Raw genomic sequence first — 57,671 nt, 5'->3', positions numbered from 1 at the left:
TCCCATTATCCAATGTGGCAGAGAACTTAGACTCATCCTGCTCCCTATTCTCCTCAAGTGTAGAGAGGTTGTATGAATAAGAGACCCCATTCACTTGCTCTAAAAGAGCTAATGGATTTTGCAGCGACTCTACATTTTCCTTCAAGCGAGCGTCTGAAGTTATATTCACTCCATTCACACGAAGATTCGTATTGAACACGAAATTAGTATTACTAGCCGGATTGTAATACGCCACGACATTGTTAGCATAACCATTTGTAGTCATATAAATACCCAATTTCCCATGCAACCAAAGTTGATCCGTATCCGTGGTTCCATATTCTCCAGCAAACACATTCCAACCTTGATTCGCATATTGTCCAAAATCACCAAATGTTAATTTCGAACCTGCGCGTGCATCCCCTATCCGACCATATATCTGCATAGAGGTTACATTTCCTAAGTCCTCATTATTGTCTTTTAAAAGGCCTGCTTGTACTCGTCCATTTGAAAGAACCCGGAGTTGAGCATTTGCGTTTGATACTAAACTAATTAAAATTAAGAAAGAAAAAAGTCTTGTTGTTTTCATATAAGTTGTTCTAAAATATAAATAGATAAACATTCAAATAATACTTCTAAGGAACCCAGTACCATATCCAAACAATTGCGTAAAAGAGGCTATTACGGATAGCGATCCTACACGTAAATCACATTTATTGCGGAACATTGCGTCTACAAACAATAAAAGGGCATAAATAATAAGAGGCACCAGAAACAAGCGGCAAAAGAATGAACTGATAACCAATAGACAGACTGAAAACGTGAATAATGCCGGTAAGCAATGTACCAATTTCAATGAGCCGGGATGTTTCCGGTTCAACGCAATCCGGGCCTCCCCCGAATGACGCACCTGACGGAAGAACTGCATGAGATCCGTCCGCCTTTTATGATAAACCCATGCCGAAGGAAATAGCCGGGTCCGATAACCAGCCTCCATGATCCGTATGCTAAAATCAATGTCCTCACCATATCGCATGCCGGAAAAACCGCCCAGACGCTCATATACATCCCGCCTTATTCCCATATTAAAACTACGGGGATAAAATTTATCCAACTTTTTCTTCCCGCCGCGGATACCACCGGTCGTCAGGAATGAGGTCATGGCGTAATTGATCGCCTTCTGGATCGGGGAAAACGAGGCATGCGCCTTATCCGGACCACCGAACGCATCCACCGGATAATGATTCAACGAGTCGTGTATATGCTCAAGCCACGTGGAGGGTAGTACCACGTCAGAATCCAGTATGAGCAGATACTCGCCATGCGCTTGCCTAGCGCCATGATTACGCGCCATACCCGGGCCGGAGTTCGAGATCACACAATAATGGAGGTCCAACCGCTCTTGGTATCGCCTTACGATCTCTTTCGCCGGTATCGTAGAGCCATCCTCCACCACGATAACCTCAAAATGGACATAGGTTTGCTTGCAAAGGCTTGATAACAGATCATCAAGCTCATCCGGCCTGTTATAAACAGGAATTATAATGGAATATAAACGCATATCTTTTGTATAAAAAAGATTGAGGATACCCTCTACAGACGGTATCACTCAATCTTATCAAAAAAACTATAGCTTCAATAGAAATAAATATTATTGTACCAATAGCATACGTTTCGTTGAGATCAACTGTCCGTCTACTACCAAAGAATACATATACATACCTGCGACACCTAGATCAGAAAAGCTTACCATTATACTACCTTCTCCCCGGGTAGCGATATCGAATTTCTTAACTTGAGTTCCTTGCAAATTGCAAATAGAGATAAAAGCAGAACGTGCGGATGTAGGGATCGTAAAGGATATATTCGTGGTAGAATTAAACGGATTCGGCGTATTTTGATTCATTACCGCATTCGAGAGCAAAGACTTACTCGTCAAATTCTTGTTATTCTGCAAATCAGACAAATTAGCTTTTTCATCCAATTGCAATTCCAGTTGTTGGATAGTAGCGTCCAATTCTTTTACAGCCTGTACTAAAACGGGTATAACAGCCGTGTAATCCACCAAGCTATCACCTGTGGAACTTAACGTCACAATCTCTGGCATAACCTCAGCTACCTCCTGTGCCAAGAAACCAAAAGCTTTAGAAGGTACGGCTTCTGCTGATCTCAATTGCGATGTCTCACTTTTCCAATTGTAAGATACCGGTTTTAACCCCAATATGGTTCCTAATCCACTATTTAAGGGAGTGATATTGGTTTTCAACCGAGCATCCGAAGATTGATAAACCCCCTTTACTTCTATATAATTATACTGGGAGCTTTCTGAATCATAGAAAACGACCTTTCCTCCTGTTCCTGAGATACGAGGATTAGCGACCGCAACTTTTAATTTCAAGAATGTACCCGGATAATCACTCCCGTTATAATACAATTTTTGTCCCCACGTTTGTATGTTCGTGTACTGGGCTTGGACACTAAACGATACGAATAGGCATAGTATGCCTAATAAAGATACAGATCTTTTCATGATTTAAAGATTTAAGTTGATAATATCTATTTTAACACATCAAAATATCCAATCAAATAATTATTTCCTTTTGATATAAATATCTTATAATCACCATTCAGCAAAAAATCTATAGAAATAGGATATTCTATCTCAGAAGAAACAGTTATGATGTCATTATAAAGTACATTTCCTTTTATATTTATAATTTTCACATTAAGTCCATCCAATAATTTATTAGAATGGATGTAAATATTATTTTCATCTATTGATAATGTAGGAGAAGATATTATAGAACGATCTTCCTCTTCTTCCCAAGATTGTTCAGTATCCTTCACTCTATTCGGATACACAACTGAAGAAACAAACATCAGAAATACTAATCCCAATATAAAACTTCTCTTTTTCATTATCTATTTTTATAAACAAAAATAGTCTCTATGAGAAATCTATAAGCAAAATAGGATTTACTTCTTATTTACTTTTTGTTTACAGCGATTAAGTTATTATAAATCAGCGATAAATTTATCCATCATTTCTGCGGTACCTTCTGTTCCATGAATCTTTTTATAGAGACGAATCCGGGATGCTGTTATTGCAGGAGTTGAGCGTCCAACTAACCTTGCAATGTCTTTCACGGGCATGGATATTTTTATCAAATAACAAATATGGAGTTCTAACTCTGAGATTTGCGGGTATAAAGCATATAATTGAGCGGTGAAATTTGAATAGGTTGTATCAATCTCTTTTCTCAACTCCTTCCAATCCTTATTCTGAATTTCCGTATCAGTATTATTACTTGTTTCATGAAATAACCGATAGACTTCGGATTTTCGAAAAGCTATTTCAAGCAAACTTTTTTCATTTTGAGAAGTAAGAATCTTTCGGTTTGATAGTTCTAATAATTCCTTTTGAGATTGCACAAGTTGCTTTTTAAAATTATCTCTTTGACACTCCGATTGCTGCAAAAGTTCCTCTAGATATGAAATTTTCTTATTATTATATTCAATACAATCCAAACTTTCCGCATATTGATTCTCTTTCAATAGACGTATTTTTTTCTCCTTTTCAATCGCTGCTTTTTTCTTCTTTTCTAACACATATATATAACATAGACTAAAGAAAATAATTAAAACAACAAATAATGCAAATTGATAATTGCGAATTTTTCTTTTTTCATTATCTATTTTCAATTGAACATTCTCCTTTTCTGTATGCTGATACTTATATAATGAGTTAACTTTTGCTACAGCTTCCGTTTTTGTTTGATTCTTAATTGAATCAGACAGTTCTATACATTTATACGCATAATTCAAGGCTAATTTACGGTCTCCTTCTTGGTTTTTTATTTTGGATAAGATTCTATACGTATTTTTTTTCATATAGATATTCCCATACTCATTTGCTTTCTCAAAATAATATAGAGCTGAATCTATTTGCTTATAGCTTTCATATATACAACCTAATCCAAAATATATATTTGCTTGATTCTTCATACTTGAAACCTTACTGAACAAATCTTTAGCCAAATCATATTTTCCCATATCTATATAGATGCTACTCAATTCCCTTAGTACATTATCTATTCTCGATTGATCATTTAATAACAATGCCTTCTCATAAGCAGATTGATAGTAGTATATAGCACTGTCTGTATCTTGCTTGGCGTTATAGATCCGAGCAATATTCCTCAATGCGATCACCTCTCCTTTTCCTTTATCATACATCTTGTATTCATACGATTTCCTATAAGCTTCGAGAGCCTCATCATACAAACCTTGATATGCCAGTCGATATCCCATCTGCTCATAAACCCGTCCTAATATATCATATCGCTTACTATCTTTCCCTATGTCCGCAGCATCTTGAAAAGCTCTCACCGCTCTTGGGGCATCTCCCATATCCCGGTATGCACTTCCTAGATAATAATATGCCTCCATTAATTGATCTGGAGTCCCATAGCCCTCATAATACTGAACTATTGATTTAATCAAAGAGTCTGATTCATGAGGAATATACAGCTTATCTTTAGCTTTAATCTTAAGCAAAGCATGGTACATACGTATATTTTCCGGCTCATTCATGATTGAGCTATCCAAAGAGGAAAGACAGAGTAATGCGCTATCCGGATGCTCCCACATCACAGATTCCGCACGAGATAGTTCCGCAGGTAATGGTTTTTCTTGGCGCATACAAGAAAAAAGGGTAGCGAAAAGTAGTAAAGTCAGTCCTAGTGTTGTCTTCATTTAGATTATAGTTTACAACTTAAACGCAAGTTATAAAATTTATTTTATAAATGCCACTAAAATATTTGTTTTTCAATAGTGATTTTGAGATACGATCAGCCAGCAGGGAGACGCGGCACACTAGGTATCTACTAGTTGTATTATGTATTTAAAATATTAGCATATAAGCATTTGCAGTTTTTTTATGGTAAAAAACAAAAGTTTATCAATCAGAAAACTTTTGTTTCCATATATAGAAACTAAAGTTTCTTCAGCACGAAACTTTTGTTTTCCCTAATAGAAACTACTTTTACATATATAGGCACTACGACACACGAACCTAAACGATAATTTGATTTCTTGCGTTTTCTATCAAAACATGGTAGATAAAGAATGATAATTGTAGATATTTTCTATCTACAACCACTATATAAGATGTTTATTTATAAGGCATATAAGAAGGAATTGTAGATGTGGTAGATATTAAGTGTTTTTTATTAACTGGTAATTTATGGAACTCGATTATATAATCCAACAAGTTCTTGTAACTTTGCAGCCATTTTAATTGAAATCCCGATTGAATATGAAGAACAAATACGAGGCTAGGCTAGGTACGGAACGTATGCTACCGCTGGTTTTCAAAATGGCGCTTCCGGCGGTAGCGGCCCAATTTGTCAACTTACTTTATAATATCGTAGATCGTATCTATATCGGGCATATTCCCGAGATCGGGACAAACGCTTTGGCCGGTATAGGGGTGACCACCTCCATCGTGATCTTGATCTCTTCTTTCTCCGCTATCGTGGGAGCGGGCGGTTCGCCGTTAGCGGCTATCGCTCTCGGACAGGGCGACCGGGAACGGGCCGGAAAAATAGTGGGAAATGGATTTATATTGCTTATCCTATTTACTATATTCACTTCCCTCATCACCTATACCTTCATGGAACCGATCCTGCTTTTTACAGGAGCATCAAAATATACGTTAGGATATGCGGTGGATTATCTCTCTATTTATTTACTGGGCACTCTGTTTGTCGAGATATCCACGGGCTTGAATGCCTTTATCAACGCACAAGGGCGTCCGTCTATCGCTATGTGCTCGGTTTTGATCGGGGCTTTATTGAATATCGTATTAGACCCTATCTTCATTTTCTGGTTGGATATGGGGATAAAAGGCGCCGCGCTCGCCACGATCCTATCGCAAGCTTGCAGTGCCATATGGGTATTGAGCTTCCTTTTCTCAAGACGTGCCTCCTTGCCTTTGGAAAGGCGGTATATGAGACTGGACCGAAGAATCGTACTCTCGATGTTCGCTTTGGGAATTTCTCCGTTCATCATGGCCAGCACGGAGAGTCTGGTGGGTTTCGTCTTGAATAGTAGTTTGAAAAATTTTGGTGATATCTATGTGAGCGCATTGGCTATCTTACAGAGTGCCATGCAATTCGCTAGCGTACCGCTGACCGGTTTCGCCCAAGGATTCGTACCGATCATAAGCTATAATTACGGACATGGAGACAAACAGCGGGTGAAAGATTGTTTTCGTATCGTGCTAATCGTTATGTTCTCTTTCAACTTGATACTCATGCTATTCATGATCTTATTCCCCTCAACCGTAGCCTCCGCTTTTACAAGCGACGAGGAGTTGATCGATACCGTCCGTTGGGTCATGCCCATCTTCTTGGCGGGTATGACGATTTTTGGCTTACAACGAGCTTGCCAGAATATGTTCGTAGCGTTGGGACAAGCTAAGATATCTATCTTTATCGCCTTGCTTCGTAAAGTAATCCTCTTGATTCCTTTGGCATTACTATTACCTCATTTTATGGGGGTAACCGGCGTATATGCGGCAGAAGCCGTATCGGATGCCACGGCCGCTATTTGCTGTACGTTGTTATTTATATGGAAATTCCCGAAGATACTAGGGAAAATCAAGCAAAAAGAAGAAAGGGCTGCCCAATAACGGACAGCCCCCTGATAAAGCCTTAAAGATTAAAATGAATCGTATTAATATCCCGGATTCTGTGTCAAGTTAGGATTCAGGCTAAGGATATCGGCATAGATGGAGAATACCGTTGTATATCCCGTCTTATCCTCTTGATAATCCAGCGAGCTGGCGAAATGTTTCACGCCTACATAGCGGTCTACCGTAGCCTCGGTAAACTTGCCGAAACGGATCAAATCCTGCCGGCGTACGCCTTCCCAAGCTAATTCAAGCATACGCTCGTCTAATAGCGTATCCAGCGTTACGTTTTGTAGCGGTTTGGCGCCTACACGGTTACGAACTTGGTTCACCTCATCGTCTCCATTCTGTCCCAGACGAATCTTGGCTTCCGCCTTCATCAGCAACGCGTCGGCGAAACGGAAGATCACGCAGTCATTTCCATGCAAGTTTCCACCATCCTGAGCATTCTGGTCGAACTCATATTTAGCCATACGAGCTCCGGCGGTCTTCACCAACAAACCATCGGAGGCATCCATATATACCTTCGGGGCGTTCGGCTCATATTTCAAAGGCACTTTCTGTCCGTCCCATTCCGTATAGATCGTCTTTCCGTCCGGACCGGTTACCTCGCCCGTAAAATAAGTAAGCTTACAACGAGGATCCTCATCCGCCGTACCGAACTTAAACACGTTCATCGCCTTCACCGTAGCGCAAGAGCCATTCCATCCGGATTGGCCGTAAGCGGTTGCATGATCATAATGGCGGGTACGTACCAAATTGTAGTCCTTAGCGTCCGGATAAGCGACCGGGTCCATAGGAACCGTGAAAATATTCTCAACCGAGGTCTCGTTCGCTACGGCGAAATTCTCCGAGAAGTTTCCCTGCAATTTATAGCCCAAAGCCTCCAGCTTATCCACATAAGCGATCGTAGCTTCCCAAGCGTTCATCTCTTTACCGTCAACGGTAAACTTGATGTTCTTTCCAGCCGGACGATTGCCGTCCGTCCAATTGTCGTCCGCATAAACCTCCGCATTCAACGCCAACTTAGCCAAGATCATATAAGCCACCGGCTTGGTAATACGTCCGTAATACTCACCTTTTTGGTTACTGCGGTTATCTGAAAGATAAGGCAACGCCTCCTCCAACTCCGAACGGACAAAGTTAAATACAACGCTACGCTCAGATTGCTTTACCTCAGACATCGGTGTCGTAGAGGAAGTTACCAACGGAACACGAGCGAACAAATCCAACAACTCATAATAGAAAAACGCACGGACCGCACGGACCTCTTCCAGATAAACCTTGAAATATTCCACGTCCGGTTGTTCCTCGGCAAAGGCTTGCAACTTATCAACACTCTGGTTACATTTTCCGATCTGCTCATACAAGAAATCCCAAGAGTTCTTGGTCAAATCATTCATCGTACCCCAACGGTGTAAGAAAATATTCTGCCATAAACCGCCATCTTCCCAGTCACCGATACGGCAAGGAAGCATAGCCTCATCGCTGGAGAAGGTATTCAAGTCATATACATGACGGTCGTTACCCATGATCTTGAACATATTATTGTACAAGCTCGCAACCGTGTTTACATAGACCAACGTAGGGCTTTGGAACGCGGTCTCCTCATCAAACGCGTCTGTAGGACGCTCTTCCAAAAAATTAGAACAGGAAGAAAATGCCGCGGCGGCAGCGGCTATCATAAAGCTATATATAAATTTCTTTTTCATGACTCTTTAAATGGATTTAGAAGTTAACACTCAAACCTAATGAATACGTACGGGATAACGGATAGAAACGTTTGTTATCCATACCTAGGTCATTATAATCTTTATCGACCGTCGTACTGTTAATCATCGGAGACAAACCGGAGTAACCCGTGATCGTAGCTACGTTGTTCACCGAGAATGTCACACGGATATTCTTCACGTATTTCTCGATCTTTTTGCAATCGATGTTGTAACCCAACGTAATATAATCGATATTCAAATAATTACCCTTTTCCAACCAATAATCAGAGATCGACTGGTCGTAGATCTTGCTTTCCGGAGCCTTAGCCAATGCGTTGTATGTAGGGAACTGGCTCAAGTTCATATAAGCTAGCGATGTACCGTTGAAGATCTTATGACCGAAAGCGCCGTTCATCTGCGTCATCAAGTCAAAGCGTTTGTAGCGGAAGCTGAAGTTCATTCCCAGATAATATTTCGGCATGGCTTGTCCGGCGATATAACGGTCGCCACCATCATTGGTATCCAAACCCTCTTTTCCATCGATCGTCTGATCCAAGTTGTAGATATAGCGGCCTTCGATAGCGTTTCCATTCTCATCCAAAGCCGGAGTCAAGCCCAAGCAACGAGGAATGTAGAACACTCCGACAGGATAGCCTACCATCTGATAAACCACACGGTTGTTTCCTACGAAACCGGCACCACTCATACTGGACAGATCCATATATTGTTTCGCCTGCAACTCTTGTCCCATATAAGAACCGCTCAAGGAGTTCAATTTATTCTTCTGGTAAGAGAAATTCACGCCCATGTTGAAATCGAAATCCTTTGTCTTCACGATACCACCGCTTACAGCCAATTCCACGCCGGAGTTGGTCATCTCTCCCAAGTTCGCCAATAATTCCGGATATACGAACGGAGGAACCGGAACCGCGTATTTATACAACAGATCCGTAGTCTTGGAAGTATACCAATCGGCAGTCAACGTAAAGCGGCCATCGAGGATACCGGTGTCCACACCCACATCGAATGTCTTTTTCACCTCCCAACGCAAGTCCGGGTTCGAGTTACGTGTAAAGCCATAGGTAGCGGTAGAATTTCCATTGACGGAAGTCACACCGTTCGGGCTCATCAAAGCCAACGAGTTATAAGCCTCGATAGCATCTTGGTTACCGGTCAGACCATAACCCGCACGTAGTTTCAACTGGCTCAGCCAATCCACGTCTTTCAAGAAAGCCTCCTCATTCAACACCCAAGCGGCGGAAGCGGAAGGGAAGAAGCCCCATTTATTATTCATACCCAATTTAGAGGAACCGTCCGCACGTAAGTTCACGGTGGCGATAAAACGGTTGTCATACATATAATTGAAACGACCCATGAATGAGGCCAGACGATTCTCGTTTTGGAAAGAAGTCACGTCTCCGTATTTCACTGTACCACCCGCTTTCAGGTTGTTATAACCGAAGTAATCCGTCTCAAAGCCACGGGCACCGGCGCTAAATCCCGTATAATGATATTTTTGTCCCCTCTCCCAGACAATAAATGGATTCAATCGTTACGCTGCTATTTCTCGGTAAATAATGTATTTACACTTACCGGATATACCGGAGGCGATCCCGCTAATATCAACGTGAATGGTGTAGAACCCGGTATCGAGACCACTTCCATCTATCCTGTAGCCCGTACCTTCACGCTGGGATTATCCGTCCAATTCTAAAGACCTCCACTGCAAGCCGGGTTGCAGTAACACAACCCGCAAGGCTCTATCCGGGAAACCTGTAGTCAATATTTATTTTGTACGAAAAGCAAGCGCAAAAGGAACAACCTAATCAGTTAATCCCTAACTTTGTGAGCCTAAACAGTAGAAAACATGGTACAAAGATTCGATTACTTAGTGATAGGCTCAGGAATCGCCGGTATGAGTTTCGCTCTGAAAGTAGCCAATGAAGGCAAGAGCGTAGCACTTATCTGTAAAGCCGGACAAGAAGAAGCCAACACATATTTCGCGCAAGGAGGTATCGCTTCCGTAACCAACTTGAAAGTAGATAATTTCGAGAAGCACATAGAAGACACGATGATCGCCGGCGACTGGATCAGTGACCGGGCGGCCGTGGAGAAAGTCGTGCGCGAGGCCCCTGCCCAGATCGAGGCGCTTATCCGATGGGGAGTTAATTTCGATAAGAAAGAAAGCGGAGAATTCGATCTGCATAAAGAAGGAGGACACTCCGAGTTTCGTATCCTGCACCATGCCGACAATACGGGAGCCGAGATACAGACGAGCTTGATAGAAACGGTAAACAACCATCCCAACATCGCCGTATTCACGAACCATTATGCGGTAGAGATTATCACCCAGCACCATATGGGCATTATCGTCACCCGCCATACCCCCGGTATCAAATGTTTCGGTGCCTATGTATTGAACGAGGATACGGGCGAGGTACATACTTTCTTGTCAAAGATAACCGTTATGGCGACAGGCGGTTGCGAGGCCGTTTACCGGAATACGACAAACCCGCTGGTAGCTACCGGAGACGGTATCGCCATGGTTTACCGCGCGAAAGGCTCCGTAAAAGATATGGAGTTTATCCAGTTCCACCCGACCGCCTTGTATCATCCGGGCGACCGTCCCTCTTTCCTCATCACCGAGGCGATGCGCGGATATGGAGCTGTATTGAGAAACCTTGGCGGCGAGGAGTTCATGCATAAATATGATCCCCGTCTTTCCTTGGCTCCCCGTGATATCGTAGCCCGTGCGATCGATAGCGAGATGAAACAACGGGGTGAAGACCATGTCTATTTGGACGTGACGCACAAAGATCCGGAAGAGACGAAGAAACACTTCCCCAATATCTATAAGAAATGCCTCAGCTTAGGGATCGATATCACGAAAGATTACATCCCGGTAGCCCCTGCGGCCCATTATTTATGTGGAGGTATCAAGGTAGACTTAAACGGGCAATCCAGCATCCGTCGCCTATATGCGATCGGAGAATGTTCTTGTACCGGCCTGCACGGTGGTAACCGCTTAGCTTCAAACTCATTGATCGAGGCAGTTGTATATGCCGACGCCGCGGCAAAACACTCATTAAGCGTCATGGATCGCTATGAGTTTAACCAAGATGTACCGGAATGGAACGATGAGGGAACGATCACCAATGAAGAGCGTGTATTGATCACTCAAAGCATGAAAGAGGTAAACCAGATCATGGAAGCGTATGTAGGTATCGTTCGTAGTAACACACGTTTGATCCGTGCGTGGAACCGTTTGGATATTTTATATGAGGAAACAGAGAGCCTTTTCAAACGTTGTAAGGCATCCCGTGAATTATGTGAGTTGCGTAATATGATCAATGTAGGTTATTTGATCACTCGTCAAGCGATGGAACGGAAAGAGAGCCGGGGATTACATTATACGATTGATTACCCACCGATTAAATAATTGAAAATTGAGAATTGAGAATTACTAGCTATGTTAATTCTCAATTCTCAACTTTTAATTATCAATAGTTCTGTTTCATCGGTTCAAAGTAAGCTTGCGGATGAGCGCATGCCGGACAATTAACCGGAGCCTTCTTACCCTCGAATACGAAACCACAGTTACGGCATTGCCAGAAGATAGCCTCATCTTTCTCGAATACTTTACCTTCCTCTACGTTAGCCAACAATTTACGATAACGTTTCTCGTGTTCAGCCTCTACCTTAGCGATCATCTTGAAAGCTACAGCGATAGCGGGGAAACCTTCTTCCTCCGCAATCTTAGCGAACTCAGGATACAATTCAGCCCACTCCTCATTCTCACCAGCTGCCGCGGCTGCCAAGTTCTCAGCGGTTGTTCCGATTACGCCTGCAGGATAAGAAGCGGTAATCTCAACCATTCCACCTTCCAAGAATTTAAAGAAACGTTTAGCGTGTTCCTTCTCTTGCTCGGCTGTTTCCATGAAAACACCTGCGATTTGCTCGTAACCTTCTTTCTTGGCTACGCTAGCGAAAAATGTGTAACGACTTCTTGCCTGAGATTCTCCGGCGAATGATTTCAATAAATTCTGCTCGGTACGTGTACCTTTAATACTTTTTTCCATAATGCTAATTTTATGTAGTAAATTAATGAGTCTGTTTTGTATATCGTTTTTCTCATGACCGATCAAAAGTAAGAATTTGTTTCCAGATATCGATTACGCAGACATTAAATAATATCTATCTCTCAATAGATATCACTTATTTATCAAGGAAAAACTTCTCCTCCTTTATATAATGAAACAACAAATCCTCCTAAATTGTTTACACAAAACCGGAATGCGTCTTTAGATTTTTTGCATCTTCTTTATTTTATTAACTTTGCATCCTCAAATCAAACAGGCAAGAAGAAAAATGAAGAACAAATTTGATTTTCAGCCCAAACTCTTTACGGCGCTGAGAAATTATTCCAAAGAGAGGTTCATGACGGATCTCATGGCGGGTATAATTGTCGGCATAGTTGCCCTACCACTCGCCATCGCTTTTGGTATCGCCTCCGGGGTAAGTCCGGAGAAAGGATTGATCACGGCTATTATCGGTGGATTCATTGTCTCCCTTTTAGGAGGCTGCAACGTACAGATCGGCGGACCTACCGGAGCGTTTATCGTGATCGTTTATGGCATTATACAGAACTTCGGTATCGAAGGGCTTGCCATCGCTACCGTCATAGCGGGTATTATTCTGGTATTGATGGGCGTGCTGAAGCTCGGTACCGTGATTAAGTTTATCCCCTACCCGATTGTCGTAGGTTTCACGAGTGGTATCGCTATCACTATCTTCACGACACAAATGAAAGACTTATTTGGATTGACTATGGATAAAGTCCCCGCCGATTTCATCTCTAAATGGATCGCATATTTCGGGGCGTTCGATACGGTTAACCCTTGGGCATTCGTTATCGGTATCATTAGTATCCTGATCATTACGTTAAGCCCGAGGCTAACGAAGAAAATTCCGGGTTCCTTGATCGCTATCGTCATCATGACGATCGTTGTTTACATTATGCGTAATCATTTGGGTATTACAGGTATCGAGACGATTGGAGACCGGTTTACTATTAACGCTTCCTTGCCAGCCCCGGCTCCGATCACGTTTAATATGGAGACAATCAACTTATTGCTTCCCTCCGCCTTTACGATCGCTATCCTTGGGGCTATCGAGTCTTTATTATCCGCTACGGTAGCGGATGGTGTGACAGGCGACAAGCATAATTCAAATACGGAACTAATCGCCCAAGGTGCGGCGAATATCATCGTTCCTATTTTTGGCGGTATTCCCGTGACCGGCGCCATCGCCCGTACAATGACCAATATAAATAATGGTGGACGAACTCCGGTTGCCGGTATTATTCACGCCATCGTATTATTATTGATTTTGCTTTTCCTCGGACCGCTTACCAAACACATTCCAATGGCTTGTCTGGCTGGCGTATTGATCATCGTATCCTATAATATGAGTGAGTGGCGTACGTTCCGTTCCTTGATGAAAAACCCGAAAAGCGACGTATCCGTCTTGTTGGTGACTTTCTTCCTGACGGTTATCTTTGATCTTACGATCGCTATCGAGATCGGCCTTCTGATCGCCATGTTATTTTTTATGCGCCGTGTGGCTGAGACCACGCATGTATCCGTCACCACGGATGAGATCGATCTTTCCGACGAGGGCGAGATTCATCATGACGAGGAAGTCCTCTCCCTGCCTAAAGGTGTAGAGGTATACGAGATCGATGGTCCGTTCTTTTTCGGCGTAGCGAATAAGTTCGACGGCATCATGAAAAGTATGGGAGATAAACCGAAAGTCCGCATCATCCGTATGCGTAAGGTTTCGTTCATAGATTCTACCGGTCTGCATAACTTGGAAAGTCTTTTCCGTCTTTCCGAGGCAGAGCATATCCATATGATACTTTCCGGGGTCAATGAACATGTACACCGTGTATTGACAAAATCCGGATTCGATAAGAAGATTGGCGCAGAAAATATTTGCAGTAATATCAATGAGGCGGTAGAGAAAGCGAAAGCTGCCGTACAAGACTAAGATACTATCAGACAGTGGGAGACGCAGCATGCTGCGTCTCTACAACTGGATATTTATTCCGGTAAATAATACCAGTCCTCTGGTAAGACAGCTTCCTTTATTTTACGGCTGGAAACCCCGACCTCCAAGGCCTCGCCCATATAATCCTCGAAATACAAAACACGTAATTCGTGGAAACCAGCGTCTAACGCTACCTTTCCTTTCGCTATACGAGCATTATGAGAGCCATCATTATCAACAATAGCTTTACCGTCTATAAATAGCTTGGAACCATCATCCGAATACGTATAAAAGCGATATACACCTTTTTCAGGGATATTTATCAACGTACGGAACTCATAAGCGAAATGATCCTTGGCCGGAGCCTCCTGAATGGAGATATTTTTCATCGTACCCTCTTTCACTTTTGTCCCGGAAGCGATCTGATCCGTATGTTTAAACTTGCCTTCATAATAGGTATAAGCTACTCCGTGCTTTTTAGGTTTTACCGTTTTGGCGGGTAAGAATTCCATCGTTTCCTCATCCTTAGAGGTCAGGCCAGACGGATAATAATACGTATATTCCTTTCCGGACGAGGTACGAATCCATGAATCAAACTCAAACTTGCCCTCACGCAATTCAATGATACGGCCACCCCGCTCGAAATCTCCATAAGCGTCCCATCCGGATACACGCCCGAAAGCTAGTCCCACGTTATATAACATTCCTATATAATCATTATCATGATCGTGCCCGGCAAAAGTAGCCATCACATCCTTCATTTCCACCAAGGAAGCGAAGAAGCCCGTGTTGATCTTGGGAGAGGCGATTCCCTCTTCTTTCTGTCCTAATGTAGTCTCCGCCCCAACGATCTCATTATATTCCAGCAAAGGAATATGAAAAAAGGCCAAGGCTGGCAACGGTTTGCCACCATTTTCCTTGGTATAGCGCATACTTTGCTCACGATACCAATTGATCTGGTCGAAATGAATCCAATCATACGTACCGTAATCTTTTAGCGTAGGATAATCGTTGGAGTCGATACAATACAATAAGGCCGCCGGTTTCTTTCCGTCTGAACTGTAGACCGGTACCACATAGTTTCCGGCTCCATGAATATCACCCGGTCCCTTCTCACCCATAAAATAAGGTGATTGACTGAGTATGGCATAAATCTCGTCCTTGGGAACGATCTCTGCGTCATGATTTCCCATCATCACCGTAAACGGTATCTTGGCCTCCTCAAAGATCCCGATCACTGACTTCCATCCTTCCAAACCGGGATTTGCTGTCACCACGTCGCCCGTCAGCATCGCCACATCCGGATTTTCCGCCTTTAATACGGATTGTATCGTAGCGACTGTCTTAGCGCATTTAGATGATTTCTGATCCCAATGAATGTCTGTAAATTGGACGATCTTGAATTTCCCATCCTTGAAAGCAAGCTGTTTTTGTGCGAATAAGCTCATCGGGGCACAAAAGCACAACAAGGCTATCGCTAATAAAAAAGTCTTTTTCATGTTCTTCGATTTAGTAATTGGGGGCTAAGTTATAAAAAAAAGAGAGCGATGTATAAAAACAGGCTCTCTTCCTTATGTTAAATGCCACAATGAAACCCTTGCTGTCAAACAAAAGCTATATACATATCCGCAAGCCGGGTTTTCCTGTCAAAATGCGGGATATCTTTTACTATTTTCTCACAATCCTCAAGGCTCATTCCTCCTTTAGGTTCCCCCCAGTACCAAAGTTTAGGGGTATTCTGTTTTTTACTTGTTGACTCCATAATTCTCGTTGTTTTTATCGTAAGACAGGAAACGCTCAAATACCCCTATCCTCAAAATATATAAAAGATTAAAATAATGTGAATTTATATCCAACCGACAACCCCAATTTCAAATCCCGGTCATTGACACAATTCTGGAAATAGTTCACTCCCACATAAAATCTTTTTACCTCTATACCTACCGCCGCCGTAGCTCCCAGATTCCAAGATTCACCACTACCGGTGTAAGCACCCGCATTTAATCGGAGATTCACTTTATCGCTCAACGGAATATGAAAAGAAGCATACACGGGTACAAAAAAATCAATATTCCAATCATCTCCATATGAAAACGAATTCCCTGCGGTATGCAGCAACAATCCCGTTTGTATAGAAAACAACCGTGATTGTGGAAAGTTTATATACGCCCCCGTCTGAAGCCCCCATCCATCTCCTCCTAGTATTCCGGTACGAGCTTCTATATCAGCGGCCTGCGATCGACCAAAAGATAAAAGCAATATTAACAGAACAAACAACTTCTTCATTACTTACAAGGTATTAATTTAATATTTAGATTGAATAAAAGTTCGACATATCATGATATAGAACTCCCATTCAATCTAAATATTGCTTCTATATCATTATTCGGCTCCAAGTTAGTGTATTCCGAATATAGCATCTTTTATGACGATCGAATCTTCCGAATTCTCTATATTATATAGGATGCCTTCCATCTTCCCTTCAATATAAGGGGTACCACTTCCCTCATGAAAACGAATACTATCCACTTGTATCCGAAATGAAGATTTCAGTGGATGATACACTATTTTAGCGTCATCTTTCGTGATCCTAACAGTAGATTCTATCTCTTCATTCAATAATTTACCCTTATCGATCAGATATTCTCCTTCTCTCAATGGAATCAATGAGATCCTCAGCATAGGATAAGGATAGTCAGAGATATGCACTCCTAATGGTATCTCCCAATAGAAACCGCTTAAATCGGTATTTACCTCCTGCCAAAAATTTCCATGATCAATAAAAGAATGAGAGTTCGACTGATTAGCTATAGAAATATCTTGACTATTCACCTTTCCTTCAAAGTACCCCAAATAGTAAGGAGTTTCTTCAAAAGAAATATCTTCACCTTTATTACAAGATATAGACAAAAATAATAACATACTAAATAAAAAATAGATTACCTGTTTCATATTACAATAATTTTATATAAATATAATTCTTATTTATCAATTACCTACTTTAACAGAATCAGTTCGTACATTCTATCTTAAATATAGATATTATTTTTAAGATTATCTCTACATATTACAGTCAAAAAAATATCAAACCACAAAAATTAATTATATTTTAATGGACTTAGTGCTAATTGATACCATCCAGTCCTATATTTATCTGTATAGTCAGGTTTCCAATCCCTTCCAGTTGATAAATTCTTCTTTGATTTTAGGATTTTATCTTCAAAATTAACAATAACTTGACCTAATTCATCACTAGCTAAACTTTTAGTAACTGTATATGAAACTGTTTTTGATGTAGTTGCTGTAGCTCCAAATTTTAAACCAATCTTTACTTTTTCTCCAAAAGATGGATCAAATCCAAAATTAGTTGCAAATGTAGCTGTTGAAGATTCTACACTTTGAATAGTTTCACTAATATCTAGTTCTTCTATCGCTATTTTTATTATTGCACCATAATTCTCTATATTCCATTCGAATAATGGAAGGTCCAAAGCTATTCCATCTGTTAACTCTATTGATTTAACTTCGAATTTACTACTAAGCGGATCTTTTGGTGTTATTTTAAACAATGCAGATGGTTTAGCTATAAAATTGTTAATATATTCATTACCTATACCAGCTTGATTTGCAACATACACTTTTACTATAAATTCAAGTGATCCGTCTGTCCATGGTGTAAGAATAGTACTACCTCCGGGACGACCACCTCCTGTTTCTTGATGAGTATTTCCATCAATTCTAGGATCTTCACTTTGATCACAAATTTTGTTCATAACTGTACGTGGATCTCCTAATAATTTAAAATACACCAAACTTTCCTTAAAATCTCGATTGAAAGGTCCTTTTGGCTGTTGAGGAGTCAAGCCATAATATATATAATCTCTCGGCCATTCATTTGTTGCAGCAAATACGTCGTAGGCTTCATAAACCTTTTTCATATTTTCAGGTATTGATCCTGTGCGATCTCTAGTATCACCACTAGAAAAATTTCTATTCTGTATGACTGAAGAAGCATTCTCTGTATTATCAAATACATCACTAAAGAATACAATATCAGGATTTATAATACTCATCGGTGACAAATTCCTTTGAGCCTTATTTACAGAAACCACTCTTTCATTTAACTTCACTACTACAATAGGATATTTAGGAATTTCATTTGATGGTATTAAGAATTCTTTATTTACTCCATAGCCCATTACATCATTACTATTTTTAACTCTTAAAGCTGTATATGGAACTTCACTCTCCACATTCCAAAGTTCAGCAGAAAAACTGTTATCAGGCAATTCTGGTACAAATATAGTTAAGGTTGAAAATAATTGTTTTATTTTTTCTAATCTAGTTATATCCATATACAAGCTCATTAATTCATCAACCGTTTTTCCAGAAGTTAATCTATAAGAATTAATAGATAAATATAATACATCATAATCATAATCAAACATCTTTAAAGCTTCATTTTTAATAATACGCCTTAATTCTATTGAAGAATCTAAACTATAAGCTAATGCCTTACTAAATTCTTCTAATAATTCATGATTTGTTATTGTATCACTACTAACAGTGGTAATATTACGGCTTACTTCATTTCTTGGTAAACTATAATCTATTTCCTCTACACAAGACATTAATAATAATACTGATAAGGAAAACATTATTTTAATTATTTTTATAATAACTATTATTTATAATTAATATTTTAATTAATAAAATCTATAGAAATAAGAATCCATATACATTGTTATAACCATCTGTTATTTGCAACACACCTTTTTCTTGATCTTTTAAAGGTATTACTAAAGATGGCATAGTACTCGTTTGTACCATTTCATTATAGATCACTTCTCCCGTAGAACTAGTAACGATAACACGCACATTACCTACATTTTCATAGAAGTTCACTATCAGTTCTCCACTAGCTTCTTCAATAGAAGCGTCCATAGGCAAATCTACGAGAATAGATTTTTTTGAATGCTTCCAGTTACCATCTAAGTGAACCCGCCTACCAAAACAGGGAATAGCACTTAACAAAGCCATTACTACAAATAAAAATTTAAATAATTTCATTTCTCATCTCATTTTTTGATTTGGATGCGAAGAACAGGCTAATAGCTCGAATAACAAAGAAAAAGGGCTAATAAGTGACGGACAAACTCAATTTATAATTTACTGATAATTAATAAATTATAAATTCATGGATAGGACAAACATTTCATGGATATATACATATATCTATCTAATAAACAAAAAGTTACATCATATTAATAATATAGGTATACAAATCTAGCTCCTCCCCTATAATTCCTAGCTTCTGACGTACACGTTGGCGACGCTTATTTACAGAATCCGGCTGAATGTTTAATAGAATAGCCTCACTGATCGTATCTAAATGAAATAAAACTAAATAACAATAGCGTAAATCCGCAAGAGTCATATTGAACTCAGAGAATTTCTTTTCTAAAGATGGGTAGACCTCATTTGCTTGAGTAATAATATTTCGCCAATATTTTTCTGAAAGAGGGGATTTTGTCGTACCAGGAATTACTTTTTGGGATAGTTTAATCACTTTCCTTGCTATCATAGATGATAAAAACAGATTATTACGCTGTTCTGCGATTCTCTGGATAATGGATTTTTCTTCTTGTTTCGTTCGTTCATATCGCTCCTCTAACTTCGCTCTAGAATAAGATATATTGAGCAATTCATCTTTTTTTGATAACTTATCGAATAAATCCTGAAGCTCACGTGTTTTATATTCAAGCTATTCTGCAGTTTCAATAATTCAATATTCTTTTGCTCAATATCGATTTGCTGGACATATATTCTCTTATTTTTCTTATTCATTTGCAACTGATAAACGAATAACAATAATAGACAAACAGTAATAGAAGTAACAAGAAGTATAAAAGTCCATTGTTTATCCATCTTTAATTGGGTATTTTCTAACGATATTTTTAAATGATTATACGCTTTTTCTGTCTTTACGATATTCGCTTTATTTTGTAATGCTAAGATAGAATCTGCGGCTTCATTATATTGCTCTAAATAGGTTAAAGCATTTTCTATATTACCTTCTGCTTTTTCCAGTTCATAATAATTATAAATTATGGAGATATGCGTATTTTCATTTAGGGTTGGTATGATGTTCGCTTGCTCTAAACATAGGCGAGCATTCTTGAAATCTCCTTCTTCTATATAGACACCGGCTAAAGCGGAATAGTCTGGAGCATTATCCAATTCAGAAACATTTATTGATTTCCATAAGTATTGCTTAGCGAGTTCTATATTGCCTAACACACTATAAACATTTCCTATCCCATTGGATATATATCCTATATCAGAAGAATCCCCTAGTTCCGCTATAATAGTATCAGCTTCTAGCAAATATCTCAACCCGACCTCTGACGAATCCGCAAAAACATACATACGTCCCACATCTCGCAAAGCGAAAGCTGCGCTCCGCATATTTCCGACCTTTCGAAAGTACTGTTCCGCTTTTTTATATTTATCTTTTCCTAATAAATAATCACCGTCAAAATGATACAAGTCTCCCATATAGCTACAAATATACCCGGCTTGATTATAGTCTTGACAACGTAAAGCGATATCCAACGCCTGTAAATAAGCCTTCATAGCCAGCTCGTTATCCTTATCCTCCACATACGAACGCCCCAAGTACAAACCGATCCTCGCTTGCTCCTGCCCCGTTCCGTGCGACTCGTAATAGGCTTGCGCACGCCGCAATTGCTGTACGTAGGGCAGATCCGTATATAGCGTGTCCGCCACTTTACCGGATAGCATACACCAACGAGCCAATAATTTATCGCTCAAATTATCGGGCACGGCTATGCTATCCAATAGGATAAGGGAACTATCCGGATCAGATTTCAACAAGGATTCCGCACGATCGATTAGGTATGTAGCCTCGCTCTCATCTTTACAACCTATAAAAGAGAGCGTGGATAATAGTAATATCAGAATAAGCAAATGCCTCATCGGTTCCTATCTTTAGATTCTATGCGCAAGATAGGCATATTTTTTATCAAACCTTAAAGAATAATTGATTATTAGGCTTATTGTATAAAATTATTATCGCTTGGATATCTCCATCATCTTTTGGAAAAACACGTACGTGTTTTCATAAATTCTCGTACGTGTTTCCGAAAAAAGATGTACGTGTTTTTCCTAAAACATGTACATCTTTTTATACATCTGATTTTCAATATACTAAAAACAGTATTCCCAAAGGCAGGGATATTGTAGGAAATTCCATTATCTTTGGACTTTCATTGGTAACTTTTTAATCTACTATCAATATGGCACAACAATCCGGAAGATTGCTATCCCTCGACGTGATGAGGGGAATTACGATCGCAGGGATGATTTTGGTAAACAACCCCGGGTCATGGAAGTATGTATATACGCCTTTAGAGCATGCACGTTGGAACGGCCTCACTCCCACCGATTTGGTATTTCCGTTCTTTATGTTCATCATGGGGGTCTCCATGTTTTTCTCGCTTCGGAAATATAACTTCAAGCTGTCGAAAGAAAGCGTGACGAAAGTATTGAGACGCACGGTATTGATATTCCTCGTGGGATTAGGGCTAAATCTGTTCGGGCATGTTTGCTACAATGGATTTACCGATTTCCAGAATTTACGTATCCTTGGGGTGATGCAAAGGTTGGCGCTGGCATATGGCTTCGGCTCGTTGATAGGATTAGCGATTAATCATAAGTATATTTTGCAGGTAGCCGCTGGTATATTGATATTTTACTGGGCATTACTAGGTTTCACGCATAGTATGGAAATGTCGGAGGATAGCATTATAGCGATCGTGGACAGAACTTTATTCGGTACATCGCATATGTATCACGATGATATGGCAGATGGTACACGGATCGCCTTTGATCCGGAAGGGCTCTTGAGCTGCATTGGTAGCATAGCGCATGTATTACTCGGTTTCTACGTAGGAAAGGTAATACAGGATTGTAAAAAGAACAATGAGTTGATTATCCGTAATATCTTCATTTTCGGTACGATTATTCTTTTTGCCGGTTTCTTGCTAAGCTATGGTTGCCCTATCAATAAAAAGATATGGAGTAGTACGTTCGTATTGGTTACTTGCGGATTCGCCTCCTTATTCCTCGCTTTATTAATCTGGATCATCGATATAAACGGGAAGAAGAAATGGACGTTATTCTTTGAGTCGTTCGGTATCAACCCGTTGTATCTGTATGTACAAGGGGATATATTGGCCGTATTGCTGGGAATGAGCGGTATCTCCGCCTTTATGTATATGGATCTATTCAGGCCGATATTCGGCGATTTCGGAGGCTCATTAGCATGGGCTATCTTCTTCGTGGTACTAAACTGGATACCGGGATATTTCTTGTATAAGAAGAAGATTTATATCAAGTTGTAAAAAGAAATGATCTATGCTCTGTATATAGAACAAAAAATCACTATATTTGCTCTATATACAAAGCATAAATACAAAAATCAAATTAATAATTTAACTATGGAAAATGAACTTCAAGTTATTGGAACGAAAGAAGTAGAGGAACGTATTATTGAGTTAAGAGGACAAAAAATACTACTAGATAGAGATGTAGCAGAATTATATAAAACAGAAACAAGGGATATAAACAAAGCCGTGAGAAATAATCCTGAAAAGTTCCCCAGTGGTTATTTTTTCACATTGAAACCCTCTGAGAAACAGTATGTGGTGGAAAATTTCCACCGGATGGAAAACTTAAAAAAATCAACAGTAGAACCTAAAGCTTTCACTGAAAAAGGACTTTATATGCTGGCTACTATATTAAAAAGTCCAAGAGCCACACAAACAACTATCGCTATAATAGATTCTTTCGTAAAACTACGTGAGCTTATCCGAAATGTAGATGCGATTCAAAATGAACCTGACCTAATAAAACAAAAAGGTATTGTGAAACGAACTGGCCAACTCTTATCTGATCTGTTGATAGATGATGCTGATACAACTGAAATGGAATCTACCATAGAGTTGAATCTTATGGCCGTAAAACTTAAACATACAGTAAAACGTATTAAAAATAACAATAAAACCGAAGATAAATCTGAAATTTAGAATTGCAAAAAAAATCCAACCACTCTCCTATTCATATCGGAGAATGGTTGGATTTTTTATAGGTATCAGCCTAGCTGACTAGTTCACGTTATAACCGGAGATAACCACCTTCGGGGTCTCGCCTCTCGTATCTACATCTTTCCAATGGATGTTGATCTCTTTCTTCTCGCCCGGAAGCAAGGAGAAATAGTTGTCGCTATAGAACATCGGGAGGAATTGCTCGCCATCCTTCTCGCCCACTACATTCACACGGATCATCAGAGCCGGGGTGGATGAAGTATTCTCTAAGGTAGCGGTAGCGGTCCAAGTACCGTCATTACCCTTATTGGTTGCCACGTTGGATCGTAAAGTAACCTTTGGCATCTCACGCAAAGCTTGGTAGTTGCCTTCCTCTACGCCACGCAGATAGAAGTTATCCGATACGATCTTGCCATTCTCTGTCAACGTCAACTTGACGAAATGAGCGCTGGATACGCTAGCTGGGAAATCCAGTTTCATACATTTGTTGGTAGTATCTTCTTTACTATCCACGGAAACCTCGTTTTCCCATGAAATAGAACCGTCCATATTGATGATTTGAGCCTTTGCCGTCAAACCATTACGTACGCCGGCGCTATAGTTCACTACCTCGATCTCGTCCGTAACCGGATTCCATTGAATGTGCAGAGGCTCGGAGGCCTTCTTGCAACCAAAGTAAGCGGCGGTAGGCTCGAAATAATAATCGTAAGTCTGCCATACCATAGAAGGCCATGCCGGATGCGTCATCCACAGCAATAATCCCTTACGGTTCAAGCTTCTTGATTCGAACATACCCCGGTAACCATCATAGTTTACCCACTGAGCCAGATCGGCGAATTCCTTGGCGTTGTTCGGCTTACCGAAGCCCTTTTCGATGATAGCGTTGAAAGAAGCGCAAGACTGGGCGCCTTCCATCGTATAATCGTGTTGTCCCCATTGAGCGTTTTGCGGCCAAAGCGCTTCCGGAGAGAAAGTACGAACCAAGCTCTCGTAATTCATCACGTTGGGCATACCCCGCTCACTATGGAACTTATCACTACCATTCTTCAAGCTAAAGTATTCTTTAACAGGAAGCGCACGGTACGGGCCATGGCCACTTACCACCTCATCCGCCGAGCTGGAGATATAATGTAAGCCCGGATGATCCTCTTTCACGATACGGCGTAAAGCCTTGTCGATCTGCTCCGGCGGGAAGCCCTCGTTGCGCCCGCAATAAATACCGATAGAGGCATGGTTACGGAAACGTTTCACATAATCCTCAGCATTGGCGATAAACATCTCCGGATCATAAGGATCGGGTCCGTCGGAAGGATTCGCCAACCAGAAATCTTGCCAGATCATGATACCATGACGGTCGCAAGCCTCATACAATTCCTTGTCGCCGATTTGTCCTACCCAGTTACGCATCATCGTAAAGTTCATATCAGCATGGTAAGCCACGGCGATGTCGTACTCACGACCCCGGTAATTCAGGTTAGACTCACCGAATCCCCAGTTACCGCCACGGCCGATAAAACGACGCCCGTTGATAAAGAGACTCAAGATGCTATTATTCTCGTTGAAGGTCATTTGTCGGATACCTACCTTGAAATCCTCAGAGTCGGATACCTTATCGCCTACCTTAAAGGTGAAATTAGCGTCGTATAAATAAGGAGATCCGTACCCTTTAGGCCACCACAGACGTGGGTTCTGAACCTTCAATTGGCTGAAGCTATTTGGATCGAAAGTAACCGTCTTCTCCTCGTTTGCGGCCAATTCTACCGGTTGCTCGAAAGTGATATCGCCGATCTTTCCTGTCAATACACCCTTTACTGGAGCGGCATCATGGTTCTTCACGATCACTTCCGGAGTCAAGGTAGCGGAAGTCGTATCCGGCAACGGTAATACAACCTGTACGAACGGGTCTTGAATCGTTACCTTGCCTGTAGAAGTCAAGTACACATCATCCCAAATACCTATATTACGACCACGGATCGTCGAGATCCAATCCCAACCGATCGAAGCGTGGAAGGTTGGGTTATCAGCGCCTAAGATACCACCGTTGAAATCCGTATTCTTCTCACATTTCTCCTTGATAGCGCCGATATGCTCATTCTTGATGATCTCCACCGCGACAACGTTCTTACCCGGTACGACCCTGTCTGTAACGTCAAATACACCTCGGATAAACGCTCCCTCGATACGGCCGATCTTGTTACCGTTTAAATATACATTCGCTTTCCAGTTGATACCATCGAAATTCAAGAACAAACGATCTTGCTTGAATCCTTCGGGTACCTCAAACTCATCCCTATACCAGAAATTAGAGTTGAAGAATGACTCGGATATCTGCATCAGGTTATCCGCGTAATTCGGATTCGGGATAGCTCCGATATTCTTATAACTACTCAATACCGTTCCCGGCACAGTCGCCACGATCCAATTTTCCGGAGAGAAAGAAGGTTTCGATATTTCCTCACCGGAAGCGGTTACCTCGGAAGCTCGTTGTACTTTCCAGTTTCCGCCCGACAAACGGATCTCATCTTTTGTAGCAGCCGGAGCAGCAGCCGGTTGGGCAAGCAAGCCACCTTTACCCATCACCTCTATCTCGCTTAAGATATAGCGTCCGTCATTAGCCGGTTGCTCCATCCATACCCGTACGTAGCGGCCTTTTCCTTTTAGCTTGATCTCATCCAGATTAGCATCTCCACCCGGAAGATTCGCTATGTCAACCCATTGTTTAGCGTCGTCGGAAACTTGAATCTTACCCTTGATCGCTTTATTGATCCAATGTAATTTTACTTTGTCGAATTCGGATTGGCTACCCAAGTCCACATAGACCCACTCCTCTCCTGTCGTGGCACTCATCCAAGCGCTATTAAAGAATTTGGAAGGAAGCAAATCTATCAACTTATCTTGGTTATAGAAATTCATCTCGAAGAATGCCCAATAAGCGGCACCTTCCATTTTCAATCGCATCCGATAATAAGCATATTCACCCGGTTGATCGAATGTCAAAGTCTCATTCAACATACGGGTGGGCAACGTACCCGGATCCCAGCTATTCTTGTTCGGGTCTGAATGGGCCTTATACTTGCTGGCCTTACCCGGCATACCTTTACCCTTTAAGGCAGCCAATTCCGTCCAAGTATTTCCATCATTCGATCCCTCGCAAACAATCTCATATCCATCCTTAATCTTATTCTCGTCATAAGCCACGCTGCCGCGGAATTGTACCTTGTCGGCTTTCTCTTTCCAGTTATTCAGCGTGAACAAGAAATAGGCATCCTCTCCCGTAACCGCATTACGAGAATAAGGACCTTGATCGATCATCCACTCACGCTCACGACGAGCTATATCCCCATTTTGCGTGGAGAGATCGAGATACTGAGGTTGTTTATCGCTAATAACACCATCCGTCACCAGTTGGGCCGTTAGATTGTAATCATAACTGGATGAGTTGTAAGCGCTACGCAAAAGAGCTATGTTACGATACGTGGAATAATCCGGACGTAATGAAGGAGAAAAATCCTCCCCCGGATCTCCCGGATACGAACCGATACCTCTGGTATAATAATCCGACCGATCGAAAGATTCCGCCGGAACACCGCTCTGCCCACATCCTCCTAGCAATGCTGAGACCGCTACCGCTCCACAAAGCGTCAAGAGTCGAGGCAATTTTTTCTTTTTACTGAATGTTCTCATACTACTTATTGTGTTTCTCTAAATTAGTTAGTTTAATAAGATACCGTCACGTCAAAACCCTCCTTCCGGGCCCGTTCTGCAATCGCATCTAATTCTTCTTTAGTAGCTTTTTTCAAAGCTTTAACCGGGGTCTCCCTATCTATCGTATAAATCATGACTTGTTTCGGACGGATTTGTTTTAAGGCGGAGATCCAGCCCGCTATCTCCTCTTCTGTCATATTATTAACCGATTTCCCATTCACTTCCCCCTTCAAGAACATGGTCTGTATAATCAAGTTTCCGTTAAAACGACATAATTGCTTTAATAAAGACTCGAAATTAAACGCCGGAGAATTAGGTACGTCTATCTGCCGAATCCGACTGTCTAATACAGAATCCAGTTTCAATATGTTATCCTCTATTTTATTCAAGGCTTGAAAGACCTCCTCTTTCTGGAGCATCGTAGAATTAGAAAGCACGGCGATTTTAGCATCAGGGAAAAATCGATCCCGGGTAGCGATCGTATCATCAATGATTCCACCGAATTCCGGGTGTATCGTAGGCTCTCCGTTTCCGGCGAATGTAATTACATCCGGAGCGATCCCTTCCGCTTTCATGGAACTTAGTTTTTGCTCTAAGGCTTCCCTCACTTCCGTACGAGTAGGCAGTTTACTATGGGTCCTATGATTCTCATTCAATCCACATTCGCAATAAATGCAATTAAAAGAGCATAATTTCCCGTCTGTAGGAAGTAAATTCATCCCTAAAGAGACACCTAGACGCCGACTATGTATCGGGCCAAATACTATTTTATCAAAAAGAATTGTAGACATAGCGCTGTTTGTTTTTACCCACGCAAATCTACTCTAAAATTTCCAGCGAAGCAAAGCATAAAGATCTGTTTTATCAGAACCGCTTATCTCCTCCGTATCAGTACCTATCAAATCCCTGTCCCAATAATGGGTGTAAGCCAGTTTCGCAGATAAGGATAAACGTTTCCAAATATCCAGACGAAAGGTAAGGGCAAACCGCATCCCATCCCCATAAAAAGAGGGCATATTAAAGGCATACAATATATTCTTCTCATACGAACTGACCCGGCTATTGTAATCATCCGTATGAAACCACGCTAGATAACCATCCATTTGAAGAGGTAGGGTAGTGGGCTTCCAGCCTATACTTTGGGAGATCATAATTCCTTTATTAAGTTTCTTTATAGGATCATCGAATAGAATACCATCTAAGGAAGTCTTAAAAATAAAAGGAGAAGAAAAGTTATAAACCTGTTGAAAACGAATACGATGTTGTTTATAAGAATTGATTCTCAATAAATTATCATTTTCAAAAGTTCTATTCTTTTCTTTTTGCCGGTATTTATAACGAAGATAAGCTGAATAGTTTCTACTAGGGGTATAATCTATCTGAGCCATATATTCCTGTCCTCCGGAAGGAGCGTCTATCCCGTATTTCAACCAAGGAAAACGGAATAAGTCCGCATAAATGGATAATTTCCAGCGGGCGATCGGGGTTAATTGCAATCCCATATAAACCCCTTGCTCATTCTGAACCGTAGAGCCTTGCGAGAAAGCGTTCCCAAACAAAGCTTGATAACGGCGGTCGTAATAACGGTATAATACCAAGAAAGATATATAAGAAGCGGGTGTTAACTGCAAGGCATTCAAGGTAGAAATAGCTCCGTTTTTCGAAAGGGAAGTTTCGCCATAAAACTTAATACGGTTACTTTTCAACATATAGTCAACACCGATGTTGAAATTGTTGGAACCTCTGAAATAGAACAGGTTATAAGGTTTTGGATCGGGGTCCATCTTAAACTTACCGAACGAATAGGAGAGAGCCGTTAAACCTACATGAAAATGAGGCGTAGCATAACGGATATTTCCCCCATATACCTGCATCGTTATCGTTTTCCTCTTTTCCCAATCCCGTTGCAAACGATGAAGTCCGTCTGTTTTTAATGAGGTGAATGTCAAGCTATCTACGGCCGCATCCATTTTTCGGTACGAATAGAAAACACTTATATCCAAGTTTTTAATCGTGATCGTACCGGCCACCCCTCGAAAGAAATCCTGTTCATTGGTAGAAAAGTGCCTACGGAAGCCGTTTGTCCTTCGCTCTGCTTGAGCGACTACTGCCGTACGACTAGGAGAAAAGTCATTGCTAATCACCAGACCTTGTCCGAAAGACATCTTGTAATCCCCTATAGCCAAGATTTTTAACCAGTTGATATCTTTTAGGAATAGATGTGCGGAATAAAAGTCATATCCTTTATGATATGCGTTCCAAAAAGGTTCGCCCGCATCTTTCTCGGCTACGAAGCCTGCTTGTAAACGATCCTCGAAAGTATAGGAATAACGTAAGGAGTGATAGAAGGGTTCTCCTCTATATTTACGATTCGGATATAACAAAAGTATGCTGTCCGTTTGTTCACCATATCCCTTTTTCTGTTGAAAACATTGATCATACCTGATTTGTAATTCATTACGACCATATTTCAACAGGTTCTTAACCGTAAGCAACCGTTTTTCAACAAGATTATCACCTATATAAACAAATGGAAGGAGAAGAGATATCGTCTGAAAATCGATATCCTCTATATTCTTCAACTCATAGATGCTAACCATATTTCCGTATCGTTTCCGATAGGAGAGGAGCTGCTCAATTTGGCGATCGGATAGAAAAGGTAATCGCTTCAGTTGTTCTTCCGTCACGGCATTCAAATCAAAAGGATGCTCAATTAAATAAGATAAATCGGCATACAAACTTTCGATACGCTCCGTATCCTCGGTTTCCAAGGCTAGTTCCTCTACATACTCCATCCACTTATCAACAGAATATTCTATTTGAGAATTAGCGTAATAACTATTTATCAACAGAATTATCGACAAGATTATAAACAATCGTTTCATAGCTAAGTATCATTTAAAAAGAGAATGATAAACCAAGACCGGTACTCATCCCTAAAATCGGATGGTAAATAGAGGCTACATCTATCGTAAAGCAAGAAAAGTTATAACCAATTCCTAAAGAGGGCAGGAGAGGAGCGGTCTGTATTCCGGCACGAATAAAAAAAGAATCGAAAGCAGTGTATTCAAGACCAAAGTTTCCAACAACTAGGTTTTCATTTTCCGTTCCTACACTTCCTGTAATTAACAGACTGTTTATAATCTCCCATTGAAAACTTATTTGAATTAAGTAATAATTAAAATCTTCTATTTCAATATCTTTATCTCCTATATAAACAGAAGGAAAATTCATTATTAACATTCCTATTAACAACTTATCAATAGGAGAGAAAGTGATTCCAAGATCTGTTGACAGTCTGGATCTTGTATTTTCCAATAGATCAGTTTGCAAGAAACTATAGTGAACTCCAAGCCCTAACGCCCATTGATCCCCCAAGCGTTTTCCTCCCAGCACACGAACCATCATCTCCCTGTATTTATCAAACCCGAAAACAGAGATATCAACACCTACGGATAATAGTTGATTCGGATAATAAAAACTACCGGACATCGTACCCAGTTCTTTCAACATGTACCGATTAAAGTATTCTAAATGAATGGACTTTTTCTCTTTATCGACAATAAGGGCCGGATTGAATAAAATACATTGCGTCGCCACATTCCCTCCCATTCCCACGCTACGGACATCCGGTAAACGTAAGTTATCAACACCATGTACATACAATGAAAATACCCCCGCAAACAGGGATAACAATAGATATTTCATAGTTAAGATTTTGTATGGTTTCTACTTATTCTTCAAGTTTTTCTTATTATCCTTATTTATCCTACGCTGTACCTTTTTAATATCCTCATCAGGGGAGAGTCGTTCAGGCTTAATTCCCCTTTGCAATAGCATATCACAATCCAATAGGCGTTGTTCAATTACCTCGGCCTTACGGGTTTGTACCGCAAAATAAGTCTGAGCGAAAGCTACTTGTAGTTTACGACTATCACCATTTTGTGCGATTAAATAGCATGCGTAGCGTGTTAATAAGATGTCATCTATTTGTTTTTCAACACCATAACCTATTGAAACCATTTTCCCGACGTCGGGAAAATGGTTTTGTACATCTTCTCCCGCATTCCGGCACGCTTCTTTGGCTTTCACCACTACATTATTGATAAAGTTATCCCATTTGGCATATCCTAATAGGGGTTGTAACTCTCTGGCACTCCAGCATTCTATGCCTTCTACCTCACATGAAATGGATTCGAATTTTCCGAATAGGGCGGTAATTTCTTCTTTCTTCATAGTTAATATATTCTTAAGTTGTTGTCAATTGCGCAAATGTAATGTTTTATATTCATTTAGCAAGTTATTAACAGATAAATGATGCTGAGAGTCACGCAGTATTTATATTTTCGCGGTATATGATACGAAAAGGGATATATTGTGTTTTGGCTCTACTTGTTCTCTGTAGCTTTAAAGGGATGGCGCAGGCGGTAAAGACAAATATTGTTCCGGAAGGTTATCAGAAAGCTCAACTGTATGAAGGTGATACAATGGCTGTCGTCAACCTTCGGGAAGTTTTTATATATCCTCAAGTTAAGTTTAAGAATAAGCGTGAACAAGCCAAGTACAATAAGTTGGTACGAGACGTAAAGCGTACTTTGCCCTATGCCAAAATGGTGTATGACACGTTGATAGAGACCTACGAATACATGGAAACCTTACCGAATGACAAGGCCCGCCAAGCCCACTTGAAACGGATGGAGAAAGAGTTGTTCGCCCAATATAAACCGGAACTAAAAAAATTATCCTTCTCGCAAGGCAAGCTACTTATCAAACTGATCGATAGGGAATGTAATCAATCCAGTTACAATTTATTGAAAGCCTATCTAGGAAGTTTCCGTGCGGGCTTTTGGAATTTCTTCGCCGGAATGTTCGGAGCCAGTCTGAAATCGGAATACGACCCGAAAGGTAAAGATGCCATGACCGAACGGGTCGTCGTATTGGTTGAGAATGGTTTAATCTGATAGTTGCTTGAAGAAATCCCAGATCACGATACCGGTAGTAACCGATACGTTCAAGGAATGCTTTGTACCGTATTGAGGTATTTCAATACATATATCACAGTTATCAACCACATTTTGTTGAACGCCTTTTACTTCGTTACCCATGACGATAGCGTATTTCTTTGTCTTGTCTAACTGCAAGTTATCTAACATGACACTACCTTCCGCTTGCTCTACGGCACATACCGTATATCCCTCTTGGCGCAGTTTATCAACAGCCTCCGGGGTATCCTTGAAATATTCCCAATCTACGGTTTCTTCCGCTCCTAAGGCGGTCTTATGGATCTCCGCGTTCGGAGGGCAAGCCGTAATACCACAAAGATAAATAGCCTCTACCCGGAAAGCATCGGAGGTACGAAACACGGAACCTACGTTGTTAAGACTTCTAATATGGTCTAAGACAACGATTAAAGGTATCTTCTTACTTTCCTTAAAAGCCTCGGGAGTCAGGCGGTTCAATTCGGTTACTTTTAATTTTCGCATAACAAATATCTTTGACCGCGAAAGTAGCGAATATCCGTGGATATGCCGTTGAAAAGCTATTAATAAGTAGTGGACATAAAATGAAAAATATTTCTTGCTTTATTCAAATACTTGTCCATACACCCCCCTTTCTTAAATTAGCAAATGAATAAGCCACTTATTTATTACGCGCTATCAACAGCCCTTATACACTATTGACAGCCTTGCTGGAGGATCTATTTTTTCACAATCAAGGTTATCAACAATAAACAACTAAATATTCATAAAGTCTATAACTATAAGAATTACAATCTATAGATAGACATCCATGCTGTTGGTATCCTTTTGATAAACCGTTCACAGACTTTAATAAGTCAATAACCAAAGATTGTAACAAAAATGTATTAACCATTTCAACAGCCTATCATATTCATCATATTTATTTTTAAAATTAAAGATTAATAAGAATATAATATAATGATTGTGGATAACTCTTGATGGTTCACGACAGCTCATCCATCGATGGCAAAGATAAGAATCTTTCTTGTTATTTCTATAAATGAAGAAAGTTTATACCTTTGTGCTTTGTGAACAATAGGTTGATAAACTAGATAAGATGAAGATTATCAGTAATACTTTCTGTGGATAATATTGTTTATATATAGTGAAAAGCCTATTGGGAGCAGTAGAAACAGGAATCATTAATATATAAGGCTATGTTGACAAACCAATCAATCGGGTACATGGATGCGCCCGTTCCTAAGGATTTAGACCTTAAGGAAGCGATCGACAAGTTACGTAAAGAGAAGAATGCGATTATTTTGGCGCATTACTATCAAACAGGCGATATACAAGATATAGCGGACTATGTGGGAGACAGTCTGGCCTTGGCACAATGGGCGGCTAAGACGAAGGCGGATATCATCGTGCTTTGTGGGGTTCACTTTATGGGAGAAACGGCGAAGATCCTCTGTCCGGATAAGAAAGTGCTGGTACCGGACTTGAATGCCGGTTGCTCCTTGGCGGATAGTTGTCCGGCTCCGGAGTTTGCCGAGTTCGTCAAGCAACATCCCGGTCATACGGTAATCTCTTACGTGAATACGACCGCCGCCGTGAAAGCGGTCACGGATGTGGTGGTTACTTCCACGAACGCCCGCCAGATCGTGGAGAGCTTCCCGGAAGGTACACCGATGATTTTCGGTCCGGATCGTAACTTAGGTAATTATATCAATAGCATCACGGGACGTAATATGTTGCTTTGGGATGGCGCTTGCCACGTGCATGAGCAATTCTCATTGGAGAAGATCTTATCTTTGAAGAAACAGTACCCGAATGCGGAAGTGATCACCCATCCGGAATGCAAGCAGCCGGTTATACAGGTCTCAGACTTCGTAGGATCGACCGCGGCTTTGCTGAAGCATACCATTAAGTCCGACGCGAAACAATTCATTGTAGCGACGGAAAGTGGCGTTATTCACGAGATGCGCAAGCAGAGTCCGGATAAGGAATTCATCCCGGCTCCTCCGAACGACAGTACTTGCGCTTGCAACGAATGTAATTTCATGCGCTTGAACACGATGGAGAAGCTATATAATTGCTTGAAGTTCGAGATGCCGGAGATATTCGTGGACGAGGAGGTACAGAAGAAGGCGATCAAACCGATCAAGAAGATGTTGGAGATCTCTGAGAAGCTGGGACTCTGATCCAAACAAATGCGGGATAGGTCTCAACCGATAGGCCGGACTTAAATGATATAAAAGCTAAGCCCGGTCTATTATATGTAAATAATCAAAATTATGTACAATATCTACAACTATCCTTATAATCATTTGAATTTAAAATATTTATCCTATTGTTGTAGATAGGAAAACATCTACAATAGTAAGTCTTTATCTACCATCATTTCCCGCTTTTAGTAAGTGTCTTTGCCATGCCGTCAAAGGAATTTTCTACACTCTACGTATATAATCAGTCCGTTTTTCTTCCTTTCTTTATATAGATAAAATATTAATATATAAGTATTTGTGGTTTTTTATGGTATAAAACAAAAGTTTTACACATAGAAAACATTTGTTTTCATAGAAGAAAACTAAAGTTTTGTACTGAAGAAACTTCTGTTTTCCCATATAGAAACTTTTGTTTCCCTAGGAAGAAACCATTTGCTTCGCTACTCGAACTCGGACGATCCCGGGAAAGAATATATCAAGAATGATCGCTATTAATTACCGTAACATTCTGAATTTAGTTACTTTTGCGTAGAAATCTAATTGTAATTCTCAATATCATGAAAAAGATAGGACTAATGTTGGCCTTATTATGGGTGATTTGTGCGCTCTCGTGGGCTTCTTCTCCGAATGCCCGTATTAAGGGGCAGTTAATAGATGCCTCTACGAATCAAGTGATTAATTATGCGGATATCTTTCTGTTTGCGATGGGAAGTGAAAAACCTTTGCAACAGACTTTTCCGGACGATCAAGGACGTTTCTCGTTTACTAAGGTGGCTCCGGGTAATTATGTGGTCATGGTCCGTCTGATGGGATATGATGTGTTTACAAAGAATGATATCATCTTGGATGCCTCGTCTCCGGTGGATTTAGGTAAGTTGATGATGAGTCCCTTGGAGGTAGGTATCGCCGAAGTGGAGGTAGTGGCCGAGAAACGCCAATTGGTTTATAAGTTGGATAAGAAAGTGGTCGAGGCCTCTTCCAATATGATGGGAGGAGGCGGTTCCGCGGTGGATATATTAGAGAATACGCCTTCCATACGGGTAGACGCGGAAGGCGATGTTACTTTTCGTGGAAGCAGCGGCTTTTTGGTTTACATAGATGGTAAGCCGAGTGTCTTCTCGGGTACACAGGCTTTGGAGCAAGTCCCGGCCGGGCATATAGAGAATATAGAGATTATCACGACACCTTCCGCCAAGCATGATACGGAAGGCGACGTAGGTATCATTAATATTATCACGAAGAAGCATTCCCAGCGGGGATTGAGTGGGATGGTGAATCTCTCGGGAAGTACGTGGCTTTCCCGCCATGTCGATTTCTTGTTGGCACAGCAACATCAGCGTTCCCGTTGGTACATCGGCGGACAGTGGACAGACCGGTTGCGCAAGAGTGATTTCGACCAAGAGAAGATGACGGTGGTGGGCGATCAGACCACTACCTCGCATTCCGTCGGGCCTCGTACGGGAAACAGCTATCATTATACGATGAAAGGCGGTTGGAGCCTGAATCTTCCCAAGACAACCATCGCGTTGGATCTGGAGGGCGGCTATGGCGGAAATAAGCGTAAGGGAGAAATGAACTATAAGGAAACCCGTTCGGTAGCGGGCGGCTCTCCGGTGACGGAAGATTATCGAAGCATAGATGATTATGATAATGATGAGAATATAGGTTTGGGAAGTCTGGCGGTACAGCATAAGTTCAACGATAAGGGACACGAGCTTTCCGGTAGTGCCTATTACAAATATGGCGGTCATGCCTTGGAATATTTCTTTAACGACTTGATGTCCTTGGAAGGGCAACGCCAACAGGGGCACCGTGCTTATGAGGCCGAGCACCGGGAAACGATGCGTATCAATCTGGATTACGCCTTGCCTTTCGGAAAAGGAGGTAAGCTAGAGGCGGGTTACCAATATTATTCTTATCTGGAAGACGGCGATTACAATATGGAATGGTGGGACCCCAAGGGACAAACGTTCTTTTGGCGTGATGATATCTACAACACGTTTTATTTTCAAGAAGGGGTGAATTCTATCTATACGATTCTTTCCCATACGTGGAAGAATTTAGAGGCGCAAGCCGGCGTTCGGGGAGAGCATACGCATACGGTCTTGCGAAGTTCCGTGGAGGGAGCGGATCGTACGAAGAATCGTTTTGAGTTTTTCCCATCGGTGCATTTGGGCTATACGTTCCCGAATGAGCATCGTTTGTTGGCTTCCTATTCCCGTCGTACCACACGTCCGCAGCTTTTCTATATGGAGCCTTATATCACGTATCGCGACTTTTATACGGCCGAGATCGGTAATCCGGATATACGTCCGGAGTACATCAACTCCTTTGAATTGAACTACCGGAAGAGTTTCGGGGAAAACACGGTATCCGCCACCGCCTTTCATCGGTATCGGAAGGATAAGATCGAGCGGTTGCGTGTTCCCTATTCAGCCGGTGTAACCTTGGATTCGATGGCGAACGTAGGGCATGATTACTCGACGGGTATCGAGCTAAGCGTCAGTCTGCATCCGGTACGCTGGTGGAATACCACGGTCAACGGAAACGTTTATCACTATAAGGTGAAGAACGAACAGGCCGCCGGTGGAAATACGACCTCTAGCACCAATTATGATATCCTATGGAATAACCTGTTTAATCTGGGGAAATACACACGTATCCAATTGGATGGTAGTTTTGTAGGCCCTTCCGTAACGACGCAGGGCCGTACGGACGCTTATTGGTACGCGAACGTAGCCGTCCGCCAGCAACTATGTAACCGAAAACTAACCGCCACCTTAGCTTTCCGGGATATTTTCCGTTCCGCCAAATATATCAGCGATATCCAAACGGCAGATTTACGCTCCCTGACACGTATCAAACCCAAATATCCACAAATCACGTTGACGTTGAGTTGGACATTTAATAGTTTCAAGGCTAAATCCACCCAAGCGAAAGAAGATCGCTCGGAGATGTTTGAGGGTATAAAGCATTGATATTGTATCTTTACTATATTGGTTTGTCTTCGCGAAACAACTACGATTGCAAATAAATTCTGCAGTCGTAGTTGTTTCCCTCTTTTACGGATGGTGGAATTTGGTTCTTGGCATTAATCGCTGCGAAAGGAGCGGAGAAGATAACAGATCCGATCATCCGAGCATTGCGTTCATCTGGTTTTTCTTTTTAGGATGATATAAACAAGGTTTCTCTATGTATTTCCAGGATAACATACCTAATCCGGTGCTAAGGATAGTGGTAAGAGCCAATGTCAATATAAAGCTATATTGATCAAGTCCGTAATGAATGAATATCTGGATGATCGGGAAATGAATCAAGAAGATACCATACGAGAAATTTCCCATCCGGTTGAATACATGTAACCACTTGAATCCGTAAGCTACCGTGATAATGATAGAGGCTAGAGCGATAGGCTCGAAAATACTCAGCAACAGATACTCTCTACCCAATAAAAGAAATAGGCTGACAGGGAACAAATATCTCATATATTTTCGAAAAATAGGGAAATAGGCAAGTATGATAATACCAGAACAAAAGTACATCATTTGTCCGGGGAATTGTCTTTTCATGAATTCATAAATAGGGTTGTGTGTCATATCATCTAAATAATTACACGTTGTCGAGTAGATGAAAGATAAGATATAAATAAGAAGTAGGCATACTAATTTGTTATATCTTTTCAGTAACCAATAGATAATGGGTATGGTGATATATAGCATGAATTCAACCTTGATAGTCCATAAAGACCCATTCATCGCTTGTAAAGGATTGGTATCGAATACGCCGGGTAAATCCGGCGATAAAAAGTTAAATGTAAGTAAATTACAGATAAGATAGGTGTATAAGCTAGAAGAGGTGAGGTATTCCCTGCAGGATAAGGAAGTAAGGAATAATCCGATTAAGGCACATAATAAAATAGTCAAGCTGTAGGCGGGCATAATACGTTGAATACGTTTACGGAAAAAAATCCGGGTATTAGGCGTACGTAAGAAGCTAAACATAACAAGAAATCCACTAATAATAAAGAAACCTTTCACTCGAAATCCTCCGCTAACAAACCAAAAAGGATCTGTCTCTGTCAGTGTGCTGAAATGGTTGAACATGACAGAATACGCAAGAAAGAAGCGAATAAAATCAAAATTATTCGCTTCTTTTACTTGATTTATTAATCTGGAGTTGAGTAAAACTTTCTCTGATTGATTCATTGTTCTATTTGACTACAATGATTTTTGTTACGACGCTCTCTGAGGCTTCCTCCGTGGAAGCTAGTACAAGATATACGCCTGTCGCTACACGTGATCCGTTTGCGTTCCGGCAATTCCAGATAGCTTGCCCCCCCAAGGATTTAGTTTGATAAATAATATTTCCGTTTAAATCCGTGATTTTTACATTCGAATTATCCATTAATCCTACAATCGTTACTTTATCCATATGTTCGGGACGTACCGGATTAGGATATGCGTAGATCTCCGAGTAATCAGATTTACCTTCCGAAGCTTCTCCTTGATAGGAATTTAGTCCTTTATCGGTACCGATAAAAACTTCACCGGTCTTATCGTTTATCTCTATATCGTATATGTTATCGGAAAGGAGCGGGCTATTGGTCGTATTAAATTGATAAACGATTGTCTCATTATCATTATCTAGAACATAGACGCCATTTCCTTTGGTTCCAATCCATTTTCGATTACCTGCGTCTACTTTTAGGGTCGTGACGACAACGTTATCTAAGAAATAAGCGAGATTGCCAGTTTCCTCATTGGTATATTTTACCCTTGTACAACGTGTAGCGGCTTTATCCTCAGCGGAAGAGATCCTAGGTTTAGTGAAGTATACGGCTCCCCGATTCGTACCAACCCAGATATATCCATCCTTATCCTCGGCTACGCATGTATAATTACTAGGAGTCAATTCTTTTCCGTCGGTATCAATAAGTGTAGTAAACTCATACGAGGAAACTTCGTCTAAAGACTCGCTATTCGGTATCATTACAAGTTTAGGGGTGTTACGAGGCACATAAATCCATTTGTCGTTAGTGGAGGTTATAAGTATATCGTTTATTGTATAAACTCCTCTAAGTTGCTCGATATCCAAACGATGCCATGCTCCTGCTTTGTCAAGAACAAGTACCGCATGGTTAACCTCTGAGCTTGTCATCCACAAATTTCCATTTTTATCAAAGGCCAGTCCATCTATATAACAATAACCGGACCCATAGCCTCCTGCGGTTTCTTTAAAGGCATTCTTTTCATTGTATGACTGGACGGGAGTTCCATTCTTATATTGGATAACGCCATCACCCATGGAAGAGGCGTATACGATCTCATCATTAGAATCATCGGTCGTTACGGCTATACTTGTATAGTCTCGTGGATTTCTTGGTAAATTGAGTTTCTTTTGGGCTTCTTTAGGATCGATAAAAGACCATTTATCATAATCGTATGTAAGAATATAACCTCCTTTGTCGAAGCGCTTACCATTTAGGAGGTCTTTACCTCCTATGATCATATATACTTTATCATTTTTACAAACAATATCGAATGCGCTATTGCTGTAAGGTCCGTCTAAAATGATAGGTTCATTAAGAGCCTCAAAACTATTTGATCCTTTCCGTTGGATAGAACGTAGCCCTTTGCTTCCTTCCGCTATCCAATATTTGTCTGTTTGATAGGTACTGATATCATTGATACTTAAGTTTATTTGGTCAAACTTTTGCGTATCGGATACGATGAAAACCCTTGAGTTATCTATACATGCTAATTTTTCGCCTATTACTTTCATGTATTTTAGGGTTGAGCTATTTATTATTCGGGAAAGCTCTCCATTGTTTTCATAGAAGATACCTTGCTGACTGACCAAGTAGAACAAAGTATTCTTGAATGAAGCGATAGCTGAGATCGTATGACTATCGGAAAGGTTTGATAATCCATAGGGCTTCCAGTTTGCCTTATCCAGTAGGTTCTCTTTTAATGAGGCGTATATAATCCCCGAAGATACTTCTGCCTTATTGGTTGTAGAGGCATATATATTGCCATTCTGTATGGCACACGATGTTATATTTAAGGAAAGCTTGTAGGTATCTTTTATTTCCTTTTTGGCCATATTGACCACGACGATACCAAATGCTGTCGATAAATAGGCATATTCATCATGTACCAATACTGAATTGATTTGTTTGTCTCTTATGGACGTACTGGTCGACAGATAAGGTAGATTTGTCGTCACTCCTCCCTCAAGTATATCTATATTTGAATTATCATAGATAATAAGGAGTGATTTTGTTTGTTTATTATAGCGGATCAAAGAAATCGTATTATCATTTAATCCGTTTCCTTTATAATATTGCTTAATACTATTATCATCTTTTCCATACGTATAAAGAGATCCTTCCGCTACCACAAATACTTGGTCGTTCGATTCCTCTACGCTGTTTGTGTTATTGTAAGAAAGATACGTTTTCCATCCGGTTGTATTAAAATTAGCGGCTAATACAGTGAATGAAAAAAATGAAAATAGAATGATAGTAAGTATATGTCTCATATTAACAATTGTAATCAGATAAAAATGATGTTAACTTCATGACGGCTTTCGCACGATGGCTGATCTGGTTTTTTGTATCGTTACCCATCTCGGCGAAAGTTTGTGTATAGGTATCAGGCATGAATATAGGATCGTATCCAAATCCGCTATCTCCGCGTTTTTCGGTAGTGATAGAGCCATTCACGATACCGTCGAAGGTATATTCTTTTCCGTCAAGGACTAGAGCTATGACCGTGCGGAAACGTGCTTTTCTGTTTTCTTTATGATTCATTTCGGACAACAGCTTGTTCATATTAGCTTCCGAGTCGTGCTCTGTTCCTGCGTAACGAGCCGAATAGACTCCCGGAGCATTATTCAATACCTCGACTTCTAATCCCGTGTCGTCAGCGAAACAATCATATCCGAATTTCTCCTTGATATAGCGGGCTTTTAGCAAAGCATTTCCCTCTAAGGTATCTGCCGTCTCGGGGATATCGTCATGGCAATCGATATCGGATAAACTTATGATTTCCGCGTATCCGGCGGTTATCTTGCGGACCTCGTCCAGTTTGTGTTGATTATTTGTCGCGAATACAAGTTTCATATTTCGTAATCTATTAAATAAGAAAGCATTTCTATACGGTAGATATATAACGTATGGAAATGCTTTAAATTGTTTGTATATTCTTTTTTAAGTCTTTATCTGATCGAACCCCTCACCATATACCCCTCGGACGATACTTTGGGAGATGAACGCTTGGTGGTCTATCCGCTTCACGATCCGGAAGATGGAGACGGATTCGGATTTCTTGGCGAGTAGTACGACTACTTTGACGGGTTTGCGGGAATAACCGCCCTCACCGTCTAGTATCGTGCAGCCACGGCCTAACTCATGGATGATACGATCTGCTATCTCGTCGTACTTCTGGGAGAAGATGAGGAATTGTACGGATTGGCGGTTACCGTTCAATACCATGTCGAGAACGTAATTGCTTATGACCATCTCCACGAAACCGAAAACGATCTTGTCCACGTTATGGAACAGGAAGAAAGAGGAACTGATGATGAAGAAATCGCAAAACAGAAGGATACGTCCGATCGATATATTCTTATATTTATTGATTACCGCACCGATAATATCCGTACCTCCGGTACTACCGTTCGCCGAGAATACCAATCCTAGTCCGGCACCACACATGAACGCTCCGATTATGATAGCCATAAACGGCTGGTCGTGCAGTATAGGTTGTCCTTTCAGCAGCCACTCGAAGAGAGAGAGAGAAGCCGAGAGTGAGAAAACTCCGAAAATAGTTTTTATCAAGAATTTTAGACCAAGGATCTTTAAGGCTACCACCAACAAGGCTACGTTGATGACAAAATAAGATACGGATACCGGGATCAATCCATTGGAGGCAAAGAAGATCAACGCACAGATACCACTTACCCCACCTGTCACGATCTCGTTGGAAAGGATAAAGGCGTTGAATCCGAATCCGTATAATAAAGTTCCGAACAGGATCATTAGATAATCCTGTACGGAAAAATAGATTTTTGTGAGTTTTAAGTTCATCCCACTACGATATTAACGATTTTGCCGGGAACGACAATTACCTTCTTAACGGTCTTGCCTTCCATCCACTTCGCTGAGTTCTCATGATTCAAAGCCGCTTTCTCGGCGTCCTCCTTAGAAATATCCGCCGGTAGCTCTAGGTTGTAGCGAGCTTTACCATTGAATGAGATCGCGTAAACAACGGATTTCTCCTTGAGATATTCTTCGTTGTGTTTCGGCCACCGGGCATCGCAGATGGTCGTATCATGTCCTAATTGATGCCATAGCTCTTCCGCTATATGAGGAGCGAACGGAGCCAATAAAGTGATCAGCGGCTCCAAGATGGCGCGCTTGCTGCATTTTAAGCTCGTTAACTCGTTCACGCAAATCATGAAGGCGCTAATGGACGTGTTGTATGAGAAATGCTCGATGTCGAACGTTACTTTCTTGATCAGCTTATGCAAGGATTTCAATTCGTCGGCCGTAGGCTCGGCATCGGTAACTTGAAGGGTATCCGTATTGCCGAAGAACAAACCCCAAAGCTTCTTTAAGAAACGGTGTACGCCATCGATACCGTTCGTATCCCAAGGCTTGGATTGCTCCAACGGGCCTAGGAACATCTCGTACAAACGTAGGGTATCGGCACCATATTTCTCAACGATCATATCCGGGTTCACTACGTTGAACATGGATTTGGACATCTTCTCGACCGCCCATCCGCAGATATATTTACCATCTTCCAATACGAACTCCGCGTCGTTGTATTCCGGACGCCAGTTCTTGAAAGCCTCTATATCCAACAGATCGTTAGATACGATATTTACGTCTACATGGATAGGGGTGACCTCGTATTGGTCTTTCAAGTTCAAGGAAACGAATTTATTGGTTCCGTTGATGCGGTACACGAAGTTCGAGCGTCCTTGGATCATACCTTGGTTGATCAATTTCTTGAACGGCTCTTCCTCGCAAACGATACCCAAGTCGAATAAGAACTTATTCCAGAAACGGCTGTAGATCAAGTGGCCGGTAGCGTGTTCCGTACCACCGATATATAAATCCACGTTTCTCCAATATTCATCCACGTCTTTAGCGACCAAGGCTTTATCATTATGCGGGTCCATATAGCGCAAATAATAAGCGGAAGAACCGGCGAAGCCCGGCATCGTACAAAGCTCCAGCGGGAAGATCGTCTGGTTATCGATCTTTGATACCTCGGTGACTTTTTGGTTTACCGTGTCCCAAGCCCATTTAACGGCGTGTCCTAATGGAGGCTCGCCCGTCTCGGTAGGCAAGAATTTATCTACTTCCGGCAGTAACAGGGGCAGACATTCTTCCGGCAACATCTGAGGCATGCTATCGGCGTCGTAATATACCGGGAACGGTTCGCCCCAATAACGCTGGCGGCTGAAAATAGCGTCGCGCAAGCGGTAGTTTATCTTCACACGTCCCAAATCGTGATCTTTTACGTATTTCTTGGTAGCGGCTATCGCTTCCTTGATCGTCAGTCCGTTCAAGGAAAGATCGCAATAAGGAGTAACGCCGGTTCTCGGAGAATTGCATACGATACCTTCCTTGGCATCGAAACTTTCCTTGCTTACGTCGCAACCTTCCACCAACGGACGGATTTCCAGTCCGAAATGCTTCGCGAAAGCGTAGTCGCGACTATCGTGCGCCGGAACCGCCATGATCGCTCCCGTACCGTAGCCGGCCAATACATAGTCGCTGATCCAGATGGGAACCGCCTCGCCCGTAAACGGGTTAATAGCGTAGGAACCACTGAATACACCGGTTACCTGGCGGTCGGCGATGCGCTCGCGCTCGGTACGTTTCTTGGTGCGATCTAGGTAAGCGTCTACTTCCGCTTTTTGGTCTGCCGTAGTTAATTGTTGAACCAATTCGCTTTCCGGAGCTAATACCATGAAGGTAACACCAAACATCGTATCGGCACGGGTCGTAAAGATCGTGAATTCCTTGTCGCTGTCTTTTACCTTGAAGCGAACCTCGGCACCTTCGCTGCGTCCGATCCAGTTCTTTTGGGTCTCTTTCAAGGAATCCGTCCAGTCGATCGTATCCAATCCGTCCAACAGGCGTTGCGCGTAAGCGGATACACGTAAGCACCATTGGCGCATGATCTTTTGTTCCACCGGATAGCCTCCACGCTCGGAAACACCGTTCACGACCTCATCATTCGCTAATACGGTACCCAAGGCGGCACACCAGTTTACCATGGTCTCGCCACGATAAGCGATCCGGTAGTTGAGTAATATCTCTTGTTTTTCTTTATCGCTCTTGGCTTTCCATTCCTCGGCGGTGAAACTAAGTTCCTCTCCGCAAGCTACGTTCAGACCTTCCGTACCACTGGTCTCGAAAGCCTGTATCAACTCGCTGATCGGGCGGGCTTGCTTCTCGTCGTTGCAGTAGTAGCTGTTGAACATCCGGATGAAGGCCCATTGCGTCCATTTGTAATATTCGGGATCGCAGGTACGGATCTCACGGCTCCAATCGTAGCAGAAACCGATCTTTTCCAATTGCTCCCGATAACGGGCTATATTATTTTTTGTCGTGATCTCCGGATGTTGGCCGGTCTGGATGGCGTATTGCTCGGCGGGCAATCCGTAAGCGTCGTAACCCATCGGGTGCAATACGTTAAAACCTTGCAAACGTTTGAAACGCGAATAAATATCAGAAGCTATATAACCGAGCGGGTGGCCAACGTGCAATCCCGCACCGGAAGGATAGGGGAACATGTCCAATACATAGTATTTAGGCTTATTCGTGTCTTTTTCGACTTTATAAACCTTTTCGGCAATCCAGTAGTCGTGCCACTTCTTCTCAATCTCTCTGAAATTGTACTCCATGATCGTTTATCGTTTTTGTATCGTTTTCTATTTAAGGCCACAAAGTTAGTGAATTTATTTATTTTATATGAGTTATTTACATGAACTGTTTATTTCACGTAACCAATCCGGGGGCGAGATTGATTCTCGGTTCTTTTCGCTTGTAACTCAGCGAGTGACAGATTGATTAGCTCAAGTTGCGTACGGGTATCTTCGTTGATGTCGTTGTAATCGGCAAATGCTTCTTCGATATACGCTTTGAGTTCCTTTACTTCTTGTTGGAGTTCAAGCAAAGGGGAGGAAGAACTTATTATTTGTCGTATGCCGACGAAAGCACGCATGATAGAGATATTGACTTTAATGGCTGTATCGGATCTGAGTACAGAAGAAAGCATTGCTATACCTTGCTCCGTGAAAGCGAATGGAGCATATTGGTTACCTCCTTTCTTTGAGATGCCAATTTGGCATACCATATTGTTTTTCAAGTTGTTAAATTCTTGAATTGTTAATGTGAACATAAAATCATCAGGAAAGCGTTCTATGTTTCGTCTGACCGCACGTTTCAGTTGGGCGGTTTCTGTTCCATACATTTCCGCCAGATCAAAATCCAGCATGACTTTTTGCCCTCTGATCTCATAAATCTTGTTTTGTATCGCTTGTAATTCCATAGTATAAGAACTTATTAGTTTACTTTATTTGATATAACCAATTTTAGGTCTTTTAGCATTGTTCTTTTTCTTTGTAGCCAGTTCGGAAAGAGCTATGTAAATATTATCCAAAGACTTTTGGGTGTCTTCACTGAGATCATTGATAGCGCAAAGGGTTTCCTCATTAGCCATTTCAAGAGATTTGATACGTTCTTGTAGTTCTTTAATTTCGATGGAACTAGTGATAGTTTGTAAGGTATAATTCCGGATAGCGACAAAGGCTCTCATAATGTTTCTGTTGATTTCGATCGCAATGTCTGAGTTCAGCACACTACTTAGCATTGCGACTCCTAGTTCCGTGAAAGCGAATGGCATATATTTAAAGTTATTACCTCTACCTTTATTCAAGGTCACAAATTGTGATCTTGAAAGTTCCTCCTTGGTCAATTCAAACATAAAATCATTTCCCTCGAATCGTTTAGGATTACGCCTGACTGCCTGTTTAAGTACCCTTGTCTCTATTCCATACATTTCCGCCAGATCAAAATCCAGCATGACTTTTTGCCCTCTGATCTCGTGAATCTTGTTTTGTATCGTTTGTAATTCCATAGTAAAGATTTTAGTTTAATATTATGTTCGCAAAGGTTTGTAAAATAATTGAGATAAGCAATAAGCTAGTTGGATATTAATGATTGGTTGCATTTGTAAGTTGTACAATGAGTTATTGCTGATCCGGCTTATTGTCTATTTTTTATGTGTTCTTATTTTCCTTATAAGATTTCCGGGAAAAACACGTACGTGATTTATGAAAAACACGTACGACTTTTCGGAAAAACATGTACGTGTTTTCCGGAAAACATGATGATGTTTTTATATCACTGATATTCATGTATATATAACTTGATACCTTTGCATGGACTTATTGTGTGTTTTTTCTTCTTGTATTTGTTATTTTGTTGTTCTATCGTTTGTTTATGAATTAAAAATATTTAATTTTGCTTATCTATAATAAAGGATGAAGTCATTTATATATATACTATTAACTTCCTTGACTTTCCTTGTGGTAGGATGCCAAAATGAATCTGAGGAAATCCGTTTGATCAATCAGGCGGAACGCCTGTTTGATGCCTATCCGGATAGCGTAATCACTACATTGGATTCCATTCCGCTCCCGGAAGAGATGAGTCCCCGTCTGATAGCCCGTTGGTGTATGTTGTACGCACGTGCCGCCGATAAAATAGAGGACGAAATGCCTTATACGAACCAGCTTGAGATCGCCTTGAAATACTATCAAAAGAAAAAGATGCGGGAAGAGGAGGCTGAGATCGGCCTTTATCTGGGGCGTTCGTATGTGGAGGATAAGGAGTACGAGAAGGCAATGAGGGCTTACTCCGATGCGCTGGAGGTAGCGTTGGCGATTAAGAACTATAATCGTGCCGGGTATATTTGTAGTTATATGGGGGATTTGTATGAACTGGATGATCGTTATGTGTTAGCTGCAAAAAAATATAAGGAGAGCGGACGGTATTTTCGATTGGCCGGTAATATGAAAAGCTATGTGCGTTCGTTTGTGAATGAGGGAAGGAGTTATATGGATGTTGATTCTAATTATTTAGCTTTAACTATATTGAAGCGAGCAGAAGTGATAATAGATTCCTTGAGAGTAGATGAGGTTAGAAATTATGTATACAATGGTCTAGGTAATATATTTAATGTTTTGGAAAAATATGATTTAGCTGAAAAATATTTATTGAAGAGCATAAAAGAGGATTCGAGTGATACTGCTTCGGATTATTTGACCTTATCAGATCTTGAGCAAAAGCGTGGAAATTTAGAACAAGCGGAAAATTATCTTCAAAAGGCTAATAGTGTATCCATAGATAATGATTTTGTACCGGCTACTATTGCTTATCATTATTATAAAATAAATAAAGAAAGAGATGATTATAAAAGAGCTTTGTCTTTTTATGAAGAATATGTAGCAGCAGAGGATTCCCTTATGAATATAAGTAAATCTGTCGATATATATGATACAGAACAAAAATATGAACATTTGAAATTGCATAATGAAAATATAAGATTACTATTAAAGGGGCAAAGGAATTATACTTTTATATTGATATTGTTATTTTTATGTGCTTTACTCATTATTGTCTATTTAGCTACGATAAGAAGAAAGAATCGTTCACTTTTAAAACAACAAGAAAAAATTAATACTTTGAATCAAAGCATATATCAATTATATGCAGAACTTCGGAGAAAGAGTGATGAACTAATCCAATTGCAAAATACTCAGTATTCTTCGGTGAAAATGCAAGTGGAATATGAAAATGTACAGAAAGAGGTAGATAGCTTGAGATCTCGATTATTCGAATTAAGAGAATCTAAAATTCTCAATAGTAATTTAGCTAAAAAAATAAAGAAAATATCTCAAACTGTGCAGCCTAATCATTCTGAAGCACCCGTTTCCGAAAAAATGTGGATTGATATTGAAGTTTTGATGATGGAAGTTTACCCTAGTGTTATAAAGGTACTGAAGGATGCAGGCTTGTCACCATCGGAGATGCATCTTTGTTTCCTTACATTATTTAAACTTGATTCAACAGCTATATCTATCCTTTTAAATATTATTCCTACTTCCGTCGATCGTACACGTTTGCGAGTACGAAAGAAATTAAATTGGGAAGGTAAACAAGGATTGTATGAATCTCTTGTTAATATTTAGTATGTAATAAACCTTCATTTAAGGGGCTCTACGATTGTTTGTCTATGTATTTGTTTTTATAGTATTTGATTGTCAAGTGTTTACGTTTTTTTCTTTGTCTATGTGGATTACATAATTTAACCCCTTTAGATCATATATAATCTCTAGATTTGCAACCGAAACATAACAAAAAAAGAGAGATTATGAAAAATGTAAAATGGCTACTAACAGTGTTGTTTATTTTTTCAATTTGTATTCCATCTTTTGCAGGTCATGTGCCTTTACATGGTCATCTTAAGAAAAAACAGCGATCTGTAAATTTGGATGTACCTATAAAAGCAGACATAGATGAAACTTCAAAAGTTTTGTCTTTGGAGTTTTTAGAATATATAGGAGAGGTACGAGTATCTGTTGTGGATGCGAATGGAAATATCGTTTATGAGGAGATAGTGGATACACAAGATGTTTCTTCTAGTATTATCTCATTAGATGAATGTACTTCTGGATCTTATGGACTTTATATATCAGATTCAGAAAACTACGCAGAAGGTTTTTTTAATTTATAAATAATTCAAATTTTAGAAGTATGGACAAAAAGACAGTGCTTTTAGCATCTGCATGTACTTTATTGATGATATCATGTAGTAATGATGCGGAATTGATTAATGTTGCTGAAACGACAGGATTACAAACAAAGGCTTTTGTTGGTGAAGCAGATTTCCAAATTGTAGATTATGCGGGAGATAAATGTATTCAGTTCAAGAATGATTCCGTCTTTAATGCGATGCTTTGGGAGATGAATGATATGTCAGAAGAAGAGAGAAATAATATTTTCTCGGGGGCAGGTTTCGTAAGTCAATGGCAACTTATGCAAGAAGCAGATCAAGAACAGGAGCTTATTGTAGACAATTATGAGAAAGATCTTAGCCAACCTTGGCCTGCTCATCAAATCAAAGAATTCAAACAAAAATATGATGATGTTTTCATGTTTGAACCTTATGATTCTACAGATTTTATTGCGCATTATAAATTAAAAGGTTCTACATATAGTTCTTTTGTGAATAGAAGGGGGGTGTTTTTGATAGGAGATAGTGTAGCACATGCTCCTGTATATAAGGCTTTAGAGGAATATTTCGGATCAGGGATATCATTGTATGGTAATAATGAAGCTACAAATGAAAAGAATGATATAAACCTAGCTGAAAGTAAATATCAAATACCAGGTGGTGATTATGTAAAGGTTCGAGCTATTCCAAGATTTATAGAGTTACAAACTATTGAAAATAAAAATTATTTGTCATTGGGCTTTGATTATCTTAGTCAAAAAAAGAAAGTTTTATGGAAAAAACACCGTACAATGATTATACTACGTCTTACAGCTTCAGGGTCAGGAAGTGGTTTTGAAGTATATAATGTTTCAATTAAAAATTATCAGAATAAAAATGGGGTAACAATTCTTTTACATACAGATGTATATAATAAACTTTTAGCTAAGGATCAAGGAGGTATGTTAGGGCATGTTGGTGAAAATCCAAGAAACTCAGTTACAATCGTAACTCCTCCTCGATTTGAGTTTTCTGGACGAATGGAAATTTGGTCAGATGAAATGCCTGAAAGTAATAAAGGGACTGCAAAAATAAGTTTAAAAGAAGACTGGTGATAATTTATGAAAAAAATTTTATTTTTACTGTTATTGGTTTCTACTTCTACTTTCGCCCAAATTGAGCATGGCTTATTAGTAGGTGCCGGTGTTGGATTTCCTTTACAAGATAGTTGGAAACGAACTACTTGGGGTGATGAATCAAATTGGTCTTATCGGCACGATTATAAGTTAAATAGTATGATCGGTTATCGCTTTCGATTCCTTCCGGAACAGAAATTCTTTTATGATTTGGATATTACGATGGGATTTCAGAAGATGGAAACGACGAAGTATTTTCCTTATTATGAAAGTATAGAGGATGGTATATATGTTTCTAAGAAAGCTGATGTTTTCGATGAGTTTGTGATGCCTATCTCCGTAGCCGCTAGTTGGAATTGGCGTTTTACCAAGAAATTCCATTTAGGTGTCGGTATCGCTCCTACGCTTTATGTACAGCCACAAGCCGTGTTTGACCTGTCCGTGATGGCGAAGGTGGGATATCGTTTAAGCAAGCATTGTGAGTTCGGCCTTTCTTATCAGTATGGCTGTTTCAATACCTTGAAGCATTTCAATAACGGACCGGCTAATGGCCGTCGTGGACATCTTTCGGATTTGATGCTCTCTGTATATGTTCCTTTTGTTTTGAAATGATAGAATAATAAAGTATAGAAACACATAATGTTTTATTTGGAACCAAAACAAAGATGAATAACTGCCTATAAGAAAAGAGTACGTGAAAAGAGCCATGTGTAGAGAGATAATTCTATGCATGGCTTTTGCTTGTATAATGTATATAGATTCTCAAGAATTATTGAGGCATTTTTTGTTTGCGATATTGTCTCTCTCGTGATTAAGAACTATCTTTGACAAACTATCCAATAGTGGATGCCGAATCAAAATCAATTGACTATGAAAACAAAAAAATTGAAATTCTTCGTAAATTTGTGGTTCTTTAAGCATATCTTATAGTAAGGATCGAATATGAAAATGAGTGAAAAGGAGGTTGATACATCAAATGAACTACGGGTCTTGTCCCTGTTCTCTGGATGTGGGGGCATGGATTTAGGATTCGAGGGGGATTTTATATGTCATCGTAAGTCTATATCTCCTCAAAGTACCTGGGTTCAAGAGGTTATCGATGAACACTGGGTTCGTTTACAGAAGAATCGTTTTCGAACGGTCTTTGCGAATGATATATTGAAAGAGGCACAAACCGCTTGGCTTCAATATATGGATCGATTCGGATATGATAAAAACGTTTATAATACAAAGAGTATCGTAGACTTGGTGAAAGAGCATCGAGCGGGGAAAAAAGTTTTCCCTAAAAATATAGATGTCGTCACGGGAGGTTTTCCTTGCCAGGATTTCAGTGTCTCTGGTAAACGTCTGGGATTTGAGTCGAATAAGGATCATACCGGGAAATTGCGTGAGGACGATGAGGCCTCGGAAGAGACGAGGGGTAAACTTTACTATTGGATGAAGCAGGTGATCGATATTACGAGACCCAAGATATTTATCGCGGAGAACGTGAAGGGACTGGTGAATCTGGGAGACGTGAAAAGTATTATTCAGAGAGACTTCGCCCATGCGGCTGGGGATGGATATATTGTTTTAGATCCTCAAGTTTTACATGCGGGCAATTATGGGGTTCCGGAGTCTAGAGAGCGTGTGATTTTTATCGGGATACGTAAGTCCGCGTTAAAGGTTAAGGCTTTAAGAGCGCTTCAAGAGGAGAAGATACCCAAAGCTTACGATCCTTATCCGAGTCCGACACATGCTTGCACCGTGGAAGATAAGAAACTATTGCCACCGGTGGTTTGTCGGGATGTATTTGTAGGATTGGAGGAACCGGATAGGACAGAAGATCCATCCCAGCGGTATTATTCACAGGCGAAATATATGGGAGCTCATTGTCAAGGTCAAAAGGAGATCGCGCTGGATAATATTGGCCCGACGATTCGTTCCGAGCATCATGGAAATATAGAATACCGTCGTTTATCCCGGGAGCATGGGGGCGTTATTACGGAAGAATTAGACGCCGGTTTACAAGAACGTCGCTTAACTCCTCGAGAATGTGCTTTGATACAGACGTTTCCGCCGGATTATACGTTTGTCTCCCATAAAAAGAACAGTACACGTTTTGAGTTAAGTGCCTCAGGCGCTTATAAGGTGATCGGTAACGCGGTTCCTCCAGTATTAGCGTATCATATAGCGAATCGCATACAGACTTTATGGCCGTTGTATTTTAAAAAGAGATAATATGGAAGAGGAGAATATTATTACTGTGCGTAATAGAAATCTTCAAAAAGCGGATGAGGCTTTTGCGGATTTTATGTTTATGCTGGAATCATACTTGAATGAAAAAGCAGCTGCTATTCCGGGTACGTATTGCGATTGTAAGAGTAAGGAACTGGAAAATGTAGTAGTGAACGTGATGAAAGAACTTTGCGGTAGAACTCCTTTCCGTGTGGAGGAGATACGCTTGGTTTCCGCCCAATATTTTCCAGATATTATCGCGGAGAAATATTATGGGGTTGAGGTAAAATCTACAAAAGAGAACCATTGGACATCTACGGGAAGTAGCATCGTGGAGTCTACACGTGATAAGAATGTAGAAAATATCTATATGCTCTTCGGCAAACTGGGAGGTAAGACGGCGGAGTTTAAGTGCCGTCCTTATGAGGATTGTCTCTCCGATATAGCTGTTACCCATTCTCCCCGTTATTTGATTAATATGGAATTAACGAAAGAGCAGACTATTTTTAGTAAGATGGGAGTTGCTTATGATCAATTAAGGAATGCTCCGGATTCTATAGAGATCGTTCGAAAATATTATAGGGAAAAAGCCATTAAAGCCAAAAAGAAAGCTATGCCTTGGTGGTTGGGCACTTCCGCTGAGGAAAGTTTGGAGGAGCATACGGATATGAATATAAGCCTGTGGGTGGATAATGGAGAATATGCGGATCCGGAAAGGAATAAGAGACTAAAAGCGGAGATATTTATTTTATTCCCGGAAGTAGTGAGTGGGAATTATGAGAATGCTGCCTTATGGTTATGTACGCGCCGGTCTGTTGTTAATTTTCATATGCGGGACACTTTTTCCGCAGGGGGCCAACAATTGAAACTGAATGATGAACTTCTGCCTTTTCCTTTACCGCATGTGGTTGGTGAGTTGTTAGAATCTGCGACTTTAATAAAGAACTATCTTCTTAATAGTGATGATTTAGACTTAGATATATCGGAATTCCGTCCAGAACTTATGTTGCCTAACCGATATGAGGTCTGGCTTAATGATATTTGGAAACGTATTCATCAACTAAAACCTTATAAAAGGAAAGAGACTATCGAAGAATTGGGCGGTATTTCATTGGCCGAATGGATCGATAGGAAATATACTTTGTCTGTAAAATAAAATATATCTTCTTCTCGATCGTCTCCCTAAGATCATAGATCGTATCAAGAAGCATACCTATCCCGGAAAAATACGCTGTTTTATATCTCCACAAACGGCTTAACGACTTGTATATGGAATTAGTAGGGGATTGAGACGGTTGATTTAGAACTAATAGCGAATCAGAAGGGTTATACAAATACGTAACATTAAAGTTTAAAGCTATGAAGTTTTTTATTGACACGGCGAATCTGGACCAGATCCGGGAAGCGAATGAATTGGGAGTATTGGATGGCGTGACGACTAATCCGTCCTTAATGGCGAAAGAGGGAATCCGGGGGGTGGAAAATCAACGGAAACACTATTTGGAAATTTGCGAGATCGTGGGCGGGGATGTAAGCGCCGAGGTAATCGCTACCGACTTAGAGGGCATGATAAAAGAAGGGGAGGAGTTGGCAGCTTTACATCCTAATATAGTCGTTAAAGTACCTTGTATCGAAGCGGGGATTAAAGCGATAAAATATTTCACCAGAAAAGGCATCCGTACGAATTGTACGCTGGTTTTCTCTGTCGGTCAGGCGTTATTGGCGGCTAAGGCCGGGGCTACGTATGTATCGCCCTTTGTCGGGCGTTTGGATGATATTGCCAGCGACGGGATAGAGCTGGTACGTAAGATCGTGGAAATGTATGATTATTATGATTATGATACCCAAGTTTTAGCGGCTTCTATCCGTAGCACCCAGCATATCATCCAATGCGTGGAGGCCGGGGCGGATGTGGCTACTTGTCCTTTGTCCGCCATTAAAGGCTTATTGAAACACCCGTTAACGGATAGTGGGCTAGCTACTTTTCTAGCGGATTATAAGAAAGTAAACGGATAGAAAAAAAATAGTACCTTTGTGCGGATTAATTCGTAAACGCATTTAAAAGATTACTATCGTGGCAAAAGTTGTGGAAACCCCTTTGATGAAGCAGTATTTCGATATAAAAGCGAAACATCCGGACGCTATCCTTTTATTCCGGGTTGGAGACTTTTACGAGATGTATGGCGAGGACGCCGTGATTGGCGCGGAAATACTGGGTATCGTACAGACCAAACGTGCGAATGGCGTAGGGCAGCATGTTGAGATGGCGGGATTTCCACATCATGCCTTGGATTCTTATCTGCCGAAGTTGGTGCGGGCCGGAAAGCGTGTGGCTATTTGCGACCAGCTGGAAGACCCTAAGTTGACGAAGAAACTGGTGAAGCGGGGTATTACGGAATTGGTGACTCCCGGTGTTTCCATCAATGATAATATACTGAATCATAAAGAGAATAATTTCTTGGCCTCTATCCATTTCGCCAAGGAGGTATGTGGTATTTCTTTCTTGGATATCTCTACCGGCGAGTTCATGACAGCGGAGGGTTCCATCGATTATATCGACAAATTACTCAATAATTTTTCCCCGAAGGAAGTGTTGATCGAACGGGGAAACAAGAAGCGTTTCGAGGAGGCTTTCGGTCCTCGTTTCTTTATCTTTGAGCTGGATGACTGGATCTTTACGACCTCGGCCGCCGAGGATCGCCTGTTGAAGCATTTCGAGACGAAGAACTTGAAGGGTTTTGGCGTACAACACTTGAAATTAGGTATTATCGCTTCCGGGGCGATTCTGTATTATCTGGACCAGACCCAGCATACGCATATTTCCCATATCACCGCTTTATCCCGTATCGAGGAGGATCGATACGTCCGCTTGGATAAGTTTACGGTACGCAGCTTGGAACTGGTGGGTACGATGAACGATGAGGGAACAAGCTTGTTGGACGTGATCGATAAGACGATCTCGCCGATGGGCTCTCGTATGCTTCGCCGGTGGATACTATTCCCGCTAAAGGATGTAAAACCGATCCAAGAACGCCAAGAGGTCGTGGATTATTTCTTCCGTGAACCGGAGACAAAGGAGTTGCTGGATACGCAGTTGGAGCAGATCGGCGATTTGGAACGTATTATCTCCAAGGTGGCTGTCGGCCGTGTATCTCCTCGTGAGGTGGTTCAGCTAAAGGTCGCGCTTCGTGCGATCGAGCCGATCAAGGAGGCATGTATGGCGAGCGGGGAACCCAGCTTATGCCGGATCGGGGAGCAATTAAACGCTTGCGCCTTGATCCGCGACCGGATTGAGAAAGAGATTAATAACGATCCCCCTTCGTTGGTCAATAAGGGAGGAATTATAGCGAAGGGTGTCAACGAGGAATTGGATGACTTGCGTGCCATCGCTTATTCCGGCAAGGATTATTTGTTGAAGGTACAGCAGCGCGAGATCGAATTGACGGGTATCCCAAGCTTGAAGATCGCTTTCAACAACGTCTTCGGCTATTATATAGAGGTACGTAATACCCATAAGGATAAAGTCCCGGCGAATTGGATCCGTAAACAGACCTTGGTGAACGCCGAGCGCTATATTACCGAGGAGTTGAAGGAATACGAGGAGAAGATATTAGGGGCGGAAGAAAAGATCCTTGCTCTGGAGACCCGCCTTTTCAATGAGCTGGTATTGGCCTTGACGGAGTATATTCCGCCTATCCAGATGAACGCGAACTTGATCGGGCGTATCGATTGCCTTTTATCTTTCGCCAAGGCCGCGGAGGCGAATAAGTATATCCGTCCGGTCGTGAGTGATTCCGACAAGATCGACATAAAGGGAGGTCGCCACCCGGTAATCGAGAAACAACTGCCCTTGGGAGAACCTTATATCGCCAATGATGTCTATCTGGATGACGAGAAACAACAGATCATCATTATCACGGGTCCGAATATGGCCGGTAAGTCTGCCTTATTGCGTCAGACAGCCTTGATTACGCTCATGGCGCAAATCGGTTGCTTTGTTCCGGCCGAGAGCGCCCATATCGGTATCGTGGATAAGATATTTACCCGTGTAGGCGCCTCGGATAATATCTCGGTGGGTGAGTCTACTTTTATGGTCGAGATGAATGAGGCTTCCGATATATTAAATAATATGACTTCCCGGAGCTTGGTGCTTTTCGACGAGTTAGGGCGGGGTACCAGTACCTACGATGGCATATCAATCGCTTGGGCGATCGTGGAATATATTCATGAGCACCCGAATGCGAAGGCGAAAACGCTGTTCGCTACCCATTACCACGAGCTGAACGAGATGGAGCGTGCCTTTAAGCGGATCAAGAACTATAACGTATCGGTCAAGGAAGTAGGGAATAAGGTGATATTTTTGCGTAAGTTGATACCGGGAGGAAGCGAGCATAGCTTTGGTATCCACGTGGCGAAAATGGCCGGTATGCCTAAAAGCATCGTGAAGCGTTCGAATGAGATCTTGAAGCAGTTGGAGTCCGAGAATCGTCAGGAGGGTATTACGGGTAAGCCTGTAAAAGCGATCGCCTCTGCCGCCGAGGGGTATCAGCTGAGTTTCTTCCAGTTGGATGATCCGGTGTTGAGCCAAGTACGGGATGAGATCAAGAACTTGGACGTGAATAATCTTACCCCCTTGGAAGCCTTGAACAAACTGATTGAGATTAAGCGGATTATTACGGGGAAATAATCCGCTTGATCGTATTACCGATGATTGGTAATCGTTTACTTTTTAGGTCTCACCAACACTACCACCCGGTTGTCATCCTCTTCCAATGTCGCGGCCACCTCTTTTAGTTTGCCTTTCAGCTTTCCCCTTTTATAGTCCTGGCAAAGTTCGGAAGCATTGATGGTAGAGCACAATTCGCCTTTTGAATTGATGGGAGGAAATGTCACCATATAGATTTCTTTCTTATAAGAATAATCATCGTTGTATGTGATATAGTTGAAAAATTTCTTTTCTTGCGTATCGTATGCGAAGTACTTTCTCGGGAAACCTTCTCCGGTGTTAAAATCATATATATTCGTTACGCTTTCCATGAAATAATAACGATCGGAAATCAAT

At 41.0% G+C, this 57,671-nt stretch carries 45 protein-coding genes and 1 pseudogene (2 of these 46 only partly in view); 17 read left to right on the top strand and 29 right to left on the bottom strand.

Annotated elements, in window-relative coordinates:
- The 5 genes from BDI_RS15180 to BDI_RS15160 all read right to left on the bottom strand — a co-directional run.
- On the bottom strand, positions 1-424 hold the beginning of the coding sequence (locus BDI_RS15180; RefSeq protein ID WP_224201869.1) for a tail fiber domain-containing protein. Its footprint begins 614 nt before the window's first position; the window shows 424 of its 1,038 coding nt (coding positions 1-424); its start codon is at positions 422-424; its stop codon lies beyond the left edge, outside the window.
- Between the two features lie 177 nt (positions 425-601).
- Entirely contained in the window at positions 602-1,540 is a 939-nt protein-coding gene (locus BDI_RS15175; RefSeq protein WP_041525601.1) for a glycosyltransferase, read from the bottom strand.
- A gap of 90 nt (positions 1,541-1,630) precedes the next feature.
- Complete coding sequence (locus BDI_RS15170; RefSeq protein ID WP_005863685.1) at positions 1,631-2,509, bottom strand: tail fiber domain-containing protein; 879 nt, start codon at positions 2,507-2,509, stop codon at positions 1,631-1,633.
- Between the two features lie 26 nt (positions 2,510-2,535).
- Positions 2,536-2,898: a DUF3244 domain-containing protein gene (locus BDI_RS15165; protein ID WP_009275460.1), complete on the bottom strand. Its 363-nt coding sequence runs from the start codon at positions 2,896-2,898 to the stop codon at positions 2,536-2,538.
- A 96-nt stretch (positions 2,899-2,994) separates the two neighbouring features.
- Positions 2,995-4,734, bottom strand: coding sequence for a tetratricopeptide repeat protein (locus tag BDI_RS15160; RefSeq protein ID WP_011967115.1), 1,740 nt, complete (start codon positions 4,732-4,734; stop codon positions 2,995-2,997).
- A gap of 562 nt (positions 4,735-5,296) precedes the next feature.
- On the opposite strand from BDI_RS15160, the gene BDI_RS15155 reads away from it, so the two are divergent.
- Complete coding sequence (locus tag BDI_RS15155; protein ID WP_011967114.1) at positions 5,297-6,673, top strand: MATE family efflux transporter; 1,377 nt, start codon at positions 5,297-5,299, stop codon at positions 6,671-6,673.
- 44 nt (positions 6,674-6,717) lie between these two features.
- On the opposite strand, the gene BDI_RS15150 is transcribed toward BDI_RS15155, so the two are convergent.
- Both BDI_RS15150 and BDI_RS15145 read right to left on the bottom strand, forming a co-directional pair.
- A complete protein-coding gene (locus BDI_RS15150) occupies positions 6,718-8,385 on the bottom strand; it encodes a RagB/SusD family nutrient uptake outer membrane protein (RefSeq protein WP_011967113.1) in 1,668 nt (555 codons plus the stop codon).
- 16 nt (positions 8,386-8,401) lie between these two features.
- Positions 8,402-9,907 (bottom strand): annotated as a pseudogene (locus BDI_RS15145) (TonB-dependent receptor domain-containing protein); the annotation flags it as partial.
- On the opposite strand from BDI_RS15145, the gene BDI_RS15140 reads away from it, so the two are divergent.
- Both BDI_RS15140 and nadB read left to right on the top strand, forming a co-directional pair.
- Positions 9,893-10,099, top strand: coding sequence for a hypothetical protein (locus tag BDI_RS15140; protein WP_009016546.1), 207 nt, complete (start codon positions 9,893-9,895; stop codon positions 10,097-10,099). The pseudogene BDI_RS15145 and the gene BDI_RS15140 overlap by 15 nt on opposite strands.
- A gap of 153 nt (positions 10,100-10,252) precedes the next feature.
- Positions 10,253-11,824, top strand: a complete 1,572-nt coding sequence (gene nadB, locus BDI_RS15135) for an L-aspartate oxidase (protein WP_005860322.1) — start codon at positions 10,253-10,255, stop codon at positions 11,822-11,824.
- A 61-nt stretch (positions 11,825-11,885) separates the two neighbouring features.
- On the opposite strand, the gene rbr is transcribed toward nadB, so the two are convergent.
- A complete protein-coding gene (rbr, locus tag BDI_RS15130; protein WP_005860325.1) occupies positions 11,886-12,464 on the bottom strand; it encodes a rubrerythrin in 579 nt (192 codons plus the stop codon).
- A gap of 289 nt (positions 12,465-12,753) precedes the next feature.
- Here rbr and BDI_RS15125 point away from each other — a divergent pair, with 289 nt between their 5' ends.
- Positions 12,754-14,433 (top strand): SulP family inorganic anion transporter, encoded by a 1,680-nt coding sequence (locus BDI_RS15125; RefSeq protein ID WP_005860327.1) that lies wholly within the window; start codon positions 12,754-12,756, stop codon positions 14,431-14,433.
- 53 nt (positions 14,434-14,486) lie between these two features.
- Here the strand turns inward: BDI_RS15125 and BDI_RS15120 are convergent, their stop codons facing one another.
- The 7 genes from BDI_RS15120 to BDI_RS15095 all read right to left on the bottom strand — a co-directional run bounded on the left by BDI_RS15120 (position 14,487) and on the right by BDI_RS15095 (position 21,432).
- Positions 14,487-15,932 (bottom strand): PA14 domain-containing protein, encoded by a 1,446-nt coding sequence (locus tag BDI_RS15120; RefSeq protein ID WP_011967112.1) that lies wholly within the window; start codon positions 15,930-15,932, stop codon positions 14,487-14,489.
- Between the two features lie 331 nt (positions 15,933-16,263).
- Entirely contained in the window at positions 16,264-16,719 is a 456-nt protein-coding gene (locus BDI_RS15115; protein ID WP_011967111.1) for a hypothetical protein, read from the bottom strand.
- 111 nt (positions 16,720-16,830) lie between these two features.
- The gene (locus tag BDI_RS15110; RefSeq protein WP_008778943.1) at positions 16,831-17,385 is read right to left on the bottom strand and encodes a DUF5025 domain-containing protein; all 555 of its coding nucleotides are present in this window, start codon (positions 17,383-17,385) and stop codon (positions 16,831-16,833) included.
- 146 nt (positions 17,386-17,531) lie between these two features.
- Positions 17,532-19,091, bottom strand: a complete 1,560-nt coding sequence (locus tag BDI_RS15105) for a hypothetical protein (RefSeq protein ID WP_011967110.1) — start codon at positions 19,089-19,091, stop codon at positions 17,532-17,534.
- A gap of 58 nt (positions 19,092-19,149) precedes the next feature.
- The gene (locus BDI_RS15100) at positions 19,150-19,503 is read right to left on the bottom strand and encodes a DUF3244 domain-containing protein (RefSeq protein WP_008778941.1); all 354 of its coding nucleotides are present in this window, start codon (positions 19,501-19,503) and stop codon (positions 19,150-19,152) included.
- Positions 19,504-19,687: 184 nt separating this feature from the next.
- Positions 19,688-20,017, bottom strand: coding sequence for a hypothetical protein (locus BDI_RS21275; RefSeq protein ID WP_237702609.1), 330 nt, complete (start codon positions 20,015-20,017; stop codon positions 19,688-19,690).
- A gap of 86 nt (positions 20,018-20,103) precedes the next feature.
- The gene (locus BDI_RS15095) at positions 20,104-21,432 is read right to left on the bottom strand and encodes a tetratricopeptide repeat protein (RefSeq protein WP_011967108.1); all 1,329 of its coding nucleotides are present in this window, start codon (positions 21,430-21,432) and stop codon (positions 20,104-20,106) included.
- Between the two features lie 320 nt (positions 21,433-21,752).
- Between BDI_RS15095 and BDI_RS15090 the strand changes: the two genes are divergently transcribed.
- Together BDI_RS15090 and BDI_RS15085 are read left to right on the top strand one after the other, a co-directional pair.
- Positions 21,753-22,859, top strand: a complete 1,107-nt coding sequence (locus BDI_RS15090; protein ID WP_008773184.1) for an acyltransferase family protein — start codon at positions 21,753-21,755, stop codon at positions 22,857-22,859.
- Between the two features lie 6 nt (positions 22,860-22,865).
- On the top strand, positions 22,866-23,543 hold the full coding sequence (locus BDI_RS15085) for an ORF6N domain-containing protein (RefSeq protein WP_005860350.1): 678 nt from the start codon (positions 22,866-22,868) through the stop codon (positions 23,541-23,543).
- A gap of 78 nt (positions 23,544-23,621) precedes the next feature.
- On the opposite strand, the gene BDI_RS15080 is transcribed toward BDI_RS15085, so the two are convergent.
- The 5 genes from BDI_RS15080 to BDI_RS15060 are packed head-to-tail and all read right to left on the bottom strand — an operon-like array spanning position 23,622 to position 31,502.
- Entirely contained in the window at positions 23,622-27,245 is a 3,624-nt protein-coding gene (locus BDI_RS15080; protein WP_005860352.1) for a glycosyl hydrolase 2 galactose-binding domain-containing protein, read from the bottom strand.
- 32 nt (positions 27,246-27,277) lie between these two features.
- Positions 27,278-28,057 (bottom strand): radical SAM protein, encoded by a 780-nt coding sequence (locus BDI_RS15075; RefSeq protein ID WP_008778938.1) that lies wholly within the window; start codon positions 28,055-28,057, stop codon positions 27,278-27,280.
- Positions 28,058-28,090: 33 nt separating this feature from the next.
- Positions 28,091-30,151, bottom strand: coding sequence for a ComEA family DNA-binding protein (locus tag BDI_RS15070; protein WP_011967107.1), 2,061 nt, complete (start codon positions 30,149-30,151; stop codon positions 28,091-28,093).
- Positions 30,152-30,164: 13 nt separating this feature from the next.
- A complete protein-coding gene (locus BDI_RS15065; protein WP_011967106.1) occupies positions 30,165-30,974 on the bottom strand; it encodes a hypothetical protein in 810 nt (269 codons plus the stop codon).
- A 21-nt stretch (positions 30,975-30,995) separates the two neighbouring features.
- On the bottom strand, positions 30,996-31,502 hold the full coding sequence (locus tag BDI_RS15060) for a BRO family protein (protein WP_011967105.1): 507 nt from the start codon (positions 31,500-31,502) through the stop codon (positions 30,996-30,998).
- A 119-nt stretch (positions 31,503-31,621) separates the two neighbouring features.
- On the opposite strand from BDI_RS15060, the gene BDI_RS15055 reads away from it, so the two are divergent.
- A complete protein-coding gene (locus tag BDI_RS15055) occupies positions 31,622-32,227 on the top strand; it encodes a DUF4294 domain-containing protein (RefSeq protein ID WP_008773191.1) in 606 nt (201 codons plus the stop codon).
- On the opposite strand, the gene BDI_RS15050 is transcribed toward BDI_RS15055, so the two are convergent.
- Positions 32,219-32,749, bottom strand: coding sequence for an RNA methyltransferase (locus BDI_RS15050; RefSeq protein ID WP_005860365.1), 531 nt, complete (start codon positions 32,747-32,749; stop codon positions 32,219-32,221). The two genes, BDI_RS15055 and BDI_RS15050, sit on opposite strands and share 9 nt — an antisense overlap.
- Before the next feature lie 695 nt (positions 32,750-33,444).
- Between BDI_RS15050 and nadA the strand changes: the two genes are divergently transcribed.
- Together nadA and BDI_RS15040 are read left to right on the top strand one after the other, a co-directional pair.
- Positions 33,445-34,431 carry a quinolinate synthase NadA gene (gene nadA, locus BDI_RS15045; RefSeq protein WP_008773192.1) on the top strand — a complete coding sequence of 329 codons (987 nt, stop codon included), beginning with the start codon at positions 33,445-33,447 and terminating at the stop codon, positions 34,429-34,431.
- Between the two features lie 581 nt (positions 34,432-35,012).
- Positions 35,013-37,433 (top strand): TonB-dependent receptor, encoded by a 2,421-nt coding sequence (locus BDI_RS15040; RefSeq protein ID WP_011967104.1) that lies wholly within the window; start codon positions 35,013-35,015, stop codon positions 37,431-37,433.
- Positions 37,434-37,586: 153 nt separating this feature from the next.
- Here the strand turns inward: BDI_RS15040 and BDI_RS15035 are convergent, their stop codons facing one another.
- The 7 genes from BDI_RS15035 to BDI_RS15005 all read right to left on the bottom strand — a co-directional run bounded on the left by BDI_RS15035 (position 37,587) and on the right by BDI_RS15005 (position 46,616).
- On the bottom strand, positions 37,587-38,660 hold the full coding sequence (locus tag BDI_RS15035) for an acyltransferase family protein (RefSeq protein ID WP_005860380.1): 1,074 nt from the start codon (positions 38,658-38,660) through the stop codon (positions 37,587-37,589).
- A 4-nt stretch (positions 38,661-38,664) separates the two neighbouring features.
- Positions 38,665-40,995 carry a T9SS type A sorting domain-containing protein gene (locus tag BDI_RS15030; RefSeq protein ID WP_011967103.1) on the bottom strand — a complete coding sequence of 777 codons (2,331 nt, stop codon included), beginning with the start codon at positions 40,993-40,995 and terminating at the stop codon, positions 38,665-38,667.
- Position 40,996: 1 nt separating this feature from the next.
- Positions 40,997-41,578, bottom strand: coding sequence for a non-canonical purine NTP diphosphatase (locus tag BDI_RS15025; protein WP_008773198.1), 582 nt, complete (start codon positions 41,576-41,578; stop codon positions 40,997-40,999).
- A gap of 87 nt (positions 41,579-41,665) precedes the next feature.
- On the bottom strand, positions 41,666-42,544 hold the full coding sequence (locus tag BDI_RS15020) for a YitT family protein (RefSeq protein WP_011967102.1): 879 nt from the start codon (positions 42,542-42,544) through the stop codon (positions 41,666-41,668).
- Positions 42,541-45,381 carry a leucine--tRNA ligase gene (leuS, locus tag BDI_RS15015; RefSeq protein ID WP_011967101.1) on the bottom strand — a complete coding sequence of 947 codons (2,841 nt, stop codon included), beginning with the start codon at positions 45,379-45,381 and terminating at the stop codon, positions 42,541-42,543. The genes BDI_RS15020 and leuS overlap by 4 nt, the downstream gene beginning before the upstream one ends.
- Positions 45,382-45,470: 89 nt before the next feature.
- Positions 45,471-46,028: an ORF6N domain-containing protein gene (locus tag BDI_RS15010; RefSeq protein WP_008773200.1), complete on the bottom strand. Its 558-nt coding sequence runs from the start codon at positions 46,026-46,028 to the stop codon at positions 45,471-45,473.
- Between the two features lie 24 nt (positions 46,029-46,052).
- A complete protein-coding gene (locus BDI_RS15005; protein WP_011967100.1) occupies positions 46,053-46,616 on the bottom strand; it encodes an ORF6N domain-containing protein in 564 nt (187 codons plus the stop codon).
- Positions 46,617-47,022: 406 nt separating this feature from the next.
- Here BDI_RS15005 and BDI_RS15000 point away from each other — a divergent pair, with 406 nt between their 5' ends.
- The 8 genes from BDI_RS15000 (at position 47,023) to mutS (ending at position 57,296) form a co-directional block, all read left to right on the top strand.
- Positions 47,023-48,732 (top strand): tetratricopeptide repeat protein, encoded by a 1,710-nt coding sequence (locus BDI_RS15000; RefSeq protein WP_005860394.1) that lies wholly within the window; start codon positions 47,023-47,025, stop codon positions 48,730-48,732.
- 182 nt (positions 48,733-48,914) lie between these two features.
- Entirely contained in the window at positions 48,915-49,277 is a 363-nt protein-coding gene (locus BDI_RS14995) for a DUF3244 domain-containing protein (protein WP_005860396.1), read from the top strand.
- A 20-nt stretch (positions 49,278-49,297) separates the two neighbouring features.
- The gene (locus BDI_RS14990; protein ID WP_005863763.1) at positions 49,298-50,371 is read left to right on the top strand and encodes a DUF4848 domain-containing protein; all 1,074 of its coding nucleotides are present in this window, start codon (positions 49,298-49,300) and stop codon (positions 50,369-50,371) included.
- Positions 50,372-50,377: 6 nt separating this feature from the next.
- Positions 50,378-51,004: a hypothetical protein gene (locus tag BDI_RS14985; RefSeq protein ID WP_005860400.1), complete on the top strand. Its 627-nt coding sequence runs from the start codon at positions 50,378-50,380 to the stop codon at positions 51,002-51,004.
- A gap of 336 nt (positions 51,005-51,340) precedes the next feature.
- The gene (locus tag BDI_RS14980) at positions 51,341-52,612 is read left to right on the top strand and encodes a DNA cytosine methyltransferase (RefSeq protein WP_009275478.1); all 1,272 of its coding nucleotides are present in this window, start codon (positions 51,341-51,343) and stop codon (positions 52,610-52,612) included.
- A 1-nt stretch (position 52,613) separates the two neighbouring features.
- Positions 52,614-53,765 carry a hypothetical protein gene (locus BDI_RS14975; protein ID WP_009016532.1) on the top strand — a complete coding sequence of 384 codons (1,152 nt, stop codon included), beginning with the start codon at positions 52,614-52,616 and terminating at the stop codon, positions 53,763-53,765.
- 203 nt (positions 53,766-53,968) lie between these two features.
- Positions 53,969-54,625 carry a fructose-6-phosphate aldolase gene (fsa, locus tag BDI_RS14970; protein ID WP_005860406.1) on the top strand — a complete coding sequence of 219 codons (657 nt, stop codon included), beginning with the start codon at positions 53,969-53,971 and terminating at the stop codon, positions 54,623-54,625.
- A gap of 85 nt (positions 54,626-54,710) precedes the next feature.
- Entirely contained in the window at positions 54,711-57,296 is a 2,586-nt protein-coding gene (gene mutS, locus BDI_RS14965; RefSeq protein WP_370510635.1) for a DNA mismatch repair protein MutS, read from the top strand.
- Between the two features lie 35 nt (positions 57,297-57,331).
- Here mutS and BDI_RS14960 read toward each other — a convergent pair whose 3' ends face one another.
- Positions 57,332-57,671: the 3' end of a 6-bladed beta-propeller gene (locus BDI_RS14960; protein ID WP_009016530.1), read on the bottom strand. The gene runs 827 nt beyond the window's last position; 340 of the gene's 1,167 nt are visible here — the last part of the coding sequence; its start codon lies beyond the right edge, outside the window; its stop codon occupies positions 57,332-57,334.

Source organism: Parabacteroides distasonis ATCC 8503 (assembly GCF_000012845.1).
In the GTDB taxonomy this organism is placed as follows: Bacteria; Bacteroidota; Bacteroidia; order Bacteroidales; family Tannerellaceae; genus Parabacteroides; species Parabacteroides distasonis.
Note: the sequence above shows the minus strand (reverse complement) of the source record. Positions and strands in the feature narration are given on the sequence as shown.

What these genes read in the sequence shown, in the direction of transcription:
- BDI_RS15110 (WP_008778943.1), bottom strand. Translation starts at nt 17,385, where the DNA reads ATGAAACAGGTAATCTATTTTTTATTTAGTATGTTATTATTTTTGTCT.
- BDI_RS15000 (WP_005860394.1), top strand. Translation starts at nt 47,023, where the DNA reads ATGAAGTCATTTATATATATACTATTAACTTCCTTGACTTTCCTTGTG.
- leuS (WP_011967101.1), bottom strand. Translation starts at nt 45,381, where the DNA reads ATGGAGTACAATTTCAGAGAGATTGAGAAGAAGTGGCACGACTACTGG.
- BDI_RS15140 (WP_009016546.1), top strand. Translation starts at nt 9,893, where the DNA reads ATGATATTTTTGTCCCCTCTCCCAGACAATAAATGGATTCAATCGTTA.
- BDI_RS21275 (WP_237702609.1), bottom strand. Translation starts at nt 20,017, where the DNA reads ATGATAGCAAGGAAAGTGATTAAACTATCCCAAAAAGTAATTCCTGGT.
- BDI_RS15085 (WP_005860350.1), top strand. Translation starts at nt 22,866, where the DNA reads ATGATCTATGCTCTGTATATAGAACAAAAAATCACTATATTTGCTCTA.
- BDI_RS15035 (WP_005860380.1), bottom strand. Translation starts at nt 38,660, where the DNA reads ATGAATCAATCAGAGAAAGTTTTACTCAACTCCAGATTAATAAATCAA.
- BDI_RS15090 (WP_008773184.1), top strand. Translation starts at nt 21,753, where the DNA reads ATGGCACAACAATCCGGAAGATTGCTATCCCTCGACGTGATGAGGGGA.
- BDI_RS15065 (WP_011967106.1), bottom strand. Translation starts at nt 30,974, where the DNA reads ATGAAATATCTATTGTTATCCCTGTTTGCGGGGGTATTTTCATTGTAT.
- BDI_RS15080 (WP_005860352.1), bottom strand. Translation starts at nt 27,245, where the DNA reads ATGAGAACATTCAGTAAAAAGAAAAAATTGCCTCGACTCTTGACGCTT.
- BDI_RS15030 (WP_011967103.1), bottom strand. Translation starts at nt 40,995, where the DNA reads ATGAGACATATACTTACTATCATTCTATTTTCATTTTTTTCATTCACT.
- BDI_RS15095 (WP_011967108.1), bottom strand. Translation starts at nt 21,432, where the DNA reads ATGAGGCATTTGCTTATTCTGATATTACTATTATCCACGCTCTCTTTT.
- BDI_RS15150 (WP_011967113.1), bottom strand. Translation starts at nt 8,385, where the DNA reads ATGAAAAAGAAATTTATATATAGCTTTATGATAGCCGCTGCCGCCGCG.
- BDI_RS15100 (WP_008778941.1), bottom strand. Translation starts at nt 19,503, where the DNA reads ATGAAATTATTTAAATTTTTATTTGTAGTAATGGCTTTGTTAAGTGCT.
- BDI_RS15160 (WP_011967115.1), bottom strand. Translation starts at nt 4,734, where the DNA reads ATGAAGACAACACTAGGACTGACTTTACTACTTTTCGCTACCCTTTTT.
- BDI_RS15040 (WP_011967104.1), top strand. Translation starts at nt 35,013, where the DNA reads ATGAAAAAGATAGGACTAATGTTGGCCTTATTATGGGTGATTTGTGCG.
- BDI_RS15170 (WP_005863685.1), bottom strand. Translation starts at nt 2,509, where the DNA reads ATGAAAAGATCTGTATCTTTATTAGGCATACTATGCCTATTCGTATCG.
- BDI_RS15050 (WP_005860365.1), bottom strand. Translation starts at nt 32,749, where the DNA reads ATGCGAAAATTAAAAGTAACCGAATTGAACCGCCTGACTCCCGAGGCT.
- BDI_RS15115 (WP_011967111.1), bottom strand. Translation starts at nt 16,719, where the DNA reads ATGAAGAAGTTGTTTGTTCTGTTAATATTGCTTTTATCTTTTGGTCGA.
- BDI_RS15025 (WP_008773198.1), bottom strand. Translation starts at nt 41,578, where the DNA reads ATGAAACTTGTATTCGCGACAAATAATCAACACAAACTGGACGAGGTC.
- BDI_RS15125 (WP_005860327.1), top strand. Translation starts at nt 12,754, where the DNA reads ATGAAGAACAAATTTGATTTTCAGCCCAAACTCTTTACGGCGCTGAGA.
- BDI_RS14995 (WP_005860396.1), top strand. Translation starts at nt 48,915, where the DNA reads ATGAAAAATGTAAAATGGCTACTAACAGTGTTGTTTATTTTTTCAATT.
- BDI_RS15155 (WP_011967114.1), top strand. Translation starts at nt 5,297, where the DNA reads ATGAAGAACAAATACGAGGCTAGGCTAGGTACGGAACGTATGCTACCG.
- BDI_RS15055 (WP_008773191.1), top strand. Translation starts at nt 31,622, where the DNA reads ATGATACGAAAAGGGATATATTGTGTTTTGGCTCTACTTGTTCTCTGT.
- BDI_RS15165 (WP_009275460.1), bottom strand. Translation starts at nt 2,898, where the DNA reads ATGAAAAAGAGAAGTTTTATATTGGGATTAGTATTTCTGATGTTTGTT.
- BDI_RS15120 (WP_011967112.1), bottom strand. Translation starts at nt 15,932, where the DNA reads ATGAAAAAGACTTTTTTATTAGCGATAGCCTTGTTGTGCTTTTGTGCC.
- fsa (WP_005860406.1), top strand. Translation starts at nt 53,969, where the DNA reads ATGAAGTTTTTTATTGACACGGCGAATCTGGACCAGATCCGGGAAGCG.
- BDI_RS14975 (WP_009016532.1), top strand. Translation starts at nt 52,614, where the DNA reads ATGGAAGAGGAGAATATTATTACTGTGCGTAATAGAAATCTTCAAAAA.
- rbr (WP_005860325.1), bottom strand. Translation starts at nt 12,464, where the DNA reads ATGGAAAAAAGTATTAAAGGTACACGTACCGAGCAGAATTTATTGAAA.
- BDI_RS15010 (WP_008773200.1), bottom strand. Translation starts at nt 46,028, where the DNA reads ATGGAATTACAAGCGATACAAAACAAGATTTATGAGATCAGAGGGCAA.
- nadA (WP_008773192.1), top strand. Translation starts at nt 33,445, where the DNA reads ATGTTGACAAACCAATCAATCGGGTACATGGATGCGCCCGTTCCTAAG.
- mutS (WP_370510635.1), top strand. Translation starts at nt 54,711, where the DNA reads ATGAAGCAGTATTTCGATATAAAAGCGAAACATCCGGACGCTATCCTT.
- BDI_RS15020 (WP_011967102.1), bottom strand. Translation starts at nt 42,544, where the DNA reads ATGAACTTAAAACTCACAAAAATCTATTTTTCCGTACAGGATTATCTA.
- BDI_RS15075 (WP_008778938.1), bottom strand. Translation starts at nt 28,057, where the DNA reads ATGTCTACAATTCTTTTTGATAAAATAGTATTTGGCCCGATACATAGT.
- BDI_RS15175 (WP_041525601.1), bottom strand. Translation starts at nt 1,540, where the DNA reads ATGCGTTTATATTCCATTATAATTCCTGTTTATAACAGGCCGGATGAG.
- BDI_RS14980 (WP_009275478.1), top strand. Translation starts at nt 51,341, where the DNA reads ATGAGTGAAAAGGAGGTTGATACATCAAATGAACTACGGGTCTTGTCC.
- BDI_RS14990 (WP_005863763.1), top strand. Translation starts at nt 49,298, where the DNA reads ATGGACAAAAAGACAGTGCTTTTAGCATCTGCATGTACTTTATTGATG.
- nadB (WP_005860322.1), top strand. Translation starts at nt 10,253, where the DNA reads ATGGTACAAAGATTCGATTACTTAGTGATAGGCTCAGGAATCGCCGGT.
- BDI_RS15060 (WP_011967105.1), bottom strand. Translation starts at nt 31,502, where the DNA reads ATGAAGAAAGAAGAAATTACCGCCCTATTCGGAAAATTCGAATCCATT.
- BDI_RS15105 (WP_011967110.1), bottom strand. Translation starts at nt 19,091, where the DNA reads ATGTTTTCCTTATCAGTATTATTATTAATGTCTTGTGTAGAGGAAATA.
- BDI_RS15070 (WP_011967107.1), bottom strand. Translation starts at nt 30,151, where the DNA reads ATGAAACGATTGTTTATAATCTTGTCGATAATTCTGTTGATAAATAGT.
- BDI_RS15005 (WP_011967100.1), bottom strand. Translation starts at nt 46,616, where the DNA reads ATGGAATTACAAACGATACAAAACAAGATTCACGAGATCAGAGGGCAA.
- BDI_RS14985 (WP_005860400.1), top strand. Translation starts at nt 50,378, where the DNA reads ATGAAAAAAATTTTATTTTTACTGTTATTGGTTTCTACTTCTACTTTC.